The sequence below is a fragment of the Marinomonas sp. NPDC078689 genome, assembly GCF_044542435.1.
GTDB lineage: Bacteria > Pseudomonadota > Gammaproteobacteria > Pseudomonadales > Marinomonadaceae > Marinomonas > Marinomonas arenicola.
Genome location: NZ_JBITUJ010000003.1, coordinates 428,244 through 475,506, shown reverse-complemented (window position 1 = coordinate 475,506; position 47,263 = coordinate 428,244). Strand labels below are relative to the sequence as shown.

Sequence of the window (47,263 nt, the reverse complement as noted above, 5' to 3'; positions counted from 1 at the left end):
TAGATTGTGTTGGAGTGGTAGTTCAGTTGGTTAGAATACCTGCCTGTCACGCAGGGGGTCGCGGGTTCGAGTCCCGTCCATTCCGCCAATTACTTTTGATAGGGTAAGTTGGTAAAGAAATACCATCATTATGATGGGTGTGTAGCTCAGTTGGGAGAGCGTCGCCCTTACAAGGCGAATGTCGGGAGTTCGAACCTCTCCACACCCACCATCTAATTATCTTCAGTTAATCCTTTCTAACTATTTGATTATAAAGATTTTTCTTCTTCATTGATGCAGAAAATTATTTGTGACCGATCTGTGCCATAAATGATAATCCCTAATTTTTGTTGCCTTATTTCAAAAGCATTTCTTGTGTGTTTTTGAGGTTCGCCCTAACAAGCCACAAACCCCCTAGTTTTCTCTTTTCGAGTACCTTATTTCACCTCATTGACTCTTTTTGTCTCTCAGCTATTTTGTAATATTTGTTGCTTTGTGTGTTCGCCTGGTTTTGTGTGAGCAGATTTCTATTTAAAGCTGTGTGGTCTAGGCTTTTTCTTAGTCGGTGCTTGGAGAGGCGCTGAGGGTGGTCTGTGCGCGGGTTTGTTTACGATGTGTTTGCTTGTATAAACGAGGGCTATTCCGTTTTAAGGTAATATCTTCCCTGAGCAGAAGCGGTAAACATAGGTCTTTTATTCCCGTGAAAAATAAAAGACTCGCTTTATGGTGTTTGACAGAGATTACCAAGTGGGATTTAGTCGACGCTTACATTGTTTTTCTTCAGCTTGAAGGCGTCTTGCTCCTTGGCTATATACTTTTTCTGAGGTTCATTCCGTGCTCAGTATCGAGAATATCAACCACCGTATTGAGCAAACGATTTCTCAATTGCTCATCTTCAAGCTCTCGCTCGAGTCTTTTGATAGTTTGGGCTGGTGTCTCTTTTGCCTTCGGTGATTTGGACATGGGTAACCTCATTGTAGTGGACCAATCCATTTTGCCGTGTTTTCGAAGCCACGTCAGCACCGTAGATCGACCTTGGATGCCATAGATTTTTTGAGCTTGTTTATAAGTGATGTCGCCTTTTTCGACGGCCATCACCAGTATTCGCCGACTTGTAATGCCTCAGAATTTGAAGGTAGAGGGGAACTTGCATGGTCTGAGTTTTCCGTCGCAGAATTTTAATTAATGAACATCACGTACTTTCTGTAGAGCGACAATAGCCGCACTGGTTCGGTTCTCTACATTCAATTTCTTAAAAATCTGAGCAAGATGAGCATTAATGGTATGAGGACTGATACTTAAAATAATGGCAATTTCTGCATTACTCTTCCCTTTTGCTAACCAAGTGAGTACTTCTGACTCTCTTTCTGTTAAGTTGAAAGCGGCTTGTAGGATTGGCTGCTCTTGTATGAGCTTCAAGTCTATAATTTTAAACAAATGATCATTTTTTGCGTCTCGGCTAATAAAACTTAATTCAATGGTTTTACCTCCTTTTTGTATTTTTACATGTTGATCTTGTGCGAAATTAGTCGCAAAAAAATCCCCCAGTTCCTTACTAAGCTCTGTCTTCAACCATTCCTCGCTAAGGTTAGCATTGCTCAGTAGGTGGTAGGCTTGAGGTGTTGCCCATTTGAATTCTCCTTGCTGGTTAGTGGTAATTAAAAACTGTCCCGAGGCATCTAGGGCTAGCCGTGCACTTTGGGTTAATTGAGCATTATTCAAATGGGCTTTAATCCGAACCAGTAACTCAGAACTGTTTACTGGCTTTTGAATATAATCGACACCACCCGCCTCAAAGCCTTTAAGAATACTTTGTGTGTCACTTAAGCCTGTCATGAAAATGATCGGTATATGTTCTAAATGTGCTTGGGACTTCAACTCTTGACAGGTTTCGAAGCCATCCATTCCAGGCATAAGTGCATCCATAAGTATGATATCTGGTGTTATACTACGAGTAATATTAAGCGCTTGACTTCCTTCTAGAGCCACAAGTACCGTCAATCCTGCTTCGTCAAGAGTGTCGTTAATCATTCCTAAGGAGTCCGGCGAATCATCGACAACCAAAACCAAATCCTTTTTCTGCTGAGGGAAAATCATAACCAGTCCTCCATTTTATTAATAAAGGCTGCAAACTGAAATTGCTCTGCAAGGGCTTTTAGCTCGTCCACACCTTGAAAGTACTCCATCGTCGATAATTTATTTCTAATAGCATTTAAATTACCTATTTTAGCAAATTCAATGAGGCGCTCTACGTCTGTCCTATTCAGGCGGAAACAGGACTGAGCACCCATTTCCTCTTGAGTGATTATTTCATCGGGTAAGAGTATTGGTGGTTCATGTAAGTAATCTTTATCCCTTCCATTATTTTCTTGGTCTGCAAAACGCCACCTAATTCCTGTGCATTGTTTGATTTTATTAAGCAGGTCTAAATGTTTTAAAGGCTTGATCAAATAGCCATCACTAGGGTTTTTGTCTAAGGGGGTATTGGTGTTGGCATTGGCTGAAATCATGATAATAATTACCTTAGCGTATTGGGCGCGTATCTTTTCTGCCAGTTCCCAGCCACTGATGCCTGGCATGGACACATCTAATAAAAAGATATCAGGTGTCACAGGAGAGTGAGGTAGCATATTGAGACATTCAATACCGTTGTTTGCCGCAATCACATCAAAACCTATTGGTACCAATAGTTCAGATAACAAGTTTCGGTGAGTTGGGTCATCGTCGACGGTGAAAATATATTGTTTCCTTCCGTGATAACCAATAATACTTTTTTCTGCTCTTACATTGACCTCATTGTCTAATTCAAGATACTTTTCAATACTTGACAGTAGAAAGGAAACACTAAACTCACTACCTTTATTTGGTGTGCTGTTTACCTGTAAATCGCCCCCCATAATGTCAACAAGTAAGCGCGTAATGGTCAAACCAAGTCCTGTTCCGGCTATGAAAGGTTGATTAGGTTTTATAATGCGTTTAAAGGGCAAAAAGATTTTCTCCAGCGAGTCTTTTTCTATCCCTTCACCAGTGTCAATGACCTTAAATTTTACCACCTGGTTGCGATAACTTACGGAAAACGTAATGGACCCTTGATGAGTATATTTTATCGCGTTAGATAAAAGATTAATGAGCACTTGGCGTAAGCGTTTTTGGTCGGCATTAACGGTGTTCGGTATTTTGGTTAACTTTTTGTAATGGAAGTTAATGTTTTTCTTTCTTGCTTGCATACTGAACATGCTAACTAATTGATCTAAAAGATCATTGAGTTGTACATCATTCCTTTCTATGTGTAATGTGCCAGCTTCAATGCTGGAGATATCCAGTAACCCTTCAATAATATCAGCAAGGTGTTCACTGCTGTGCTTTATCGTAGAAAGAGCTCCTTTGCGTTGGATAGGGATATCGTTTGCATTTTCGAGTAATTGAGCGTAACCCATGATAGCGTTTAAAGGTGAGCGTAGTTCATGGCTTATGCCGGTTAAATAACGGCTTTTTGCAAGATTTGCTGCTTCGGCGAGTTCTTTGGCTTTTTGTAATTTTAGGTCTGTTTTACTGTGAGCATCAATCTCTTCTTGTAACCTCTTTGTTTGCTTTTCTGTCTCTTGATGAGCAATTTGTCTAGACTCTCTGGCCAACGAAAACATCCATGCTACAACCCCAAAAACCATTAACAAAACCAAAAACACATTTAACAGTGCCGCGGCAATAGATTGGTCGATAACATCATTATCCAGATGATTTTTTTCTAGAATAATCTGCCCATAAACCAACAATAACACCCCAGCAATAACAAGACTGTTCAATAAAAAAAGCCAGAAAAAATGCCCTATGCGGGTATTCACAAGTTTGACCCATGAGGCGGGTAAAATGCAGCTAAACACATCAATAAACTGCTCGGATAGACGTGATCGTGTTTTACACATATCTCCGCAACGAACATCCAGTGAGCAGCATAATGAGCAAATATGGCCTGAATAAGCTGGACAGATAGTGATATCTTCTTGCTCGAAATGGTAATGGCATATACTGCATTGTAATTCGTCATTTGTTGTGAAAATTACAGTGGGTCTGGCCAGATAATATTTTCCCTTGGTTAACCAAGCGATAGCTGGGGATAAAACAAAGGTAGTACCCAAAGCCACAAAGGAAGAGAGCGCTTGAAGGTTTGTACCAAGTAACCCTGTGTGGCAAATAAAGCCAATTATTGACGCTCCCAGCATAGATCCCATACCAACCGGATTAATGTCATATAGATGTGCGCGTTTAAATTCAATCCGAGCAGGTCGCAACCCTAATGGTTTATTGATAATAAGGTCTGCAACAAGAGAACCTACCCAAGCCAAAGCAACAATCGCATAACCCCCTAAGGTGCTTTCTAATACTCGATAAATACCTAGTTCCATAAGTAGGATGGCAATAACAACATTGAATACTAACCAGACAACGCGACCAGGATGGTTGTAAGTTAATCGAGAAAAGAAGTTCGACCAGGCAATCGAGCCTGCATAAGCGTTAGTGACATTGATTTTGAGTTGTGAAATCACCACAAAAATACCGAGTAAAATCAGACTAAGTTGTTCTGAATTGGTGACATAACTAAAGGCTAACCTATACATTTGGTTTGGGTCTTCTGCTTGCTCTGGCGTCAGTCCATATTGAATACAGAGTACGGCAAGAAAAGAGCCAATTAATAATTTGATCGCCCCGAAAATGATCCAGCCAGGCCCAGCCATAATCACTGACAACCACCAGCGTTTACGGTTTGTTTTTTCTTTTTTAGGTGAAAAACGCAAGAAATCTACTTGTTCGCCTATTTGCGCAATCAGTGAAAAGAGCACAGAGGCCGCTGCACCAAAAGCTAGAATTGAAAAGCCGCTTGTATCTGTGCTGAACTCGTTAGTAGGTTCAAAATTCACCCATGTTTCAATCGCTTTTTCATGTTGGTAAAAAATGCAAGCCAAAGGAAGGATTTGTAAGGCTAACCAAATGGGTTGACTCCAAACTTGGAAGCGACTAATTAGTGTAATGCCATGTGTCACTATCGGGATTACCACTACACTACTAATAATGTAACCAATAGAAACATTGATATCTAAGGTAAGTTCCAGTGCAAGAGCGAGAATACTGGCTTCTAGTGCAAAAAAGATAAAAGTAAAAGACGCGTAGATTAAAGATGTGACTGTTGACCCAATATAGCCAAACCCTGCGCCACGCGTTAACAGGTCAATATCAATGCCATACTTTGAAGAATAGTAAGCAATAGGAAGACCTGTCAGAAATATAATAATACTAACAATAGAAATGGCTGCAATAGCATTAGAAAAACCGTGACTTAAAGTAATTGCACCACCAATCGCTTCTAAAGCCAAAAAGGAAATAGAGCCTAAAGCGGTTAATGCGACTTTACCTATCGACCAGCGTCGAGCTGATTTAGCCGTAAATCTAAGGGCATAATCCTCAAGGGTTTGGTTAGCCACTAATTGGTTATAGTGCTTTCGAACTCGAAATATATCTTGTGGTGCTCTACTCATTTATTAAACCTTTAACATCATTTATCAAAGAAAAAAATCTTATGAAACAAAGGTTATCCATTACCAAATTGTAAGAGTCTCAGCATTTTATGCCTATAAAATAGGCACTAGTGATGACGAATCAAGCAAATCTCATGCCTATCTTTTTCTAAAAAAATTAGGCCTCCTCTTTTATATATCAAACTTCGTACTCATTGCGTATAGCGCAAATTAACTAGATGAACTGAGCGTTCCTCTAATAGTGACTTCTTGGGGCTAGGTACAAACTGAATACAGTTAATCAACCCGAGGAGTTAGAAAATGAGTGTCTATTCGTTAGTACCACCTAAAAGCTCTACCGATAGCGTGACTGCTAAGTCTCGTTCTTTTATTAAATCGCTGTGCACTATACCTGTCAGTCTAGTATTGGCTGCTCACATCGGGTTTGCGTCAGCAGCGGAAGTGAACACCACAGGGTTGGCTGTTACCGACGATACTGTCACAGTGGGTATTCTGCATTCATTGACAGGCACCATGGCAATCAGTGAAACCGGTGCTCAACAAGCCGAAAAGCTGGCGATTAAACAGATCAATGAAATGGGGGGCATCTTAGGTCGACAGATCGAAATCGTTCAGGAAGATGGTGCCAGTGATTGGCCTACCTTTGCTGAAAAAAGTCGTAAATTATTAGTACAAGATAAAGTGGCTGCAGTATTTGGTGCGTGGACATCGGCATCGCGTAAAGCCATTTTGCCAGTTTTTGAGAAAGAAAATGGGTTGCTTTATTATCCGACTTTTTATGAAGGCTTAGAGCAATCTAAAAATGTTATTTATACCGGTCAAGAAGCTACTCAGCAAATCTTGGATGGATTGAACTGGGTTGCAAAAGAGAAAAAAGCAAAGACCTTTTACCTTATAGGTTCTGATTACATTTGGCCTAGAACATCCATGAAAATCGCTCGTAAGCACATTGAAAACGTATTGGGCGGGAAAGTGGTAGGTGAGGAGTATAAGCCACTTGGTGATACTCAATTCGGCTCTGTTATTAATAAAATCCGCCTTCGTAAGCCAGATGTGATTTATGCCGCTGTTGTGGGTGGTAGTAATGTTGCTTGGTTCAAACAGTTAAAAGCAGCCGGTATTACTTCTGATAAACAAACCCTTCTTACGATCTCTGTGACAGAAGATGAGGTGCTTGGTATAGGTGGTGAAAACTTAGAAGGTTTTTATTCCATCATGAAGTACTTCCAAAGTCTGGACAACGAAAACAACACAGCGTTTGTAAAAGCCTTTAAAGAAATGTGGGGTGAAGACAGCGTTATTGGTGATGTAACACAGGCCGCGTACCTTGGCCCATGGTTATGGAAAGCGGCGGTTGAAAAAGCCGGTAGTTTTGATGTTGACAAGGTGGTTGCTGTCTCAGAGATGGGAGACATCGAACTAACAACAGCGCCTGAAGGCTATGTGAAACTAGACCCTAATCATCACTTGTGGAGTAAGGCACGTGTTGGTGAGTGGAATAAAGATGGTCAAGCAACTGTTGTATATGAATCTGAGCTGATTAAGCCTGATCCATTCCCAGTAGGTTACCAATAGGCGATAACCTCTCTACGTATATGCTTTTTCTAATAACTCACTGAAACACCAGCTGTTTCAGTGAGTTATCAAGAAAAACGCGCGAAAAACCAAGTAACAAAAAAGCAAAATCTTCTCTTCAAATTATCATGTATTAGGGGCTTACAATGGGTGGATATAGCTATAACGAATTGGGAGCGATCTTTGCCATGCAAGGATTCTCCGGCATTAGTTTATTTAGTGTCCTTCTCTTAATGGCGTTAGGTCTCGCGATTATCTTTGGGCAAATGGGTGTAATAAACATGGCTCATGGTGAATTTATGGCTGTGGGCGCCTACACGACCTACCTTATTTCGTCTTTGACAGAAAGTTTTATTCCAGCATTCTTACCCTATTACTTTGTATTCTCCATTGCCTTAGCTTTTGTTGTAGCGGGGGCCTTGGGCTATTTTGCCGAATATATACTGATCCGACATCTTTACTCAAGACCGCTTGATACGCTGTTAGCAACCTGGGGGCTTAGCTTAATTATGCAACAGTCTTTCCGCTCCATTTTTGGTGCTCGAGAAGTAAGTCCAACTTTACCAGATTGGTTATTAGGTGCTTACCCTGTGACGGATCTTATTGATATTCCTATTAATGGACTTTTCGTCTTAGCACTTACCATTGCCGTCACCCTTGGTGTGTTCTATCTGATGTTCAAATCAAGCTGGGGTCTAAATGTTAGAGCGACCACACAGAATCGAGTTATGAGTGGCGCCGTCGGTATTAACACGAAAAAAATTGATCGTTACACCTTTGCTCTTGGTTGCGGTATTGCAGGGGTCGCTGGTGCGGCGTTTACGACGATCGCATCAACAGGCCCAACAACTGGAACCCTGTACATAGTTGATACCTTTATGGTGGTTGTATTCGGTGGTGCAGCAAGCCTACTCGGTACAATTGCATCCGCTTTCTCTATTGCTCAAGCACAATCGATCCTTGAATTCTTTATTAGTGGTTCGATGGCGAAAGTCTTTACGTTGTTGGTTCTCGTGCTGATTCTCATGTTCAAACCAGAAGGTTTGTTTGCCAGCAAAGTACGTCGATGACATACGTTGAGTCCTGCCACATTTAGTGCTTACAAACGTGTCAGGACTCAAAAAACGGAAAATGACCTTAAATGGGCTTGGAGATAAATATGAGCTTTGTATATAACAAATTGCTAGGTGGAAAATCAGGTGCTATTGGCCTGTTGGTATTATCCATTTTGATATTAATAGTATTCCCAATGATGCTGGATGGATTCCGTTTAAATCTGGTTGGTAAATATTTAACTTATGCTTTCGCAGCGATTAGCTTAGTGATGATATGGGGCTATGGTGGCACATTAAGTTTGGGGCAAGGTATTTTCTTTGGTCTAGGTGGCTATGGTATGGCGATGTTTCTTAAGTTAGAAGCTTCTTCCCCGGAAAATACATCCATACAATCAACCCCAGGGATTCCGGATTTTATGGACTGGAATCAGTTAACAGAATTACCTTGGTTTTGGGAACCCTTTACCAGCTTCGGTTTCACCCTCGTTGCCATTCTAATTTTACCAGCGTTATTTGCTTATTTTATTGGTGTTGCGATGTTTAAACGCCGAGTAGGTGGGGTTTACTTTGCCATTATTACTCAGGTTATCGCTGTCATCTTAACCGTGCTGATTGTCGGCCAACAAGGCTACACAGGAGGCATCAATGGTATCACGGACCTACGAACCTTAAACGGTTGGGACATCACATCAGACAGTGCTAAATATCTGTTCTACTACATTAATTGCGCTTTGTTAATCGGAGTGATTTTACTCTCTCGTTTCGTTCTAACCAGTAAATTTGGTCGCTTGTTACTCGCTATTAGAGATAAAGAAGATCGGGTTCGTTTCTCTGGCTACGATGTGGCGAATTTCAAAATTTTTATCTTTTGCTTCGCCGCTTTAGTGTCTGCTCTTGGTGGTGCCATGTTCACCTTGCAAGTGGGGTTTATGTCACCATCCTTTGTCGGCATCGTGCCTTCTATTGAAATGGTTATTTTTGCGGCCGTTGGTGGGCGTATGTCACTGATTGGTGTGGTCTACGGCACTTTATTGATTAATTTCGGTAAAACAGCTTTTTCTGAAACGTTTCCTGAGCTGTGGCTCTTCTTAATGGGCGGAACCTTTATTGCTGTTGTGATGTTCTTTCCAAATGGTTTGGCAGGGTTGTGGAGCCAATATAGTCCCGCTTTTTTGAATAAACTCGGCTTTTTAAAAAGTGCTAAAGCACTAGAAACTGCCCCTGTGACAACGGATATGAAGGAGTCTAATTAATGCGAGCAGATGAATTAGAACAATCTTATTCAGGAGGTGATGTATGTCATCTATGACAAACACAGATTTCTCTTTAAGCATCGAAGACTTAACGGTCTCGTTTGATGGCTTCAAGGCGGTAGACAGTTTAAATCTTTATATCGATAAGAATGAATTGCATGTCGTGATCGGCCCAAATGGCGCGGGTAAGACCACGGTATTAGATTTAATTTGCGGTAAGACCAAGTCCACCTCTGGCAGCATAAAGTTTCTTAACCAAGAACTCACAACGTTATCCGAACATGAGATTGTTCGACGAGGCGTAGGCCGGAAATTTCAAACCCCTTCGATTTATGAAAACTTGTCCGTCTTTGAAAACTTAGAAGTATCTTATCCAGAAGGTCGCGGTGTGTTTGGCTCTCTGTTTTTTAAACGCAGTGAAAAAGTTATTGCGAAAATTTACGAGATTGCCAAGGAAATCATGCTGGAATCTGAAATGGAAACCGAGGCCGCGTTATTGAGTCATGGTCAAAAGCAATGGCTTGAGATTGGGATGCTGCTGATTCAAGACCCTCAACTATTGATGCTTGATGAACCTGTTGCAGGTATGAGTGTTAAAGAGCGCGAACAAACCGCTGTGCTGTTAAACAAAATAAGCCAAGGTCGTTCTGTCTTGGTCATTGAGCATGATATGGAATTTGTTGCTCGTATCGCGCACAAAGTGACCGTGCTGCATCAAGGGAAAATCTTAGCCGCAGGCAAAATGGATGAAGTACAAAAAGACCCGAAAGTGATCGAGGTCTATCTGGGTCATTAATTGATAAGTCATGACGCACGTTAAAGGTCATGACTATGTATTTGAGGGTGAAAGTATGTTGGATGTTGCTAATTTAAAGGTCAGCTATGGCCAAAGTGAAGTGATTCACGGATTGAACTTCACGGCGAACAAAAATGAAACCCTTGCCGTCATGGGGCGGAATGGTATGGGAAAAACTACCTTGTTCAAGTCTCTTATCGGACTACTACCGCTGAGTGAGGGCAGTATTCATATTGACGGTACAGATATTTCGAAATGTGAAAGTTACCAACGTGTCGAGAATGGCGTGGCTTATGTACCACAAGGACGAATGATTTTTCCCAATTTAACCGTACAAGAAAATATTGAAACGGGTATGGGGGTTTCAAAGCTCAAAGAAATACCCGATGACATTTTTGCCTTGTTTCCCGTGCTGCATGAAATGCGACACAGAAAAGGTGGCAATTTGTCCGGTGGTCAGCAACAGCAGCTTGCCATAGCTCGCGCGCTGGTAACCAACCCAAAAGTTTTGCTATTAGATGAACCTACTGAAGGCATCCAGCCATCTATTATTAAAGATATTGCTAATGTTCTAAATGAAATCAAGAAGATGCGTGAAATTACCATCATTGTTTCTGAACAAGTATTGAGCTTTACCATGGCAGTAGCTGATCGAATTATCGTGATAGATAAGGGGAACTTTATCCACGAAGACCTAAGAGAAGATGTCGATACTGACAAAATCAAAGGGTATTTATCCGTCTGATATGTTGTGTGATATCACACGTTATAACAGGCAATTTTTGGAAAAACGGAAAGACAAGAAGTGATTTAATTTACCTAAGGAGTCTCAAAATGGCTGAAACAATTATTAAAGTAAATCTGAAAGAATCTCCGTACACCAACGATAAAATACACAATCGTTGGCATCCAGATATTCCTATGGCATCTATGGTAAAGCCGGGCGACGACTTTATTGTGGAATGTGTTGATTGGACGGGTGGGCAAATTAGCAATAATGACTCGGCTGATGACGTACGCGATGTAGATTTAACTCAGGTACATTTCTTATCGGGCCCAGTTGGAGTAGAAGGTGCAGAGCCGGGTGATTTGTTGGTGGTTGATATTCTGGATATTGGCACCTTTGATGAAAGTCAGTGGGGTTTTAACGGTTTTTTCTCGAAACAAAATGGCGGTGGCTTTCTAACTGAGCATTTTCCTGAAGCACAGAAATCGATTTGGGATTTTAAAGGTATGTTTACCAGCTCGCGTCATATTCCAGGTGTAGAGTTTGCCGGCATGATTCACCCAGGCTTGATTGGCTGTTTGCCCTCTAAGGATATGCTGGAAGAATGGAATACCCGTGAAAAAGGTTTATATGAGACCGAGCCAGATCGCGTGCCTGAGCTTGCGACCTTACCTTATGCAGAGACAGCTCACATGGGTAAAATGACTGGGGATGACAGAGATAAAGCAGCGGCTGAAGGTGCCAGAACAGTACCACCACGTGAGCATGGTGGTAATTGTGATATCAAAGACTTATCTCGCGGTTCTAAAGTTTATTTCCCAGTGTATGTTAAAGATGCTGGCTTGAGTGTAGGTGATCTCCACTTTAGCCAAGGGGATGGCGAAATCACCTTTTGTGGCGCGATTGAAATGGCTGGCTGGATACACATGCGAGTCAATTTAATAAAAGGTGGCATGGAAAAATACGCAATCAAAAACCCAATATTTAAGCCAAGCCCGATTACACCAAAGTATGATGACTATCTAATCTTTGAGGGTATTTCAGTTGATGAAAGTGGTAAGCAACATTATTTAGATGTACACATTGCTTATCGTCAAGCCTGTTTAAATGCTATTAAATATCTGGCCAAATTTGGTTACACAGAAGCCCAAGCCTACGCCATATTAGGATGCGCACCAGTGCAAGGTCATATTAGTGGCGTGGTGGATATACCAAATGCTTGTGCGACCTTGTGGTTGCCAACGGATATATTTGAGTTTGATGTGCAGCCAAATGCCGATGGACCGACGGTGCACTTGGATGGCAGTATTGATTTGCCACGTTCAGCTGATAAAAAATAAGGAGGCAATGCACCATGCCTATTTATGATTTTAAATGTACTAAACATGGGCTATTTCATGAGCTGGTGGCGATGGAAAAAGCAGGAGATGCTTTTCCTTGCCCTCAGTGTGGCGTGAAATGTATGCCGGTGATTTTAGTTGCACCTTCAGTATTGTCGATGTCTCCTGAGTCTAAAAAAGCTATGGATATTAATGATGAGGCACGACATAGTCCTATTATCTCCACGGTTGATTCGCGAGCAGAGGCAGATGATAGGAAGCAGTTCGACTTACGCAAAGGACAGAAAGCGAGTAGTTGTGGCTGTTCTGAGCATAGATCCGAACAAAATGCGCTTAAAAAACAAGTCGTTTACTTACCCGATGGCAGTAAGGTGTTTCCATCGCAACGTCCTTGGATGATTAGCCATTAGATATGAAGGAAAAAGCCAAAAAACCTAATACATGAAGTGATGCTTGTATTAGGTTTTTTTGTGAATTTGATAAACATAATCGTGCGAAAATACGGTAATCTGAATCCTGCTTAAGTCGTAAGGCGGAAGTATAGAGAAGGCAATTTTTCAGGTAAACGTTCGAGACTGTCTATCATGACCAGATTACGTTTTCCAAAAATACGAGTTAGATCATGACTCACGCCAGAATCGAGTCCCACACACAAAACATTGATCCCATCCAACGCTAATTCATGAATCGCACGTCGCGCATCCTCTATAAGGTAATGAGGGTCACTTACGTCAATATCGGCAGGTTCACCATCGGTTACTACCAACAGTAAACGTCTATGGCTGTGTTGCTTTTTTAGGTCTTGAGCTGCGTGCCGTATTGCTGCGCCCATGCGAGTCGAGCCACTTGCTTGCAGACCGGCTAAACGAGCTTTTGCCAAGTGATCGTATGGCTTGTGAAAATCCTTGATTCGGTAATAGTGAACATCGTCTCTTTTATTAGAGCTAAATGCTCCGATAGCGAATGGATCGCCTAGTCCAGAAATAGCGTGCGCCAACAGTGCCGTGGCTTGACGTTCAATCTCTAAGACACACTCATTAGAATCTACCACCTTATCGTTTGTCGATTCAGACACATCTATCAAAACCTGAATAGACAAGTCACGATGTTTTCTTTCAGAGCGAGCATATACTCTTGCATCAACCTCTTCACCAGATCTGCGACTAATAGTGGCCGTAATGCAGGCATCAATATCAAGAAATTCACCTTCTAACTGACGACGGACCTTTTGTGGTTGACTAATCTTGGTTGAACTCATTAAAGACTTAATTCGATTAACCATATAAGCCTGTTTTTGCAAAATATCATCAATGAGGTGAGCAGGTCCCAAAATAGGTGAGTGTTCAACGATAGTTGTCCATTCTGGTCTAGATTGTTCTGTCATGTAATCATATTCATGATAGCGCGCGACAGGTATGCCATCTTCTTCCAGTAGAGAAAAAGGTGTAGCATTATTCTCATCAATTTCATTCGTTTCTTCTCTGGTGTCAGGTTCCGAGTTGTCCATTTCATCTATATCAACATTACTTAGCAATTCATCAGCTTGTGTTGATTCAGAAGTATCTTGGTCTTCGACATCCCATAATCCCATGTTATCGTCTCGATAAGGCGGATCGACGACGTATGTTTTGGCATTGAATTGAATACGCATTTGTCCCAAATCGTTGGCGAGCAGACCACCTATTTTGCGACTAATGAAAGAGTCATGCCATTCGTCTTTATGGTCATAAAATAACTGTTTAGCCTTACAAACCCAAGGATTTGTATCGTCATAATTTGGATCTGCTAATGCTCGAGCAAGTCTAACAAACAAATGATTGGCCGTTTGTGCTCCTCTAGCTTTCGCAATATGAAAAGGCTTCCATAAATCCTGTAACCCAGGGAAGTCTTGTATGGCTAGATGTTCCACTCGAGCATCTTCAATCAAGGAAATCAGTGCAATTTGCAGTGGTTTAAGTTGGTCTACAGAGAAAGAGGTTCCTGAATAGGTGATATGTGCGCCAATATGTGCCAACGCTGCCCGATACAATTGATGGGCAATATCTCCTTGATACCCAGGGAAAGAAGAGGGCACGGTAATGAGGCCCAAACCAAAACCTGACCTTCTAACACGTTCGCCAGAAGCATGAATATGCTTTTCTCGTACTGGCAGGTGTATGTTCCAAAGAGCCCCTAAATAGGCTTTTGTTTCACGACTAATATCTGAAAAACTCATTGAACCGGCAGCATGTTCCAACCATTTTTGGGCTTGAGAATCTTCAAATGAAAAATAGCTAAGTCGCTTTTTGGGGTCAGAAGCACCAGCGCGGAGACCTGTTAGTAGCCAGCCTTCTAAATGAGATAAGCTGAGATGGGAAAGCAGATAGTCCATTCTATTCAGGACGAGAAAAGCCGATTCAGGGGCTAGTTTGATAACTTGCTCCATGAGTGTGAGCCAAGTATTTGCCAAAGAGGTATCATTATCGAATCGAATAGTAATTTTTAAACACTCGATGGAAAGCCGCTCAGCGGTTTTTTTGTCGGCTTTTATGGCGGCTAATGAAACCATGTCAGCAAGCTTTAGAACGCTATCTAGACCTAACCGTTGAAGAATGTCAGATGAATTTATAGCAAATGCTTGAGAAACGGTTGCCCCGTAACCGGCTTCCTCGATTTTATAGCAAGCGTCCAACCAAAGTGCTTTATCATGTTCTGAGTATTCAGGTTTTTCAATGTTGGTTACTTGTGAGAGTGATAATGTTTCGCTAGTGTCCGACCGTTCTATCATGATGTTTTATACACTTAAGAGGCGAGTTAAGTTATATGAGAGTGCCTCTCTAGAATTTCAAAGCACGATCATAGATTAGATATGAATACGTTAACCACAGGCTGCTACTGCATGTGATAGTGCTTTACGTATGTCTGGGTCGTCCGTAATCGGAAGTATGAGACCAAATTCACAGGCTTCATGTAGTGGAATACCGCGAGAAATAAGTTTACCAACATGAATAAGCATTCGAGTTGATGCCCCTTCGTCGAGACCGTGACCTTTTAGGTGACGGGTCTGCTCGGCAATGTTAACAAGCAATTTCGATGTTTTATCATCGACGCCTGATTCGTGAGCAATGATCTTGGCTTCTAATTCTGCGGTGGGGTAATGGCAGTCGATAGCACCGAAACGCTGTTTTGTAGATTCTTTTAGATCTTTAAGCACACTCTGATAGCCTGGATTGTAGGAAATCACGACTTGAAAATCTGGGTGAGCCGTTAGCATCTCATTCTTTTTTTCTAGAGGTAACACCCTTCGACTGTCTGTTAAGGAGTGAATGACGACGGTAGTATCTTGGCGAGCTTCGACAATCTCATCTAGATAACAAATTGCACCATATCTAGCTGCGAGCGTTAACGGCCCGTCTTGCCATACGGTTCCATTTGCATCCAGTAGATAACGACCAACAAGGTCTGAAGCTGTCATATCCTCATGACAGGAAACGGTGATTAATGGTTTCTGAAGCTTCCACGCCATGTACTCGACAAAGCGCGTTTTACCACACCCTGTGGGGCCTTTAAGCATAATTGGCATTCGGTCAGCATAAGCGGCCTCAAAGTGTTTAACTTCGTTACCAACCGCTAAGTAATAGGGGGCTTGGTTAATAAGATATTCGTTCAAATTCATAGTCTAGGCTCGATCGTAAAGTCTGTATAACACCCGCATGGATTGAAATTGAAAGAGTCGCTTTGTGCCGCTCCTCTTTCTATAAAAAAGTGTTCTTAACGATGTGATCCTGTTTTTTCATTAGGAATACCGTCGATCGGACATTCTTCTGTGCCTATGGTTGGTCGTGTTATTGCTTCAACACTTTCACGTGTTCCTTCGGGATCTGTGACCCAGTTCTTGTAAAAATCGAATGGACAAGCCGCGACGCCTTTATCACCTTCACCAGAGTTGATTTTACCTGTGTAGCCACGATGCAGTAATTTGAATAAGTGGTTTTGAGACTGACCATTCTTGCGGGCATCACGAATCATAGAGACGGACAATTGGCCGTATTGGATACCCATTTCTTCTTCCGCACAGGCACCTAACGTCCGACCATCGAAACCAATCAATGTGGAATGACCAAAGTAAGAATATACGCCATCAAATCCAGTGGCATTAGCCACCGCGACATAACAATTATTAGTCCATGCCATCGCTTTAGACATGAGTACTTGCTGATCTTTTGCTGGGTACATATAGCCTTGACAGCGAATGATCAATTCCGCACCTTTCATTGCACAGTCACGCCAAATTTCTGGGTAATTACCATCATCACAGATGATTAGGCTGATTTTCATGCCTTTTGGTCCATCATTTACATATGTGCAATTACCTGGGTACCAGCCTTCTATAGGTACCCAAGGCATAATTTTTCGATATTTCTGAACGATTTCACCTTTATCGTTCATCAAAATAAGTGTGTTATATGGCGCTTTATTTGGATGTTCCTCATGACGTTCACCAGTCAATGAAAATACACCCCAGACACCGGCTTCTCGACACGCTTCAGCAAAAATTTCTGTTTCAGCTCCGGGGCATTGGGAAGCTGTTTCATACATCTCTTTTTCGTCATACATGATGCCATGGGTACTGTATTCAGGGAAAACCACCAGATCCATGCCTGGTAACCCCATTTTCATTCCTTTAACCATGTCTGCAATTTTATGGCAGTTTTCTATGACTTCTTTTTTTGTGTGCAAACGTGGCATTTTGTAGTTAACAACCGCAACACCAACGGTATCATTGCTGCTCGAAATATCACCATGATACATATTCTTTACCTCATTGATTTAAATGGAAATTTAACTCGATAATGATTAAGGGTATGAACAAAAGAGTCTGTCTGCGAGGAGAGTTAGAGAGAATGAGCTCGAAACATCTTTCGTTTCTCATAGTGTATTGATTTCTAATTGCCGACAGCAATAGCGTGTTTCATAGTTCGAAATAGTGTATTTACGCTATTGATTGGAAGGTTTAATTTCTATAAAGCTGTGCCGTTTACTGAGACGTGGACTTACCTGCCTTGTTTTATTGGCGATGACTCTAGAGCGCTGCAAAAAGTCGATATAGATATACATCACCAAAGCACAGATCTTTGGGTAATGACCCACAAAGATTTGCAAAACTCCGCTAGGGTAAAAGTGTTTTTAGACTTTATGAAAGAAGCGATAAAGGCGGATTTCAATCGACTCTCTGGTTTTGTTAAATAGGGCATTGCTCGCGTTTGTTTTCTAATGCGGCACACCTACACAGATGAGTGGGATCATACTGGAGAGGGGCGTAGTTGGCTTAGGGGAATAAAGCCAAAAAGCTGTGTTTGATGTAAGCCGAAGCAGCTGGAAGTAGCCCTGGTAAAAGAAAAAGCTAAGGCTCAGCTAGTACTCAAGAGATCTCAAATACGATGGTTCACAGAGATGCTCACGTAGGCCAAGCAGTTATTTTCGAATAGGCTGTTACTCGATTGCGCCCTTGGTGCTTCGAAAAATAAAGTGCTTTGTCTGCTTGAGCGAGTAGGGAGTCTATAGTTGAGCTTTCTACTGTTTTTTCAGTAACTCCCATGCTAGCAGTAAAGTGAACTGGCGACTCTTCATGTGTTAGCTCGATCTGGCTGATTTTTAATCGAAGGCTTTGGGCAATATTGATTGCTTCATCTTCTCTAATATTGGGCAAAACTACAGCAAATTCTTCTCCGCCTAAGCGGCCGATGAGGTCGGCTGAGCGAAGGTTGTTTTTCAGCGTATCTGCAAAGGTTGTCAGGGCTTTATCGCCTAGGGCATGACTATAGGTGTCGTTGAGGCTTTTAAAGTTATCGAGATCAATCATAATCAAGCTCAGTGAATTTTCTTGTTTCTCAGCCTGATCGAGTAGTTGCTTTCCAGAGTCAAAAAACGCACGGCGATTGCAGAGTTGAGTAAGTGGGTCGCTATACGCTAACAACTCGGCCTTTTCCTTGGCCAATTCAAGATCTCGAGTTCGAACTTTAACCTTTTCATCCAGCTCTTGGTTTAGCTCCAGCAATTCATGTTGCTTCTTGTTGACCCGTTCAATCATTTTGTTATAGCTGTCTTTTAGAACGAGTAATTCATTTTCTTCAGTCCAGTTAATGTCTAAATCTATTGGTTTTGGTGATTGTGTGTCTTGTTGATGGATCTTGACAGTGAACTCTTTGAGCGGCTTGCCAAGGTATTTGTTAATAAAGAAATAGATAATAATCCACAGCATAAAAGTTTTGATAATAGAGTTAACTAAAATAAGAATGAAACCATATTTTAATCGCTCAAAAACTAGCTGGTCATTTGAGTAAAGAGTGACCGTACCTAATGGAATGTTCTGATCAAATGCCGGTCCTTGGTAATAAATTGGAAACTCGTGCTCGAAAAGAGCGTTAGAACCCAGTCCTGTGAGTGTTTGTTCTGTCGGTAGCCCTTTAGAATCGTAGTATTCCACCTGATGTTGCTTATTAAATACAGCACCGACTTGAAGGTCTATTTTGTGGTCAAGGGACTTTACTTTGACCCCAACCACGATAGGGAGGTTGTACATGCCCTGTAAAATAGACTGAAGTAACTCCTGATTATAAGTCCAAACAGAATCAGAGATTCCCTTGCCGAAGGTGGCCGGCAAGGTTTGAATTTCATCATAAAATTCTTTTTTTGTATTTTCGTACTCTTTATAAAGCTGTACTACGGTGACCAAAACCGCCACCAAAAAATAAACACCAAAGATAACCAGCAGTAGATGCAGGGCAATGGATCGACGGTAATGGTTAAACAACGATTGCATCTAGCAAGCCTTAGTTGTATACAGAAAACGATTGATTTATTGTTTTTGCCAATCTTGGATGCCATAACGCTCTAGTAGTTTCTCTAAGCGTCCATCTTTTCGCATTTTTAGCGTTTCTTCGGATACTATTTTGGCGTATTCAGCGGATTTAGGGTTCTTTGGTGAAAAGCTACTGTAGACATCAATCACCACATCGGTGTTACCGGAAACTTTAAGTTGATCAGCTTTGCCTATTTGTTTGGCTTTATATTCCAATACGCTTTTGTCTTCGATCACGGCGGTTAAGCGACCATTGATTAGCATTTCAAGTAATCTTTCTAAAGGTTTCTCACCGGTAATTGCCAGAACATTTTCAGGGTTTTGTTTGAAATAATCCATCACTACTGGATCAACATAGTCATATCCTTTAATCATGCCAATCATTTTTGCTTGCTCAAGGGATTCTTTGCCTGTGTAGCGCCAGTTCGAATTTTTCTGGCTAAAAAAGGTGCTGTTGCTCTTGCCTAGAGGAGAGTCTGGAAAAACAAAGTCGGGTGCTTCTTCTCTAAAGCAGGCCATAGTACCGTCCAGCTTGCCTTCTCTAACCAATTGCAGACCACGAGAATAAGATACTTCAACAAATTCTACTTTATGTCCTCTGGATGCCAAGGTTTCAACCAGCAAATCCCCAAGGTAGCCAACTTGGCCATGGTTTTGACTAGCGATGCAGTCGTAAGGGCACCATTCATCGGTGGCGATTCGCAACGTATCTGAAAAAGCGGAAGTAGAAAAAAGTGTAATAAAACCCACTAATAACACACTAAAAGTAAGAGGCTTCATTGCTTGGTTGTTTTGTGACAGCATAATTATTGTTCCAGTGCGATTGGCTTTTAACATTATATTAGTTTTACCGTCCTGCACACTTGATAGTCAGCAAAACGTGTATTATTTATGGGGAAATTCTTGTATTTTATCAATGCAACATACGATGTGGGCGAAATATTGTTTGTGGTTTGTTTCTCTATTAATAAAAGCATTAGTAAAATCGACGAATCCTGGTTAAAAAGCAATCAATCTGAAAGGGTGAGTATATGCTTTTTAATAGACTTCATGGTAGGAAGTATTTTATATTATTTTTTATAGCCTCTCTAACTTTCTTATCCTTAAATTCAGATAATAAGTGCGACACTGCTAATCAGGTGTAGAAGAAGCCAACTGCTGAAGTTGGTATGATTCTTCTTACCACAGAACAAAGCAGTACCTACATGAATTATCAGCAGTTGACCGAAGGTAAAAGTGTAGTGTTTGACAGAGATTACCAAGTGGGATTTAGCCGACGCGTACATTGTCCCGTCCTGAAATAGGTTTACACCTAGGAGACCTATTATGGGGACATCAAGTAATATCAAGCGTAAGCGTACACAACGTGATTATACAATGGGCTTTAAAATGCAGGTGGTGATGGTCGTCGAAAAAGGCGACATGACTTGTAAGCAAGCTCAAAAAATCTATGGCATCCAAGGTCGATCTACGGTGCTGACGTGGCTTCGAAAACACGACAAAATGGATTGGTCCACTACAATGAGGTTACCCATGTCCAAATAACCGAAGGCAAAAGAGACACCAGCCCAAACTATCAAAAGACTCGAGCGAGAGCTTGAAAATGAGCAATTGAGAAATCGTTTACTCAATACGGTGGTTGATATTCTCGATACTGAGCACGGAATGAATCTCAGAAAAGTATATAGCCAAGGAGCAAGGCGCCTTCAAGCTGAAGAAAAAATCAGTTTAAGTCGTTTTTGTCAGCTTCTTGGCATTAGTAGGCAAGCAGTATATCAACAAGAGCGGCGACAGTGAGTTCAAACACATAAGGAAAACTTTCCTTTCTCGCATGAATGAGTTGATGTCTTGGGGTCAACTAGAAGCGGCTATTGGGCTGTTTTATCCTAAACCAGGGAATGGCAAAAGACCTTATTTGCTATCAACCATGTTCCGCATTGACTGCATGCAACATTGGTACAACATGAGTGATCCATCGATGGAAGATGCCTTGTATGAGATCATGTCCATGCGCTTATTTGCTGACTTATCGTTAGATAAACCGATTTCTGATCACACTATCATCTTTGATTTTGTGCAAGCTTGGGGTTAAGGGTGTGAGGGGGTCTGTTACGTCCGTTTAAACTAAAAAGCTCGATAGATTCTAATAATCTATCGAGCTTTTCAAATTTGGCAGATGGCTAGCCATTATTTTTTGGCGTGGTAAGCCTTAGAAACTGCGTAGCTGTCTTCGAACCAGTTCCAGCTTTTTACCTTGCCGTTTTCAACATGAACTCGTACCGCCCAGCTGAACTTTCCAGTATCTACGCCCGATTTGTTAGCAATTGCACTCATCGTACCCATAAATACTGCTTGGTCACCACTTGCAAAACTGTAATCTGTCGACCAGCTAGTGACCTTTAGGCCTGCACCGAAGCGAGGCAGAAAAACGTTAAGCACAGTGTCTTTAGATTTCCAATTGCCAATCCACGGAATGCTAGAGTCACCTTCATTGTGCCAGACAAAATCGTCAGCCATTAATGATTGAAGTTTTTTCATATCGCCAGAGCCTGCTGCCCATAGGAATGCTTGAGCTGTTTCTAGCGTTTTAGCCGAGTCAACTGGTTTGGCGTTATCTGCGAAAGCTGGTGTTAGTTGGAAAAATGCCAATAGTGTCGCTAGACCAATTAGTAAATTCTTCTTAAACATCTTTTTCTCCTGATTGTCAGTTTTACATTTTTAATGTGTTGATATGAATATTATGCCTGTGCTATTTTTTTGTATATTCCCTAATTAAACACATATGGTATGCAAAAATGCACAGCTTGCGATGGAGCGATCTGCAATATGTTCTAGCGGTAGCGAATGAAGGCTCGTTATCTGCCGCAGCGAGAGCACTTGGTGTCAATCACAGTACTGTATTGCGGCGTCTTGAGGCGTTTGAGTATCGCCATAAAATACGCGTTTTTCATAAACTCTCTGCGGGTTATAAATTAACGGTTGAAGGGCAACAATTATTAGAGTCAGCTTTGGTGGTGGAATCCACCGTGAAAGCTCTAGAGCATAAAATCTTTGGTCAAGAAATGAAGCTAGAAGGGACGCTAAGATTGACCACGACAGACGCTTTGTCGCGTTTAGTCTTGAGCACGCATCTAGCCGCTTTTCATCAACTCTACCCAAAGATTCAGTTGGAGCTAAGCCTGACTTCTCGTCGCTTAGATATTTCGCATTTAGATGCAGATGTTGCCATTCGTCCTGCTAGTGAGCTGCCAGAAACCTTAGTTGGTAGTAAGTTATGTAAAATAACGTTTGGGGTATATGGGGCACCTGACTATATCAATAGTTTGCAGGGCAAACATCCGATTGAGTCTGCAGCGTGGTTAGTAATGTTTCAAGGCAGTGCTTCTTTGCAGATTTCAAATTTAATTTCACAAGAAAAAATACTAATGAAAGCCGACTCTTTTGAACCTTTGGTCATGGCTGCTGAAAATAAAATGGGGTTGGCTTACCTGCCTTGTTTTGTTGGAGATGACTCTAGATCGCTACAAAAAGTCGATATAGATATACAGCACCAAAGCATAGACCTTTGGATAATGACCCACAAAGATTTGCAAAGCTCCGCTCGGGTAAAAGTGTTTTTAGACTTTATGAAAGAAGCAATAAGAGGGGATTTAAATCGGCTTTCTGGTTTTGTTAAATAGTACGTTTGAGCATTCGCTTTCTAATTCAGTGCCTAAACAGGTAAGTGGGGTCATACTGGAGAGGTGTCATAGCTGGCGTAGGAAGATTCGCTAGGCTTGAAAAGCGTATTTGCGTCGCTCTGGATACTCACTTCTTTTTGTCTGATACCACATTTCTCGCTTCGCCAGTATCCCAACATCAAGACCATACTGTCTCTGGTTTGGTGTCATAAACTTAATCCCGCTATGGCGATGTGCATGGTTGCAGCGATAAACAAATTCATTTACCGATATGCGTGATTCCTCTAATGATCTAAAACCTTCCACGGCCAACGTGGATGATACCTTATCGTTCTAAACAGTGACTCTGAGAGCAAGACGAATCATTATGGTGTCAGCCCTGCTTTTGACGTGTTGCTTATGGCATCGGGTTGGGTTTCTGGTTAAGGGGGAGCGCGCTAAAGAGTAGGGTGGTGTGGCTGAAATGCTGGAAACAGAATTAATATTGTTTTTTTAAATTAAAGTGTTGATTTAATAAGAATTTCACTTATAATTCGCGTCGTTGTCATCGAGGGCAGAATGAAATTTTCGCTTCTAGTTATAGATTGCTTAAAATTCAGATTGTATTCGTTGAAACTGGAGTGGTAGTTCAGTTGGTTAGAATACCTGCCTGTCACGCAGGGGGTCGCGGGTTCGAGTCCCGTCCATTCCGCCAATTACTTCTTTTCTTAAGGGAGTGAATTTGGCAAAGCGTTATTAGATATTTACTTTATCTAAAGTCGGGTGTGTAGCTCAGTTGGGAGAGCGTCGCCCTTACAAGGCGAATGTCGGGAGTTCGAACCTCTCCACACCCACCACTTACTAAACAGTGGGCTTATTGAAAGATAAGCAAGAGTTTTAGATTGTGTTGGAGTGGTAGTTCAGTTGGTTAGAATACCTGCCTGTCACGCAGGGGGTCGCGGGTTCGAGTCCCGTCCATTCCGCCAATTACTTTTGATAGGGTAAGTTGGTAAAGAAATACCATCATTATGATGGGGGTGTAGCTCAGTTGGGAGATTCATTTCCTAGCAAGGTGCAAAACACTGGGAGTTCAGAACTCCACATCTACGACGATGTAAAACCACTTTACTTTTTAAGTAAAGCGGGTGTGTAGCTCAGTTGGGAGAGCGTCGCCCTTACAAGGCGAATGTCGGGAGTTCGAACCTCTCCACACCCACCATTTATTCTTCGTTTCGTCTTTCAATTTCCTCGTTTATATAGCTTCTCGTAATTTCTATTTTTATAACTTTATAAATCTTATCTTTCCTGATATTCCATAAAAAAATCCTTGTTCACTAATATTTTTAAAAATTTCCATATGGCTAATTATTAACCACATCTGTAGCCAATCTATCTTAATGTATCTAAATTGTATTTTTCTTTATCTGCATAACTTCAAGCTTATTTGGATGAGTTGATGCTTAGTCGTGCCTTGTTCTTATTGTCGTTACATCAACACCTAACGCTTAGCTAATGTCACGGTAAGAGCACGGTTTACTCGTTGAAAAATACAATGGCTTCCTTTGCTCACTTTTTCTGACTGTCAGGCTTTGTTATAGCGGTGTTATTTTTTGGTGAGGTCCCCTGTTAAATAGCTTTCTAGGAAGTAGCTTGTTTTAATCACATCAAGGGGCAGTTGGCCAGTTCTTTACTGAGCTGTGTTGCGGTTTGTTTCAGAATAGGGAGGTATTCATCTACCTTCTCTTCGGTAAATTTGAAGATCAATCCAGACACGCTAAGCACACCTTTTAGCTCTCCATTCTCGGTAATAACCGGCACAGCCAAAGCCGCCAGATCTGGGTTTCTTTCCCCTTGAGAAAGGTACCAGCCTTGTTGACGGGTGCGTTCCATCGTTTCGCCGTCCGCCCCGCTGAAGGCTGTTAAAACCATCCCCGCAGCGCCTTTGTCTAAAGGCAGTTCAGCCCCTTCGCTCAGCATATGAAATAACTCGCCAATGGCATTTTCTCGATATAAGCAAATGCGCTGGTTGCCGCTTTTTATGTAAAAGGCGGCAGTCTGATTAATTTGATCTCGAACAGATTGCAGCTGTGGGCGAATAACCACCTCGCTGTCAAAACTATTCTGATAAATCGAGCCTAATCGCCACAGAGAAGGGCCTAAGCGATAACGACCATCCTGCTGTCGCAATATATAGCCATAGGCTTCCAGTGATCCGATTAAGCGTAAAATGGTGCTCTTGTAGAAACCGGTGCTTTCCGAAATATCCTTTAAAGAGAGGATGCTGTTCTTATTGGTAAAAGAATTCAGCACATCGAGTGCTCGTTCAACTGCTTCGACTCTATCTTGCGCCATGATTCCTTGTCACTTCTTTTGTTTGTTGCGCTGATTTTATCACAAGACTAATGCTTGCAAAATATTTTCGCGTTCTTTATAGTGGAACCATGTTCTACTGTGAAGAATTACATTCTGATCAATAATAATAAGATTTGGTGATGAAAAATGCATAACTCCCTTTCAGATATACGTGTTCTCGATTTAACGAATGTTTTAGCCGGTCCTTTTTGTTGTCAGCAAATGGCGCACATGGGGGCAGATGTGATCAAGGTAGAAGTGCCGAATTCAGGGGATTTAGCTCGTCAATTAGGCGCGGATCAAGCCTTGAATGACAAAAAAATGGGCATCTCTTTTTTGGCGCAAAACAGTGGTAAACGTTCGATATCCCTAAATTTAAAGTCTGCCAAAGGCAAAGCTGTGTTGCTTAAGCTAGTCGCCACGGCGGATGTATTAGTGGAGAACTTCAGACCGGGAGTGATGGACCGTTTAGGCCTTGGATACGAGGTGCTTAAAGAGGTGAACCCCAAGCTTGTTTATTGCGCTATATCTGGCTTTGGTGCCGATGGTCCTATGGTCAAACAACCTGCCTATGACCAAATTATTCAAGGTCTATCTGGTGTGATGAGCATTACAGGAACGCCAGAAAACGCCCCTTATCGAGTGGGTTATCCTATTTGCGACACCATTGGCGGAATGACTGCTGCGTTTGCCATTTCTTCTGCGTTAGCGGGCCGTGCCTCGTCTGGTGCCGGCTGTAATATTGATGTGTCACTACTCGAATCGACCATGGTCACCATGGGCTGGGTGGTTTCGAATTATTTGATCGGTGGTCAAGAACCCGTGCCAATGGGGAACAACAACTTCACCGCCAGTCCTTCAGGCACCTTTAAGACAAAACAGGGGCTGATCAATTTAGCCGCCAATAAGCAGGAGCAATTTGAAGCAATCTGTCATGCCATCGAACGCCCTGACTTGATCGAAAATCCTGACTTTACGCTGCGTGAGAAGCGATTGCAGAATCGCCAACAGCTGACAGATGTGATTGAGCAGGCTTTTTCTCACCATTCAGCGGTGTACTGGGAAGCAAAGCTAAATTCCGTTGGCGTCCCTGCTGGTCGAGTGTTGACCGTGCCAGAAGCCTTGGAACTAGAACAAATCAAATTTCGCGATTTGGAAATGGAATTTTGCAATGTGCCTGATATTGAGCGGGATATTAAGGTGGTTAAGACTGGCTTCAAAGTCAATAACAGCCGTCCAGGAGCCTCATTCAGACCGCCACTATTAGGCGAGCACACCACGGATATTTTGAACGAACTTGGCTACGTAGAAACAGACATTGCTGACATGCAGAAGGAAGGTTGTATATGACTATTCATAGACCCACAGAGGGCATAGGTAAAGACGTCGCGGATTGGTGGCAGACCGACATTATTGATATGACCCCCGGCGAGATTCGTTACCACGGTTATCCGATTCAAGAGTTGATCGGCAATTTATCCTTTTCTGAAATGATTTGGCTGATGGTACGCGGCGAGTTGCCGACCCATGATCAAGGCTTGTTATTAGATGCGGCGTTAATGTCAGCGGTAGACCACGGCCCGCAGGCACCAAGTATTGCCATTGCGAGAATGGCAGCCACTTGCGGTGTTGGGTTAAACAATGCAATGGCTTCTGCGGTCAATGTTCTGGGCGATGTGCATGGTGGTGCAGGAGAGCAAGCCGTGGCTATTTATCAAGAAATAGCACACCTCATGGACAGCGAAAATGCGTCGCTAAAAACAGCCACTGAAGAAGTGCTGGATGCTTATATCGAAGAGAATGGCAAGTATATCCCCGGTTTTGGCCATCGTTTTCACCCAGTAGACCCAAGAGCGCCTGCGTTACTTGAGTTGGTGAGAAAGTACGCGAATGGCGCAGACATCTCTGGGCGTTATGCTGACATTGCTGAGTCTATTGAACAGGTGATGGAACAGCGTAAAGGGAAGAAAATTCCGATGAATATTGATGGCGCCACCGCCATTATTTATGCGGAGTTGGGCATGCCAGCGGAGTTGGCGAGAGGCTTGTTTTGTCTGTCTAGGTCAGTGGGCATTTTGGCACACGCTTGGGAGCAAACCTGTCAAGGGGGTCGTAATAAAGGCCCGATCCCGCGCAATCTCTTATGGACGTATACAGGGAAAGAGCCACGCTCATATCAGCGCAATGACGCCGTGAATGAGTCGATGGCGAGCACTAAAGAGTAAGTGTTAGCAACCGGAAGGCGGCTTACTCACAATAGAATTTTGATATCAAAGTACAACAAAAACAAAAAATAGGTGATCCTAATGCGTAATAAAATGTCGATAAAATCCGCACTCATCTCAGGCGCTATCGCGTTAACCATTGCAGGCCAAGTGCAAGCTTTTGAGCCAGCTCGTAGTGCGAAATGCATTGCACCCGCGAACCCAGGTGGTGGTTGGGACTTTACTTGTCGCAGTGTTGGCAAGGTGTTGGTAGATCAAAACTACATCAAAGGTAATGTACAAACTGTCAATATGAGCGGTGCAAGCGGCGGTGTGGCTTTTGCCCATACTGTTAGTAAACGTGCCACCGATGAGAACCTTATTGTGGCAGCAAGTACCGCGACAACAACACGTCTCGCCCAAGACCAGTTTCCTGGTTTAAACGCGGATCAAGTGAGATGGGTTGGCACATTAGGGGCCGATTATGGTGTGATCGCCGTTTCTAACAATTCTAAATACAAAACCTTAAATGAAATGTTAGACGCGCTTAAAAAAGACCCTACGTCGGTTAAATTTGGTGGTGGCAGTGCGTCTGGCGGCTGGGATCATTTGAAAGTGTTATTGACCGCTAAGGCTGATAACGTCACTGATTTACCGAAAATCCGTTACCTTGCTTTTAGTGGCGGTGGCGAAGCGTTAGTGCAAGTCGTTGGCGAGCACATAGATGCTTTCACCGGTGATGTTTCCGAAATCAAAGGCTTTATGGAATCTGGTGATATTCGTGTGTTAGCGGTCTTGTCAGAAGAACGTTTACCCGCTCCGTTCAATACAATCCCAACGGCTTTAGAGCAAGGTGTGAGTTCCATTGCGCCAAACTGGCGTGGTTTTTATGCACCGGGTAAGGCCAGCACAGAGTCTTATGATTGGTGGGTGAACACCATGAATGAGCTGTATAAAACGCAAGAATGGAAAGACGTGATGACCAAAAATGGTCTGATGCCATTCCATAAATCTGGTAAAGATCTGACTCAATTTGTGGCCGATCAAACGCTTGAGATCGAGCTACTGTCTAAAGAAATTGGTCTTATTCGATAAGCAATCGATTTAAGGGAGAGCCTTCCGCTCTCCCTTACCTTTCTATTTATATTTCTATTTTTCATGATTTAACTTATTCGGAGCAGATGCATGCGTATTAATGACCGTGTGTTCGGCATATTCATGCTGGTCTTGGCAGTTGCCTATGGCTGGCAAGCGACTCAGTTTCCTATTCCTTTTGGTGGCAGCGAAAGCGTCGGGCCAGAAACCTTTCCCATCGTGCTTGCTATCTTTTTATCGATTAGCGCCATTTACCTAATGGTGAAGCCAGATCCTGATGAGAAATGGGCACCGGGGGCTATGTTATTGCAGCTAGCCAGTGTCGCCGTTGCCTTATTAGCGTTTGCTTGGGCGATTGATGAAGTCGGATTTATTCCTTCTGCGATTCTTATGGTGAGCTTTATTAGCTGGCGCATGGGAGCAAGCCTTAAAAACAGTCTGATGACGGGGGTGATTAGCTCGGTAGTCATCTTCTTATTGTTTAATTATGTCTTAGAACTGGCATTACCTCTTGGTATTTTGGAGCTGTAACCATGGAAACAATGAGCTTATTAATGCAAGGCTTCGCCGTGGCGCTAACGCCAGAAAGCCTGATGTATGCCATTATCGGTTCCATCTTGGGAACGCTAATTGGTGCGCTGCCTGGCTTAGGGCCATCAAATGGTGTGGCGATATTAATTCCACTGGCTTTTAGCCTAGGTTTATCGCCAACGTCCTCGTTGATCTTACTTACATCGGTTTACGCTGGCGCTATGTACGGCGGCCGTATTTCTTCTATTTTGCTGAACATTCCGGGTGATGAGCCGGCCATGATGACCTGTTTAGACGGTTATCCGATGGCACTAAAAGGCAAGGCGGCTGAGGCACTGGCCATTTCTGCTGTGGCGTCTTTTATCGGCAGTTTGATTGCCACCATAGGTTTGGTTATTTTGGCGCCTATTTTAGCGAAATTTGCCTTAAGGTTCGGTCCCTCAGAATATTTTGCTTTGTTTGTCTTGGCGTTTGCGACCCTCGGTGGCGTGACGGGTAAAAATCAATTTAAAACCATTATGGCCGCGGCCATTGGCTTGATGATTGCGACCGTCGGCATTGATTTATCAACGGGTGTTCAGCGTTTTACTTTTAATATGTTAGAACTCTATGAAGGGGTCGATTTTATTATCGCCATTGTAGGGTTGTTTGCTATCAGTGAGTTGTTCTTCTTTTTAGAGCGTCACGCGGGCGACGGCATGAAGCAAGTCGCACTGAATAAATTAAAGCTCAAAGCGAGCGACATTATTGCCGTGTTGCCAGCGTCTATTCGCGGTGGGATTTTAGGCTTTATCGCCGGTGTTTTACCAGGCGCTGGGGCTTCTTTGGGCTCATTTATTAGCTATTCGTTAGAGAAAAAATTGTCTGATAAGGGCGAATTTGGTAAAGGAGACCCGAGAGGTGTCGCTGCGCCAGAGTCAGGAAACAACGGTGCTGCATCAGGTGCCTTGGTGCCTATGTTGACGCTTGGTGTACCTGGTAGTGGCACCACGGCGGTGTTACTGGCCATGTTAATCTCTCTCAATATTTCCCCAGGCCCTATGCTGTTCCAGCAAAATGCTGACTTGGTGTGGGGGGTGATTGCCGCTATGTTCGTTGGTAACCTAGTGCTCTTGTTGTTGAATATTCCTATGATAGGAATATTCGTGAAGCTGTTGAGTATTCCGCCTAAATACCTCATGCCGGTGGTTATCTTGATCGCTTCTGTTGGTATTTATGCGGTCAGCCACAGCGCCATTGATTTGTACTTTATGGTGGGCTTTGGCGTAATGGGTTATGTTCTGCGTAAGGTAGATATCCCACTGGTGCCAGTTATTTTGGGTATGTTGCTTGGGCCTGAGATGGAGAAAAATCTACGTCACGCATTGGTTTTATCGGATGGTGACTGGATGTCTCTACTAAACAGTGGTTTGAGTATTGGTTTATGGGTGGTGTCTATTTTAGGCTTGCTGCTACCTATTGTGATCGGGCCGATCATTCGCTCTAGAATGTCAAAATCGAAGGCTTAACTTTTGCTGTCTAAAGGTAAAGTAGGGTAATAAAAAAGGCATTAGGGCTTAAGCGCTAATGCCTTTTTAACATTGAACTCTTTGATCCTGCTCTTTTTTCCCTGAGCACTTTTATCTAAACACTATTTTCTAAGCACTTTAATGACGGAGTAATCCGTGGCAGGCCTGATGATTAGTAAGGTGAATCTTCGAAGTAAAACTCAGCGGCATTCTCGTCAGTGACCAATTGGGCTCCTAAAATAATACGCGATGGTTCATTATAGAGATCACCCAGTTTTTCATGTTTGACGCCATGAACGGCCAATGCAATGCCTGACGCTATCATGGAAGGTGGGTAGGTCACCGTAGCGCGAACCATTTTATTGCTGTCCGACTTGATCATTTTAATGATGTCTTTGGAGCCAGCGCCGCCCAATACGGTTTTAATGTCAGTACGACCTGATTCTTCAATGGCTTTTAATACCCCTTTTAGCATGTCATCGTCTTGGCACCATACCGCATCAATTTTAGGGTACTTCTGTAGGAAGTTTTCCATCACAGCTAAGGCTTTTTGCGTAGACCAATCACCGGGTTGAGAGTCGAGGATTTTGATGTTTGGATAATCGGCCATTACTTCGTTGAACGCATCCACACGTTGCTTGTTGATGGGAATTTGCAGACCTTCAATGGAGACAATGTTGCCTTTGCCAGACATTTCTTTAGCGAGCCATTGAGCACCAACACGACCGAGTCCTGAATTATCTCCGGCAATGAAAATATTCTGTGCGGGATGAGCCAGTTCGCGGTCAACAACCACAGTATAGATGCCCTCGCCATAGGCTTCTTCGATCACTTTTTGTAGCGTGGCCGGGTTACTCGGCAAGATAACCAGCGCATCGATGCCTTTGACCATGAGATCCTCCACGTCGCCAACTTGCTTTGAGCCAGAGCTGGACGCTACCACGTAGAAGTCGATGTCTTTTTCTTTCATTTTGAAGTCGGCGGCGGCTTTATTGGCCCACCAAAGTAACCCTGCTGTCCAACCATGATCGGCGGATGGCACGCTGACTCCTATTTTATATTTTGCCGCATAGCTTGTACCAACAAAGGTGAAAATCAGCATAAACGCGACGACCGTTCTCATGATGTTATTTTTATATTTCATGAATACTCTCTCCAGTGATATTAATGTTTAACGAGTAGAACGAAAGGTTTTACTCGCATCATTTCCTTCTTTTTATGGCGAATACTCGTTGCGGTAATCGCACTTTAGCGATCGCCTTTAAACTGCACTAAGACCGCTATCAAGATGACGAGCCCCTTCACCATGCCTTGTAAGTAAGGCGAAATCCCCATTAAATTCAGCATGTTATTAATGATGCCTAAAATGATAACCCCGATGACGGTTCCCCAAATGGTGCCTTTTCCCCCGGACAAAGCCGTGCCGCCAATGACGACCGCAGCAATCGCATCCAATTCATAAAAAATGCCCGCATCACTAGGGCTGATGGAATTTAGCCGAGAGGCCAATAAAACAGCAGAAATACCCACAGACGCGCCAGCAATAACAAAAGTCATAAAATAGACCCAGCGAACTTTGATGGCCGAATAAGACGCGACTTTTGCATTGGAGCCGACGGCACAAACATGACGACCAAAGGCGCTGTGTTTTAACAAAATATGATAAATAATGGCCAATAGAAGAAACACCCAAACAGGATAGGGGGTGCCCCATAAATAGCCGCCGCCAATGTCTGAAAAGTGCGCGTTTGTCGAGACCATTTCACCCGCATCGCTGATGTACAGTGCCATCGAGCGGAAAATAGACATGGTGGCAAGAGTCGCAATAAAAGAAGCCACTTTACCGCGGGTAATCACCAGCCCATTCAGCGCGCCAAAAACGCCACCCAAGGCAATCGCCGAAGAGATCGCCATAGCAACCGCCCACCAACCGTCTCCCGCGCCATTGATGATCATAATGGTGAGCACTCCGACGACGGCGACCATAGAGCCAACCGATAAATCGATACCGCCAGCTATGATCACAAAAGTCATTCCGAGCGCTATGATTCCGGTGTAGGACACTTGTCTTAGCACATTGGTAATATTGCGCGGCATCAAGAAGCTTTCGCTCGCAATAGACGAAAAAAGAATCAACAAAAGTAACGCAATCAAGGGTGCATACGCAGCAATGTTAAGTCGTTTTAAGCGGGTCATCATAGGAGCGGGTTCGAGCTTTGCCATAGTGAATCCTTGTTTCTTTTTATTGTTATGTGTCGTGGTTATTTGATTTGAACGCTAGCCGCTAGGCTTGCTTCATTGTTTTTAATCCTGCGGCGTAATACATGATTTCTTTTTCATTAATCGCATCGCCCGTAAGCTCACCCATAATCTCACCAGAACGCATCACTATGACCCGATGAGACAAACCAATGACTTCTTCTAGCTCAGAGGAAATCACAATAACGGACACGCCTTGTTCTGTTAAAGAGTGAATGAAATGGTAGATTTCCTTTTTGGTGTTTACGTCGATGCCACGGGTTGGCTCATCGAGAATGAGAATGTTCGGGTGGGTGTCCATCCATTTAGACAAATACACTTTTTGCTGATTACCGCCGCTAAGATTAATCAGGTTGGTGTGCAAAGACGCCGCTTTGATATCAAAGCGTTTGACGTACTCTTGAGCGACTGCGTTTTCTTTTTTCTGTTGAATCAGCCCTCTAACATAAGCGGCCAAGGAAATTAGAGTGATGTTCTTTGGAATATCAAAGTTCATGATCAGCCCCTTGCCTTGTCTATCTTCAGACAAGTAGGCCAAATGGTAAGACACCGCATCCCGAATAGAGTGGATAGCGGCTGTCCGACCGTTTATTTCAATCTCCCCCGCGTCCTTTTTACGCAGCCCCATGACGGCTTCGGCGGTTTCCGTTCGACCTGCGCCAATCAAGCCAGCAAAGCCTAATACTTCGCCTTTTTTAAGCTCAAAGTTGATGTCGTTTAACACGCCTTTAATGGCTAAATGGCTCACTTTAAGCACCACTTCATCACTCGGTTCACTGCGAGCTGGGTAAATTTGATTCAGCTCACGGCCCACCATTTTTCTGGCCATGTCTTTTTCATTTATCTGCGATACATCGTCTAGGCTAACTAAGTGTCCATCGCGCAGAATGGCTAAGCGATCACACAGTAATTTTACTTCTTTGAGCTTGTGAGAGATAAAAATAATAGTGACGCCGCGCTGTTTGAGAGTGTTGACCAGCGCAAAAAAGATCTCTACTTCATGGTCGGTCAACACCGTGGTTGGTTCATCCATGATCAGAATACGCGAATCGTTCACCAGCGCCTTGGCGATCTCCACCATCTGTTTTTCTGCCACGCTAAGATGCTCCACCAAAGCATCTGGGCTAAGGTCTGTGGTCAATTCCGTTAGCAAGGCATGGGCTTTATCGCGCATCAGGGGTTTATTTAGCAGTAGTCCTTTTTTAATTTCATTGCCGAGAAAAATATTTTCAAACACGTTAAGAGTGCTGATCAGATTAAATTCTTGTGGAATCATCGCGATGCCCAAACGCTTTGCATCGGAGGTTGAGCGTATCTCTACCGTATTTCCATCGATCTTAATCTGGCCCGCTGTGAGCGGATAAATACCACTAATGATTTTCAATAAGGTCGATTTCCCCGCGCCGTTCTCCCCTAGTACACCAAGTACCTCACCAGCATAAATGTCCAAGCTGATGTTGTGCAGCACACGCACTCCTGAGAACTCTTTGACAATGTCACAGACCTGCATAATGGGTGGCGTCATGGTTCAGTCTCCTAAAGACGAATCAGTAGAAACGCTGGCTGCAAGAGGGCGCCATGCACTGTTATGAGCCGAGGAGGCAAGTACAGCGCTGATGAATTTCATGCCTTCCACACCATCATTAATGCTCGGAATAAAACCTTGAACGGATTGCACATCCGCGCCTGCGTCAATAGCGTGAATCGCAGCGGCGATGTCTACATATAGGTTTGCAAACCCTTCCAAATAGCCTTCAGGGTGCCCAGCCGGTATGCGAGAAAGACGATTGGCTTCTGCCCCCGCACCAGGACCTGCGCGGGTAATTCTTTGGCTGGGTTCGCCGAGTACAGAAAGCCACAACTCGTTCGGCGATTCCTGCGCCCACTCAAGCCCCGCCTTGTCTCCATAAAGGCGAATTCTCAGGCCATTTTCGTTGCCTGGCGCTACTTGGCTAGACCACAGCATGCCTTTGGCGCCACCATCAAAACGCAGCATAGTATGCACGTTATCGTCCACTCGACGACCACTGACAAAGGCGGTTAAATCCGCAGAGACTTGTTTTACTTTTTGTCCAGAAATGAAACAAGCCAAATTGAACGCGTGTGTTCCTATGTCTCCTAAACAGCCTGCTAAGCCGGATTTCTCCGGATCTGTGCGCCATTTTGCCTGTTTGTTGTCGGTGTTTTCGGCGTTTTCTGTTAGCCAATCTTGGGCGTATTCCACTTGAATAACACGCAAATCACCTAATACACCGGTATCTACCAAGTGTTTGGCGTGTCTCACCAAGGGGTAGCCTGTGTAATTATGAGTCAGAGCAAAAAATGCACCAGACTGCATGACAAGTGCTTTTAACGCTAAGGCTTCGTCTAAGTCTTTTGTCACCGGTTTGTCACAGATAACATGAATACCTTGCTCTAAAAATGCCTTGGCGACTGGATAGTGCATGTGATTTGGCGTGACAATAATGACGGCTTGAATGCCATCTTCTCGCTGTTTTTCTTGTTCCGCCATGGTTGTAAATGAAGAATAAGAGCGCGCTTTACTGATACCGATACGCAGTGCCGACGCCAACGCTCTGTCAGGGTCAGAAGAAAGGGCACCTGCCACCAGTTCAAAACCATCGTCTATTCGAGTCGCAATACGATGAACCGCGCCAATAAAAGCGCCATCACCACCGCCAACCATACCGATGCGAATACGTTTATGTTCCATTTTATCTGCCTCCTACTTCAAGCCAAGAATACGACGGTTAGCTGCGTCGTCTATGCCGCTGCTGGCAAAGTCATCAAAGGCCCGCTCGGTCACTTGAATTAAGTGATCGTTGACAAATTTCACGCCTTCTTGCGCACCCGCTTCAGGGTGTTTCATGCAGCATTCCCATTCAATGACAGCCCAGCCACCAAAATCGTATTGGGTGAGCTTGGAGAAAATGCTTTTAAAGTCGACTTGCCCATCACCTAAGGAGCGAAAACGCCCAGCACGGTCAATCCAATTTTGGTAGCCGCCGTAGACCCCTTGTCGTCCTGTGGGGTTAAATTCAGCGTCTTTTACATGGAACATCTTGATACGCTCATGGTAAATATCGATGAACTGCAAATAATCGAGCTGTTGTAATACGAAGTGAGAAGGGTCGAACAAGATATTGGCACGGGGGTGCTGATTTGTGGCCTCGAGAAACATGTCGAAGGTTACGCCATCGTGTAAATCTTCACCGGGATGAATCTCATAGCAAACGTTGACACCACAGCGGTCAAATTCATCAAGGATAGGCAGCCAGCGGTTGGCGAGCTCTTGGAATCCCGCTTCGACTAGACCGGCTGGGCGTTGTGGCCAAGGGTAAAGGTAAGGCCATAATAGGGCACCGGAGAAAGTAACATGATTGCTCAGACCGAGGTTTTTAGACGCGTGTGCGGATTTAAGTAGTTGCTCGACGGCCCATTTTTGGCGAGCCTCAGGATTGCCTTTGACGTGATCTGGCGCAAAGCCATCAAAGACCTCATCGTAAGCGGAATGCACCGCGACCAATTGACCTTGTAAGTGCGTGGATAATTCGGTGACCTCCACACCATGACGGGCGAGCGTCTCCTGAATGTATTGGCAATAATCTAGATCTGTCGCGGCGCGATCCAAATCAAATATCCGCGCATCCCAAGTAGGAATCTGAACACCTTTAAAACCGAGTTTAGCCGCCCATTCGACGATATTCTCTAAACTGTTAAAGGGCGCTTCATCGCTGACAAACTGCGCAAGAAAGAGAGCAGGACCTTTTAAAGCTTGCATATAGCCACCTCCGTTTTTTTATTTTTATGGATCTGGTTTTATATCTTCTACAATGATTTACATTTAATAGCATAAAGAAAATTTTGCCAATGCTTACCAGCGCCCGATATTGCCCGTAAAAATCATAACGACGCCCTATGAAAAAAGGGATTTAAAAGGCCAATAATAAAATCTAGAGCGTGAAAGGACGTGAGTAGATGGCTGCTTTTTCAAGGGCTATTGTTATATGCTTTTACTAAAATACAAATAAATCAGTGGCTTATCAGTTTTTAAAGATGGTTTTTTATTTTCATGGATGACGGGGTTTAATAAAGTGAAAAAGAAAATTTAGCTTTTAATGGCATTAAATAGGGTGCTTTCAAGGTGCTATAAAAGAGAAAAACCGACCATTTAACTATGAAAAAACGCTACCAAAAAACAAAAAAAGATAATGCGTTCAAGGGCTGTTTTATTGGTTTTCGATAAGTGGTTTTATAAGGGGATAAAAAGGAAGTGCCTATGCACACTTTCTGATAACAATCATGCTTTAATCATAATAGAGCGGCATGAGAAATAAAAAATCGCCTTGCTCAGGGTCTGAGTAAGGCGATGTTTTTGTTTTAATTATCTACTGAACGGTTTTATACACGGCAGCAATGTCTTCGTCGCTAAAGCCTGCTTTTTTAGCCTGTTTGAACGCTTCGTTAGCGGTAGCGGCCGTTGGTAGAGACAGGTTTAGCTTATCGCCGAGTGCAACGGCGAGGCGCATGTCTTTTTGCATGTGTTTAAGCGGGAAGCTTACGGTGTAGTCTTCCGCCAGTAGCATGGCTCCTTTGCCTTTAAACATTGGGTTGGCGATGGCGCCAGCGGCAATAACTTCCAGAATTTTCTCACCGTCTAGCCCAGCTTTTTGACCAAGTGACATACCCTCACTAAAGATGCTTAACATGCCGCCCATCATCATATTGACGACCAGCTTCATGCTCGCACCTTGACCAACTTCGCCTAAAAAAGGCGACATTTTCCCCATCACATCAAACGCAGGAAGCGCCTCGTCATAAAGGGTTTTATCGCCAGCCGCTAAGATGATTAAAGTGCCGTCTTCTGCGGGTTTTTTAGTGCCAGAAACCGGTGCTTCTAAAAAGCGGCCACCCGCGTTGGTAATGGCGTCGGCAATCATTTGAGATGTGCTGTCGTCCACCGTTGACATATCAATATAGCCGCGACCTTCACCTATGCCGGCCGCGACACCGTCAGGGCCTTGGCAAATCGCCAACGCCGCCGCAGGGTCGGAAACCATGGCAAAGGTAATGTCACAGTGGGCGGCAACGCTTTTTGGGCTGGTGCCTTGCTTGGCGCCTAAGACAACGAGTTCGGTTGCTTTTTCTGGATTACGGTTCCAAACGGTTACGTCAAATCCTGCCTTGATAAGGTTAATTGCCATGGCTTTGCCCATGATGCCTAAGCCTAAGAACCCAATGCTGGTCATAATGCTCTCTCTGTTTAGATGATTAATAAAATGATCATGAGACTTTATCATGGCGGCGTCTTTTAGGTCGATCGACACGCTTAGAAAGGATTCTAATAATCCAATTTGGTGCTTTTTTGAGAGGTTAGAAATCATCAGAGCGGATTTAAAGAAGAGCACACTGATCTATGCCAAGGTTCTGTTGGAAGAAGTGTGTGCTAGCGCACAGAGTGGGTGTGCTCTTTGGCGATACAGTGCTAGGTGTCTTTTATATTCAGTACTGATCCACCCATTCAGTCTACGGATGCCATCAGTAAGGCGAAGATCAAGCTATCAAGCTGCGTGAATATTCATAATCCATCATGAACAACAAGCTGGGAGTAATAGGTTATGCAAATGGTACCGTTAGCATCACACCAACTGGCGTTAATGGATAAATATTGGCGAGCCAGTAATTATTTATCAGTTGGTCAGATTTACCTGCATAACAACCCTCTGTTAACTCGTCCTTTAGCCCTCGATGACGTTAAGCGTATCTTGCTGGGCCATTGGGGCACCACGCCCGGCCAAAACTTCATATACGTGCACCTTAATCGAATTATTAAGCAATACGACCTCAGTATGATTTTCATCTCAGGCCCCGGACATGGCGGTCCTGCGGTGGTGTCTCAAACGTATTTGGAAGGCAGTTACAGCGAAATTTACCCAGAGATCAGCCAAGACGTGGCAGGGTTACAAAAGCTGTTTAAGCAATTTTCCTTCCCTGGAGGGATTCCCAGCCATGCTTCGCCAGAGTGCCCAGGGTCGATTCACGAAGGGGGCGAACTGGGGTATTCACTGAGTCACGCATTTGGGGCTGTGTTCGACAATCCAGAACTTATTGCAGCGTGTGTAATAGGAGACGGTGAAGCGGAAACAGGCCCTTTAGCCACGGCGTGGCATTCGAATAAGTTTCTGAACCCAGTGAGTGATGGTGTGGTGTTGCCGATTCTTCATTTAAATGGTTACAAAATCGCCAATCCGACCATTCTGGCTCGCATTGGTGGTGAGGAGTTAGAGCAATTGCTGCGAGGCTATGGTTGGCAGCCGATTTTTGTGTCTGGCAGTGACCCAAAAAGTATGCATGAAGCCATGGCGCTGGCGCTGGATCAGGCGGTTCATGAGATCAAAGACATTAAGGCGAAGGCCGCTCAACAAGGGGCGTTTGAACGACCATGTTGGCCAATGATAGTGCTGAAATCTCCCAAAGGCTGGACAGGGCCAAAAACCGTGGATGGCGTGCCAATTGAAGGGACCTTTCATTCTCATCAAGTGCCCATTTCGAGCCCTGCTGCGCGCCCAGAGCATTTGCCATTGCTTGAGGAATGGCTGCGTAGTTATCGGCCTGAAGAATTGTTTGATGAAAATGGGCGTTTATTAGACGCGTTGGCTGAGTTAGCGCCAAAGGGTAACCGTCGGATGGGGGCCAACCCTCATGCTAACGGTGGACTCTTGCTCAAGCCATTGGCGATGCCAGATTTCAAAAAGTTTGCCTGTGATGTACCAAATCATGGGGTGATGGGCATAGGCGATACCCATGTTCTAGGGCCTTTCCTACGGGATGTGGTGGCGCTTAACCCTGATAATTTTCGAGTCTTTGGCCCAGATGAAACCATTTCTAATGGCTTGGTGGCGTTATTCGACACCACTCAGCGTCAATGGATGGGAGCAAATGACAGCAATGATGAACACCTAGGGCCACGCGGCCGTGTGATGGAAATGCTCAGTGAGCACCAGTGTCAGGGGTGGTTAGAAGGTTATTTATTAACTGGTCGACATGGTTTGTTCAATTGTTATGAGGCCTTTATACACATTATTGATTCGATGTTTAACCAGCACGCAAAATGGCTAAAAGTCGCTGGGCAGTTACCATGGCGCCCCAAAATTGCGTCGTTAAATTATCTCTTAGCGTCCCATGTATGGCGCCAAGATCACAATGGATTTTCCCATCAAGACCCTGGCTTTATTGATCATGTGGTGAATAAAAAATCGTCCATTGCCCGAGTCTATTTACCGCCCGATGCCAATTGCTTGTTGTCGGTGATGGATCACTGTTTGCGCAGCCGACATTACGTCAATGTGGTGATAGCAGGCAAACACGCGGCGCCGCAATGGTTAGACAAAGAGGCCGCCGCCGAACATTGTGCAGCGGGTATTGGTATCTGGTCATGGGCCAGTAACCTAGACCAAACGCAAAGCGTAGATGTGGTAATGGCGTGTTGTGGTGATGTGCCAACGCTAGAAACCTTGGCGGCCGTGTCTATTTTACGAGAGGCGTTGCCAACGCTGAAAATTCAAGTGGTCAACGTCGTCGATTTAATGAAGCTGCAGGCGGAATCTGAGCATCCGCATGGTCTTAGTGATCACGCTTTTGATGCGCTCTTTACCACAGACAAACCGGTGATTTTTGCTTTTCACGCTTACCCGTCGTTGATCCACAAATTGACTTATCAGCGCACCAATCATAGCAACATTCATGTTCATGGTTATCAGGAAGAAGGCACGATTACGACGGCATTTGATATGACCGTATTAAATAAGATCGACCGTTTTCATTTGGTGATGGACGCGATTGATCGATTGCCTCAAACCGGCGAAAAGGGACGAGCGTTAAAACAAGAGCTCACTGACAAACTGGCTGAGCATCGCCTTTATATTAATGAATTCGGAGAAGACATGCCGGAGATTCGCGAGTGGCGCTGGTCTTGTGATAACGCAGAGTAAGAAGGGTAGGGTGAGCCTGCTCAAATAGCGCTCTTTGTGCGATGGCGCACAGAGAGTGTGAGCACGAGTCATTATGATGAAACCCCCGCTATCACTTAACGATAAAGTGCAGTGTGCTTGGTCGAGTAACGGTTATTTTCAGGAGCGATATAGACGATGGAATCCGCAGCTAGGTCTGACAATATTGGCAATGTGGTTGCGATACGAGGCAGTGTCGTAGACATAGTGTTTAAACAGCATTTACCGCCAATTCGCTCGTTATTACGCACCGGCACGGACGATCAGATTTACATCGAAGTGTTTTCTCAACTGGACGCCCAGCGAGTGCGAGGCATTGCCTTAACACCGACGCAAGGGTTGGCCCGTGGCACGCTGGTGAAAGACACGGGCGGGCCTTTACAAACCCCCGTAGGTAACGGGATTTTATCGCGCATGTTTGACGTCTTTGGTAACACGATGGACAAACAAGCCGCCCCTAAAGACGTGCAATGGCGCTCGGTACACAGTGAGCCACCGAGCTTAGAAAAGCGCTCTACCAAAACACAGGTGTTCGAAACGGGCATTAAGGTCATCGACGTCTTAATGCCACTTGAACGTGGCGGCAAAGCGGGGTTATTTGGCGGCGCTGGGGTGGGCAAAACCGTATTGTTAACCGAAATGATCCACAACATGGTCGGACAACATGCGGGGGTCAGTATTTTTTGTGGCATTGGTGAGCGCTGTCGTGAAGGGGAAGAGCTCTATCGAGATATGAAAGCGGCGGGTGTTTTGGACAACATGGTGATGATGTTTGGGCAAATGAATGAACCTCCAGGGGCTCGTTTTCGTGTGGGTCATGCGGCATTGACCATGGCGGAGTACTTTCGTGACGACGAACACCGTGATGTCTTATTGTTGATCGACAATGTCTTTCGTTTTATTCAAGCGGGCATGGAAGTGTCTGGGTTAATGGGGCAAATGCCTGCGCGCTTGGGGTATCAACCGACCATGGGCACAGAGTTATCGCAACTTGAAGAGCGCATAGCGAACACTGGAAGTGGCGCGATTACCTCGATTCAAGCGGTTTACGTACCTGCCGACGATTTTACCGACCCGGCTGCCGTGCACACATTCTCCCATCTTTCTGCGTCCATTGTATTGTCTCGTCAGCGTGCCAGTGAAGGGCTTTATCCCGCGATCGACCCTTTGCAGTCCAGTTCAAAAATGGCGACTCCCAGCGTTATTGGCCAACGCCATTACGATTTAGCACAGGATATTCGTCGTACGTTGGCGCAATACGCAGAGCTCAAAGACATCATTGCCATGCTGGGTATGGAGCAGCTATCGCCAGAAGACCATAAAGTGGTGGGGCGGGCTCGTCGATTGGAGCGCTTTTTGACGCAACCTTTTTTTACCACCGAACAATTTACTGGCATGGCAGGCAAGTTGGTCAGTCTTGATGATGCATTGGATGGGTGTGAGCGGATCTTAAAGGATGAGTTTGAAGCGTACTCAGAGAACGCCCTGTATATGATCGGAGCGGTTGACGAAGCGCACGATAAGAACAAGGCGGCGGCCGTGAAGGAGAGTCAAGATGGCAACAGCCTACATGACGCTTAAAATTTTACTGCCTTACAAGGTGTTTGCGGAAGAACAAAACGTTCGCCGCATTGTCGCGATGACACCACAAGGCGCGTTTGGCCTTTTGCCACATCGCTTGGACTGTGTGGCGACGTTATCCGCTGGCATATTGGTCTTCGAAACGGAAGGGGCAGAAGAGTCTTATGTGGCGGTGGACGAGGGTGTTCTAGTAAAAACCGGACAGGAGGTGCGGGTGTCAGTGCGCAATGCCATGGCAGGAATGGGGTTGGAGCAACTGCGCGAAGCGGTGGAAAAAGAGTTTATGCAACTCAACGAGCAAGAGCAAAAGCTGCGCGCTGTGTTGGCGAAGATGGAGAACAACTTTATCCAGCACTTGGTTGCGTTTAAGCAGGACACCAACTCGCTATGAAAAACGGCCCAGAAAAAGACATCAAGCCGGCCTCTACACAGAGCGATCCGCCACGGTCAGCGGATCCATTAAGCGGCGATCAGCAAGACGATCACCAGAAACGTTATAGCCAACAAGTCGGCAAGATTGCGAAACGCAAACTCAATGCCCAGCGTCACGTCACCAAAACAGTATGGTCGGGGTTGGGCATGATGGGGTTAGTGGGCTGGTCCGTGGCCATTCCTACGTTACTCGGTGCGGCACTTGGTATGTGGCTCGACGGTCGATACCCAGACACACACTCATGGACATTGGCCTTGTTGATCGCAGGGCTGTGTCTTGGTTGTTTTAATGCATGGCATTGGGTTGATAAAGAAGACAAAAACATTCATCGAAACGAGGAAGACGAGGATGATTGATTTCGGAAGTAACTTATGGGCCAGTAGTACGTTTTCGTTGTTCATCGGTGTGCTGCTGGGGGCTTTTTATTTTGCAGGACTGTGGTGGACAGTACGCCAACTAGGCCGCAGCCAATATACCGCTGGTTTGTTTTTATTGAGTCTGTTGGTGCGAACCTGCGTTGTCGTGATGACCTTTTATGTGTTTTTAGGGCATGACTGGCGGCAGTTATTGTTGGGTTTACTTGGCTTTTTTGTGATGCGTTTATTCGCGACACGCTGTATTCAGCTGAAGAATACTCAAGCGTTAGCGCCGGCCACATTGAGCGCTAAAGAAGCCGCTTCCCAGCAGAGGAAACCCTAATGCACCTTAGTCCAGATCAAATTGTGTATTGGCAAATGGGCTTTTTAAAACTGAATGCCACTATCGTCTTTACTTGGTTGGTGATCTTGGTGTTGGTGATGATTTCTTTATTGGTGACACGGCATTTGTCGTCTAATTTAGAGCGTTCTCGTTGGCAAAATTTGTTAGAAGTCATCGTCATTACGATCAATAAGCAGATCGAAGAAGTTGGCTTAAGTCAGCCGCATAAGTACTTGGGCTTCTTAGGTTCCTTGTTTCTGTTTATTGCCTTGTCTGCCCTTGGCACCATGATACCCGGTTTTGAGCCACCGACTGGCTCACTGTCGACCACCGCGGCGTTAGCATTGTGTGTGCTGGTCGCTGTGCCCTTGTTTGGCATTCAAGAACAAGGCTTAGCTCGGTATCTGTCTACGTACGCCAAACCGACCATTATCATGTTGCCATTTAATATTATTAGCGAAGTGTCTCGTACCCTAGCTCTCGCTGTACGGCTCTTTGGCAACATGATGAGTGGTGCCATGATCTTGGCGATTTTGCTGACGATCACGCCGTTTTTATTCCCGATTGTGATGACCTTACTTGGGTTGCTGACGGGCATAGTGCAGGCGTATATCTTTTTTATTTTGGCGACTGTGTACATCGCAGCGGCGACGCGAACGCAAGAGTTTTCAGCACGCGATATTGCTCAACCCTAATCCCCTTTTTAATGTGATTAACCTAGACGGAGTAACTATGGACAGTATGACAATTATTGCAGTGGTATCGATTATTACCGCAGGGCTAACCATTGCCATCGGAGTGATCGGCCCTTCATTAGGGGAAGGTAAAGCGGTGGCCGTTGCTTTGTCCTCTTTGGCTCAGCAACCAGACGCGTCGGCGACGATTACTCGAACCTTGTTTGTCGGTTTGGCGATGATTGAATCCACGGCTATTTACTGTTTTGTGGTGTCGATGATTTTGCTGTTTGCCAACCCTTTCTGGAACTATGGTGTTGCTCAAGTGACAGGGCAATAAATTATGTTAATTGATTGGTTTACTGTGATCGCACAGCTGGTTAATTTTCTACTTTTAGTATGGTTACTGAAGCGCTTCTTATACCAGCCTATTTTGAGCACCATAGACGCTCGAGAAAAACGCATTGCCGATGAGCTTGCTGACGCCGACGCGAAAAGAACACAAGCTGAGCAGCAAGGTGAATTGTATCGCCATAAGAACCAAGTGTTTGATCAGCAGCGTATGGAAAAAATGAACAAGGTAAGCGCAGAAAGCAGTGCGGAGAAAGCGCGCTTGTTGGCGGCAGTTCGCGAGGAAGCAAATGCACTGCGCACCAAATTAATGCAAGCCTTACAAGACGAACAGCGTAGTTTGCAAGTGACCTTGCGTGATCGGGCACAGCAAGAAATTTTCGAAATAGCACGAAAAACCCTCAAAGACCTTGCCGATGCGCCTCTTGAAACCAGTATGGTGGCGGTGTTTATTCGTCGCTTAAGAGAGCTAACAGGGCCAGATAAGGCCCCTTTTCAGGCCGGATTCAAAGACATTGAATCACCGGTGATAGTACGCAGCGCCTTTGATCTCTCAGAGCAACAAAGAGGGCTTATTAGCGAGGCGATCACAGCGCTTATTAACCCTAGCGTAAAAATTCAGTTTGAGACCGCACCTGAGCTGATTAGTGGCATTGAAATGAATGCCAACGGACAGAAAGTGGCCTGGAGCATTGCGGATTATTTGACAACACTGACCCAGCGCGTGAATCAAGTGATGCAATCCCGAGATGAGCAAAACACAGAGCAGGGTAGCCATGACAAACACCTTAGATGAACTCTTCTCAAGCTTAGAGATCGCTCGAAACACCACGAACGCTGAGTTGAGCCCCAGAGAAATTGGCATTATCACCAGTGTGGCAACTGGGGTTGCCAAGGTGTCTGGCTTGCCCAGTGTTGGGTTTGAAGAGTTGCTGAAATTTCCAGGCGATGTTTATGGCATTGCATTCAATGTGGATGAAGACGATATAGGCGTCGTGTTGCTGGGGGATTATTGGCATTTGCAAGCGGGGGACGAGGTCGAACGCTGTGGTCATGTGGTTGATGTTCCTGTGGGAAACAGCTTGATCGGGCGCATCATTACCCCGCTAGGCAAGCCGTTAGACGGTAATGGCGTTTTAGCCGCCACTCAGCGTTTACCGGTTGAGCGACCGTCACCTGCGATCATGGATCGTGCCGCGGTGAGTGTGCCCTTGCAAACAGGCATTAAGGTCGTTGATGCCTTGATCCCCGTGGGGCGAGGTCAGCGAGAATTGATTTTGGGCGATCGCCAGACCGGAAAAACCGCCATTGCCCTCGATACTATTTTGAATCAGCGCGGCAAAGATGTTTTGTGTGTGTATTGCGCCATTGGTCAACGAGCCTCTGGGGTTGCGAAAGTCATCGCCAAACTGCGTGAAGAAGGCGCCTTGGACTACACAGTGGTGGTCGTGACAGAAGGCAACGATCCACCAGGGCTTGCGTATTTGGCGCCTTATGCGGCGACCAGCATCGCTGAATATTTTATGGAGCAAGGTCGTGATGTGCTGATTGTGTATGATGATTTGACGCATCATGCGCGAGCGTACCGTGAACTCTCACTGTTACTGCGTCGTCCTCCTGGTCGAGAAGCGTTCCCCGGGGACATTTTTTACATTCACTCTCGGTTATTAGAACGTGCTACCCATTTAAGTGATGAACTTGGTGGCGGCTCATTGACGGCCTTGCCGATTATTGAAACAGAAGCGCAGGACATGTCTGCCTATATTCCGACTAATCTGATTTCGATTACCGATGGTCAAATCTACCTTTCTCCTGAGTTATTTGAGTTGGGCGTATTGCCCGCGGTAGACGTGGGTAAATCTGTGTCTCGTGTGGGCGGTAAAGCGCAACGGGCGGCGTATCGTAGCGTTACCGTTGACCTCAAGTTAGCGTATGCCCAGTTTGAAGAATTGGAAACTTTTGCTCGTTTTGGTGCTCGATTAGACGAGCAGACGTTAGCCATGATTGAGCATGGTCGACGCATTCGGGCGTGTTTGATGCAGTCTGAATTTGCGCCTGTGTCGATGGCTGAGCAAATCATTGTGTTGATCGCTTTGACTGGCGCTTTGTTCGACCCTGTCCCTTTAGCGAAAATGCCAGCGGCAGAGCAAGCGGTAAGGCAAGCCGCGGCAAATCTGTCCGACGACATGCTGGCACGTTTGGCCAGCACAGAAAAACTCAGTCACCAAGACAAAGCGGGCTTGTTGCAGTTGGCAGAGCAGGCGATGAAGGGATTTTTAGCCAAGGCTGAGCCAACCTCAGAAGCGCCCACGTCGACTGATGTAAGTGAGCCCTCATGAGAGACAGTATTGCCAGTCTGCGCCATAAAATCCGCAGTGCTCAAGATCTAAAGTCGGTCGTGCGCAGTATGAAAGCGATTGCGTCATCCAGTATTGGCCAATACGAAAGCGCGGTGCATTCACTGGACGATTACTATTACACGGTGAAATTAGGCTTGGCCGCGAGTTTAGGCTCAACGACTCAATACGCGGCTTCCCATGGAACACCTAGGTCGCAAGACATGGCGCCACAACAAGGTCTTCCATCGTCATCGAGTGTTCCTGCTGTTGGGGTGATCGTATTTGGTTCAGATCAAGGCTTGGTGGGGCAATTTAATGAATCCATGGTCGAATTTGTGGTGGCGTCCTTGGGCAATATCCCAGGAAAAAAACACCTTTGGGCCGTTGGAGAGCGTGTTCAATCCCGTTTGCAAGAGACGGATTTAGCAACAGAAGTGTGTTTCGCGTTACCTAATTCCATTCATGGAATTAC

Annotated in this window: 38 protein-coding genes, 6 tRNA genes and 4 pseudogenes (1 of these 48 running past the window's edge); 31 read left to right on the top strand and 17 right to left on the bottom strand. The window is 44.5% G+C overall.

From position 1 onward, the window contains the following. Positions 1-11: 11 nt before the first annotated feature. Together ACIGBN_RS08415 and ACIGBN_RS08410 are read left to right on the top strand one after the other, a co-directional pair. Positions 12-88: transfer RNA gene (locus tag ACIGBN_RS08415), tRNA-Asp, on the top strand. 47 nt (positions 89-135) lie between these two features. Beyond that, positions 136-211 (top strand) — tRNA-Val (locus tag ACIGBN_RS08410). A 544-nt stretch (positions 212-755) separates the two neighbouring features. Here ACIGBN_RS08410 and ACIGBN_RS08405 read toward each other — a convergent pair. From ACIGBN_RS08405 to ACIGBN_RS08395, 3 genes and pseudogenes are all read right to left on the bottom strand, one after another. After that, positions 756-1,098, bottom strand: a pseudogene (locus ACIGBN_RS08405) (IS3 family transposase); the annotation flags it as partial. 63 nt (positions 1,099-1,161) lie between these two features. Continuing rightward, positions 1,162-2,076 carry a response regulator gene (locus ACIGBN_RS08400; RefSeq protein WP_396664797.1) on the bottom strand — a complete coding sequence of 305 codons (915 nt, stop codon included), beginning with the start codon at positions 2,074-2,076 and terminating at the stop codon, positions 1,162-1,164. Further along, on the bottom strand, positions 2,073-5,510 hold the full coding sequence (locus ACIGBN_RS08395) for an ATP-binding protein (RefSeq protein ID WP_396664795.1): 3,438 nt from the start codon (positions 5,508-5,510) through the stop codon (positions 2,073-2,075). The genes ACIGBN_RS08400 and ACIGBN_RS08395 overlap by 4 nt, the downstream gene beginning before the upstream one ends. Before the next feature lie 300 nt (positions 5,511-5,810). Between ACIGBN_RS08395 and urtA the strand changes: the two genes are divergently transcribed. The 7 genes from urtA to ACIGBN_RS08360 all read left to right on the top strand — a co-directional run bounded on the left by urtA (position 5,811) and on the right by ACIGBN_RS08360 (position 12,666). After that, positions 5,811-7,085, top strand: a complete 1,275-nt coding sequence (gene urtA / locus ACIGBN_RS08390) for an urea ABC transporter substrate-binding protein (protein WP_396664793.1) — start codon at positions 5,811-5,813, stop codon at positions 7,083-7,085. Between the two features lie 146 nt (positions 7,086-7,231). Beyond that, positions 7,232-8,155, top strand: coding sequence for an urea ABC transporter permease subunit UrtB (gene urtB, locus ACIGBN_RS08385; RefSeq protein WP_396664791.1), 924 nt, complete (start codon positions 7,232-7,234; stop codon positions 8,153-8,155). An 89-nt stretch (positions 8,156-8,244) separates the two neighbouring features. Continuing rightward, entirely contained in the window at positions 8,245-9,393 is a 1,149-nt protein-coding gene (gene urtC, locus ACIGBN_RS08380; RefSeq protein ID WP_396664789.1) for an urea ABC transporter permease subunit UrtC, read from the top strand. A 52-nt stretch (positions 9,394-9,445) separates the two neighbouring features. After that, the gene (gene urtD / locus ACIGBN_RS08375; RefSeq protein WP_396664811.1) at positions 9,446-10,189 is read left to right on the top strand and encodes an urea ABC transporter ATP-binding protein UrtD; all 744 of its coding nucleotides are present in this window, start codon (positions 9,446-9,448) and stop codon (positions 10,187-10,189) included. A gap of 55 nt (positions 10,190-10,244) precedes the next feature. Beyond that, positions 10,245-10,934 carry an urea ABC transporter ATP-binding subunit UrtE gene (urtE, locus tag ACIGBN_RS08370; protein WP_396664809.1) on the top strand — a complete coding sequence of 230 codons (690 nt, stop codon included), beginning with the start codon at positions 10,245-10,247 and terminating at the stop codon, positions 10,932-10,934. An 89-nt stretch (positions 10,935-11,023) separates the two neighbouring features. Next, positions 11,024-12,256 (top strand): formamidase, encoded by a 1,233-nt coding sequence (gene fmdA, locus ACIGBN_RS08365; RefSeq protein WP_396664787.1) that lies wholly within the window; start codon positions 11,024-11,026, stop codon positions 12,254-12,256. A gap of 14 nt (positions 12,257-12,270) precedes the next feature. Further along, the gene (locus tag ACIGBN_RS08360) at positions 12,271-12,666 is read left to right on the top strand and encodes a zinc ribbon domain-containing protein (protein ID WP_396664785.1); all 396 of its coding nucleotides are present in this window, start codon (positions 12,271-12,273) and stop codon (positions 12,664-12,666) included. Positions 12,667-12,776: 110 nt separating this feature from the next. Here the strand turns inward: ACIGBN_RS08360 and ACIGBN_RS08355 are convergent, their stop codons facing one another. The 5 genes from ACIGBN_RS08355 to ACIGBN_RS08335 form a co-directional block, all read right to left on the bottom strand. Next, a complete protein-coding gene (locus tag ACIGBN_RS08355) occupies positions 12,777-15,023 on the bottom strand; it encodes a nitric oxide reductase activation protein NorD (RefSeq protein WP_396664783.1) in 2,247 nt (748 codons plus the stop codon). Between the two features lie 90 nt (positions 15,024-15,113). Continuing rightward, positions 15,114-15,911 carry a CbbQ/NirQ/NorQ/GpvN family protein gene (locus ACIGBN_RS08350; RefSeq protein ID WP_396664781.1) on the bottom strand — a complete coding sequence of 266 codons (798 nt, stop codon included), beginning with the start codon at positions 15,909-15,911 and terminating at the stop codon, positions 15,114-15,116. A 95-nt stretch (positions 15,912-16,006) separates the two neighbouring features. After that, positions 16,007-17,047 carry an aliphatic amidase gene (locus ACIGBN_RS08345; protein ID WP_396664779.1) on the bottom strand — a complete coding sequence of 347 codons (1,041 nt, stop codon included), beginning with the start codon at positions 17,045-17,047 and terminating at the stop codon, positions 16,007-16,009. A gap of 646 nt (positions 17,048-17,693) precedes the next feature. Continuing rightward, positions 17,694-19,058 carry a diguanylate cyclase gene (locus ACIGBN_RS08340; RefSeq protein ID WP_396664777.1) on the bottom strand — a complete coding sequence of 455 codons (1,365 nt, stop codon included), beginning with the start codon at positions 19,056-19,058 and terminating at the stop codon, positions 17,694-17,696. A gap of 36 nt (positions 19,059-19,094) precedes the next feature. Continuing rightward, positions 19,095-19,901: a substrate-binding periplasmic protein gene (locus ACIGBN_RS08335; RefSeq protein WP_396664775.1), complete on the bottom strand. Its 807-nt coding sequence runs from the start codon at positions 19,899-19,901 to the stop codon at positions 19,095-19,097. 522 nt (positions 19,902-20,423) lie between these two features. On the opposite strand from ACIGBN_RS08335, the pseudogene ACIGBN_RS08330 reads away from it, so the two are divergent. Further along, positions 20,424-20,888: pseudogene (locus ACIGBN_RS08330) on the top strand (IS3 family transposase); the annotation flags it as partial. Then, a pseudogene (locus ACIGBN_RS08325) lies at positions 20,872-21,171 on the top strand (transposase); the annotation flags it as partial. The pseudogenes ACIGBN_RS08330 and ACIGBN_RS08325, both read left to right, overlap by 17 nt. A gap of 113 nt (positions 21,172-21,284) precedes the next feature. Here the strand turns inward: ACIGBN_RS08325 and ACIGBN_RS08320 are convergent. Next, a complete protein-coding gene (locus tag ACIGBN_RS08320; protein WP_396664773.1) occupies positions 21,285-21,785 on the bottom strand; it encodes a nuclear transport factor 2 family protein in 501 nt (166 codons plus the stop codon). Between the two features lie 107 nt (positions 21,786-21,892). On the opposite strand from ACIGBN_RS08320, the gene ACIGBN_RS08315 reads away from it, so the two are divergent. Then, positions 21,893-22,777, top strand: coding sequence for a LysR family transcriptional regulator (locus tag ACIGBN_RS08315; RefSeq protein WP_396664771.1), 885 nt, complete (start codon positions 21,893-21,895; stop codon positions 22,775-22,777). 114 nt (positions 22,778-22,891) lie between these two features. Here the strand turns inward: ACIGBN_RS08315 and ACIGBN_RS08310 are convergent. After that, positions 22,892-23,127: pseudogene (locus ACIGBN_RS08310) on the bottom strand (IS3 family transposase); the annotation flags it as partial. Between the two features lie 267 nt (positions 23,128-23,394). Between ACIGBN_RS08310 and ACIGBN_RS08305 the strand changes: the two are divergent. The 4 genes from ACIGBN_RS08305 (at position 23,395) to ACIGBN_RS08290 (ending at position 23,975) form a co-directional block, all read left to right on the top strand. Then, positions 23,395-23,471, top strand: a tRNA-Asp gene (locus tag ACIGBN_RS08305). A 66-nt stretch (positions 23,472-23,537) separates the two neighbouring features. Continuing rightward, positions 23,538-23,613 (top strand) — tRNA-Val (locus ACIGBN_RS08300). A gap of 52 nt (positions 23,614-23,665) precedes the next feature. Next, positions 23,666-23,742, top strand: a tRNA-Asp gene (locus ACIGBN_RS08295). A gap of 157 nt (positions 23,743-23,899) precedes the next feature. Then, a tRNA-Val gene (locus ACIGBN_RS08290) sits at positions 23,900-23,975 on the top strand. A gap of 440 nt (positions 23,976-24,415) precedes the next feature. Here the strand turns inward: ACIGBN_RS08290 and ACIGBN_RS08285 are convergent. After that, positions 24,416-25,108: an IclR family transcriptional regulator gene (locus ACIGBN_RS08285; protein ID WP_396664770.1), complete on the bottom strand. Its 693-nt coding sequence runs from the start codon at positions 25,106-25,108 to the stop codon at positions 24,416-24,418. Between the two features lie 147 nt (positions 25,109-25,255). Between ACIGBN_RS08285 and ACIGBN_RS08280 the strand changes: the two genes are divergently transcribed. The 5 genes from ACIGBN_RS08280 (at position 25,256) to ACIGBN_RS08260 (ending at position 30,446) form a co-directional block, all read left to right on the top strand. After that, positions 25,256-26,458 (top strand): CaiB/BaiF CoA transferase family protein, encoded by a 1,203-nt coding sequence (locus ACIGBN_RS08280; protein WP_396664768.1) that lies wholly within the window; start codon positions 25,256-25,258, stop codon positions 26,456-26,458. Further along, the gene (locus ACIGBN_RS08275; RefSeq protein ID WP_396664766.1) at positions 26,455-27,333 is read left to right on the top strand and encodes a citryl-CoA lyase; all 879 of its coding nucleotides are present in this window, start codon (positions 26,455-26,457) and stop codon (positions 27,331-27,333) included. Before ACIGBN_RS08280 ends, ACIGBN_RS08275 begins: the two co-directional genes overlap by 4 nt. A gap of 81 nt (positions 27,334-27,414) precedes the next feature. Beyond that, positions 27,415-28,407 (top strand): Bug family tripartite tricarboxylate transporter substrate binding protein, encoded by a 993-nt coding sequence (locus ACIGBN_RS08270; protein ID WP_396664764.1) that lies wholly within the window; start codon positions 27,415-27,417, stop codon positions 28,405-28,407. Positions 28,408-28,497: 90 nt separating this feature from the next. Beyond that, positions 28,498-28,938, top strand: coding sequence for a tripartite tricarboxylate transporter TctB family protein (locus ACIGBN_RS08265; protein WP_396664763.1), 441 nt, complete (start codon positions 28,498-28,500; stop codon positions 28,936-28,938). A 2-nt stretch (positions 28,939-28,940) separates the two neighbouring features. After that, positions 28,941-30,446, top strand: coding sequence for a tripartite tricarboxylate transporter permease (locus tag ACIGBN_RS08260; RefSeq protein ID WP_396664761.1), 1,506 nt, complete (start codon positions 28,941-28,943; stop codon positions 30,444-30,446). Between the two features lie 172 nt (positions 30,447-30,618). Here ACIGBN_RS08260 and ACIGBN_RS08255 read toward each other — a convergent pair whose 3' ends face one another. The 6 genes from ACIGBN_RS08255 to ACIGBN_RS08230 form a co-directional block, all read right to left on the bottom strand. Next, on the bottom strand, positions 30,619-31,590 hold the full coding sequence (locus tag ACIGBN_RS08255) for a substrate-binding domain-containing protein (RefSeq protein WP_396664759.1): 972 nt from the start codon (positions 31,588-31,590) through the stop codon (positions 30,619-30,621). Between the two features lie 104 nt (positions 31,591-31,694). Beyond that, complete coding sequence (locus tag ACIGBN_RS08250; protein WP_396664757.1) at positions 31,695-32,669, bottom strand: ABC transporter permease; 975 nt, start codon at positions 32,667-32,669, stop codon at positions 31,695-31,697. 61 nt (positions 32,670-32,730) lie between these two features. Beyond that, positions 32,731-34,230 (bottom strand): sugar ABC transporter ATP-binding protein, encoded by a 1,500-nt coding sequence (locus tag ACIGBN_RS08245; protein WP_396664755.1) that lies wholly within the window; start codon positions 34,228-34,230, stop codon positions 32,731-32,733. Positions 34,231-34,233: 3 nt separating this feature from the next. Next, positions 34,234-35,418: a Gfo/Idh/MocA family protein gene (locus tag ACIGBN_RS08240; RefSeq protein ID WP_396664753.1), complete on the bottom strand. Its 1,185-nt coding sequence runs from the start codon at positions 35,416-35,418 to the stop codon at positions 34,234-34,236. A gap of 12 nt (positions 35,419-35,430) precedes the next feature. After that, on the bottom strand, positions 35,431-36,486 hold the full coding sequence (locus tag ACIGBN_RS08235) for a sugar phosphate isomerase/epimerase family protein (RefSeq protein WP_396664752.1): 1,056 nt from the start codon (positions 36,484-36,486) through the stop codon (positions 35,431-35,433). A 607-nt stretch (positions 36,487-37,093) separates the two neighbouring features. Then, the gene (locus tag ACIGBN_RS08230; RefSeq protein WP_396664750.1) at positions 37,094-37,954 is read right to left on the bottom strand and encodes an NAD(P)-dependent oxidoreductase; all 861 of its coding nucleotides are present in this window, start codon (positions 37,952-37,954) and stop codon (positions 37,094-37,096) included. 369 nt (positions 37,955-38,323) lie between these two features. Here ACIGBN_RS08230 and ACIGBN_RS08225 point away from each other — a divergent pair, with 369 nt between their 5' ends. From ACIGBN_RS08225 to ACIGBN_RS08180, 10 genes are all read left to right on the top strand, one after another. After that, positions 38,324-40,696 carry a phosphoketolase gene (locus ACIGBN_RS08225; protein ID WP_396664748.1) on the top strand — a complete coding sequence of 791 codons (2,373 nt, stop codon included), beginning with the start codon at positions 38,324-38,326 and terminating at the stop codon, positions 40,694-40,696. A 156-nt stretch (positions 40,697-40,852) separates the two neighbouring features. Beyond that, a complete protein-coding gene (gene atpD / locus ACIGBN_RS08220; RefSeq protein ID WP_396664746.1) occupies positions 40,853-42,295 on the top strand; it encodes a F0F1 ATP synthase subunit beta in 1,443 nt (480 codons plus the stop codon). Beyond that, a complete protein-coding gene (locus ACIGBN_RS08215; protein WP_133003432.1) occupies positions 42,270-42,686 on the top strand; it encodes a F0F1 ATP synthase subunit epsilon in 417 nt (138 codons plus the stop codon). The genes atpD and ACIGBN_RS08215 overlap by 26 nt, the downstream gene beginning before the upstream one ends. Next, entirely contained in the window at positions 42,683-43,084 is a 402-nt protein-coding gene (locus ACIGBN_RS08210; protein ID WP_396664744.1) for an AtpZ/AtpI family protein, read from the top strand. The genes ACIGBN_RS08215 and ACIGBN_RS08210 overlap by 4 nt, the downstream gene beginning before the upstream one ends. Next, the gene (locus ACIGBN_RS08205; RefSeq protein ID WP_396664742.1) at positions 43,077-43,427 is read left to right on the top strand and encodes an ATP synthase subunit I; all 351 of its coding nucleotides are present in this window, start codon (positions 43,077-43,079) and stop codon (positions 43,425-43,427) included. Before ACIGBN_RS08210 ends, ACIGBN_RS08205 begins: the two co-directional genes overlap by 8 nt. After that, positions 43,427-44,122, top strand: a complete 696-nt coding sequence (locus ACIGBN_RS08200; RefSeq protein WP_396664740.1) for a F0F1 ATP synthase subunit A — start codon at positions 43,427-43,429, stop codon at positions 44,120-44,122. The genes ACIGBN_RS08205 and ACIGBN_RS08200 overlap by 1 nt, the downstream gene beginning before the upstream one ends. A gap of 37 nt (positions 44,123-44,159) precedes the next feature. Further along, entirely contained in the window at positions 44,160-44,441 is a 282-nt protein-coding gene (locus ACIGBN_RS08195) for a F0F1 ATP synthase subunit C (RefSeq protein ID WP_133003436.1), read from the top strand. Between the two features lie 3 nt (positions 44,442-44,444). Continuing rightward, on the top strand, positions 44,445-45,248 hold the full coding sequence (locus ACIGBN_RS08190) for a F0F1 ATP synthase subunit delta (protein WP_396664738.1): 804 nt from the start codon (positions 44,445-44,447) through the stop codon (positions 45,246-45,248). Continuing rightward, complete coding sequence (locus ACIGBN_RS08185) at positions 45,229-46,791, top strand: alternate F1F0 ATPase, F1 subunit alpha (protein WP_396664736.1); 1,563 nt, start codon at positions 45,229-45,231, stop codon at positions 46,789-46,791. Before ACIGBN_RS08190 ends, ACIGBN_RS08185 begins: the two co-directional genes overlap by 20 nt. Further along, positions 46,788-47,263: the 5' portion of a F0F1 ATP synthase subunit gamma gene (locus ACIGBN_RS08180; protein WP_396664734.1), read on the top strand. Its footprint extends 442 nt past the window's final position; the window shows 476 of its 918 coding nt (coding positions 1-476); it begins with the start codon at positions 46,788-46,790; the stop codon falls past the right edge of the window. Before ACIGBN_RS08185 ends, ACIGBN_RS08180 begins: the two co-directional genes overlap by 4 nt.

What these genes read in the sequence shown, in the direction of transcription:
- ACIGBN_RS08400 (WP_396664797.1), bottom strand. Translation starts at nt 2,076, where the DNA reads ATGATTTTCCCTCAGCAGAAAAAGGATTTGGTTTTGGTTGTCGATGAT.
- ACIGBN_RS08395 (WP_396664795.1), bottom strand. Translation starts at nt 5,510, where the DNA reads ATGAGTAGAGCACCACAAGATATATTTCGAGTTCGAAAGCACTATAAC.
- urtA (WP_396664793.1), top strand. Translation starts at nt 5,811, where the DNA reads ATGAGTGTCTATTCGTTAGTACCACCTAAAAGCTCTACCGATAGCGTG.
- urtB (WP_396664791.1), top strand. Translation starts at nt 7,232, where the DNA reads ATGGGTGGATATAGCTATAACGAATTGGGAGCGATCTTTGCCATGCAA.
- urtC (WP_396664789.1), top strand. Translation starts at nt 8,245, where the DNA reads ATGAGCTTTGTATATAACAAATTGCTAGGTGGAAAATCAGGTGCTATT.
- urtD (WP_396664811.1), top strand. Translation starts at nt 9,446, where the DNA reads ATGACAAACACAGATTTCTCTTTAAGCATCGAAGACTTAACGGTCTCG.
- urtE (WP_396664809.1), top strand. Translation starts at nt 10,245, where the DNA reads ATGTTGGATGTTGCTAATTTAAAGGTCAGCTATGGCCAAAGTGAAGTG.
- fmdA (WP_396664787.1), top strand. Translation starts at nt 11,024, where the DNA reads ATGGCTGAAACAATTATTAAAGTAAATCTGAAAGAATCTCCGTACACC.
- ACIGBN_RS08360 (WP_396664785.1), top strand. Translation starts at nt 12,271, where the DNA reads ATGCCTATTTATGATTTTAAATGTACTAAACATGGGCTATTTCATGAG.
- ACIGBN_RS08355 (WP_396664783.1), bottom strand. Translation starts at nt 15,023, where the DNA reads ATGATAGAACGGTCGGACACTAGCGAAACATTATCACTCTCACAAGTA.
- ACIGBN_RS08350 (WP_396664781.1), bottom strand. Translation starts at nt 15,911, where the DNA reads ATGAATTTGAACGAATATCTTATTAACCAAGCCCCCTATTACTTAGCG.
- ACIGBN_RS08345 (WP_396664779.1), bottom strand. Translation starts at nt 17,047, where the DNA reads ATGTATCATGGTGATATTTCGAGCAGCAATGATACCGTTGGTGTTGCG.
- ACIGBN_RS08340 (WP_396664777.1), bottom strand. Translation starts at nt 19,058, where the DNA reads ATGCAATCGTTGTTTAACCATTACCGTCGATCCATTGCCCTGCATCTA.
- ACIGBN_RS08335 (WP_396664775.1), bottom strand. Translation starts at nt 19,901, where the DNA reads ATGCTGTCACAAAACAACCAAGCAATGAAGCCTCTTACTTTTAGTGTG.
- ACIGBN_RS08320 (WP_396664773.1), bottom strand. Translation starts at nt 21,785, where the DNA reads ATGTTTAAGAAGAATTTACTAATTGGTCTAGCGACACTATTGGCATTT.
- ACIGBN_RS08315 (WP_396664771.1), top strand. Translation starts at nt 21,893, where the DNA reads ATGCACAGCTTGCGATGGAGCGATCTGCAATATGTTCTAGCGGTAGCG.
- ACIGBN_RS08285 (WP_396664770.1), bottom strand. Translation starts at nt 25,108, where the DNA reads ATGGCGCAAGATAGAGTCGAAGCAGTTGAACGAGCACTCGATGTGCTG.
- ACIGBN_RS08280 (WP_396664768.1), top strand. Translation starts at nt 25,256, where the DNA reads ATGCATAACTCCCTTTCAGATATACGTGTTCTCGATTTAACGAATGTT.
- ACIGBN_RS08275 (WP_396664766.1), top strand. Translation starts at nt 26,455, where the DNA reads ATGACTATTCATAGACCCACAGAGGGCATAGGTAAAGACGTCGCGGAT.
- ACIGBN_RS08270 (WP_396664764.1), top strand. Translation starts at nt 27,415, where the DNA reads ATGCGTAATAAAATGTCGATAAAATCCGCACTCATCTCAGGCGCTATC.
- ACIGBN_RS08265 (WP_396664763.1), top strand. Translation starts at nt 28,498, where the DNA reads ATGCGTATTAATGACCGTGTGTTCGGCATATTCATGCTGGTCTTGGCA.
- ACIGBN_RS08260 (WP_396664761.1), top strand. Translation starts at nt 28,941, where the DNA reads ATGGAAACAATGAGCTTATTAATGCAAGGCTTCGCCGTGGCGCTAACG.
- ACIGBN_RS08255 (WP_396664759.1), bottom strand. Translation starts at nt 31,590, where the DNA reads ATGAAATATAAAAATAACATCATGAGAACGGTCGTCGCGTTTATGCTG.
- ACIGBN_RS08250 (WP_396664757.1), bottom strand. Translation starts at nt 32,669, where the DNA reads ATGGCAAAGCTCGAACCCGCTCCTATGATGACCCGCTTAAAACGACTT.
- ACIGBN_RS08245 (WP_396664755.1), bottom strand. Translation starts at nt 34,230, where the DNA reads ATGACGCCACCCATTATGCAGGTCTGTGACATTGTCAAAGAGTTCTCA.
- ACIGBN_RS08240 (WP_396664753.1), bottom strand. Translation starts at nt 35,418, where the DNA reads ATGGAACATAAACGTATTCGCATCGGTATGGTTGGCGGTGGTGATGGC.
- ACIGBN_RS08235 (WP_396664752.1), bottom strand. Translation starts at nt 36,486, where the DNA reads ATGCAAGCTTTAAAAGGTCCTGCTCTCTTTCTTGCGCAGTTTGTCAGC.
- ACIGBN_RS08230 (WP_396664750.1), bottom strand. Translation starts at nt 37,954, where the DNA reads ATGACCAGCATTGGGTTCTTAGGCTTAGGCATCATGGGCAAAGCCATG.
- ACIGBN_RS08225 (WP_396664748.1), top strand. Translation starts at nt 38,324, where the DNA reads ATGCAAATGGTACCGTTAGCATCACACCAACTGGCGTTAATGGATAAA.
- atpD (WP_396664746.1), top strand. Translation starts at nt 40,853, where the DNA reads ATGGAATCCGCAGCTAGGTCTGACAATATTGGCAATGTGGTTGCGATA.
- ACIGBN_RS08215 (WP_133003432.1), top strand. Translation starts at nt 42,270, where the DNA reads ATGGCAACAGCCTACATGACGCTTAAAATTTTACTGCCTTACAAGGTG.
- ACIGBN_RS08210 (WP_396664744.1), top strand. Translation starts at nt 42,683, where the DNA reads ATGAAAAACGGCCCAGAAAAAGACATCAAGCCGGCCTCTACACAGAGC.
- ACIGBN_RS08205 (WP_396664742.1), top strand. Translation starts at nt 43,077, where the DNA reads ATGATTGATTTCGGAAGTAACTTATGGGCCAGTAGTACGTTTTCGTTG.
- ACIGBN_RS08200 (WP_396664740.1), top strand. Translation starts at nt 43,427, where the DNA reads ATGCACCTTAGTCCAGATCAAATTGTGTATTGGCAAATGGGCTTTTTA.
- ACIGBN_RS08195 (WP_133003436.1), top strand. Translation starts at nt 44,160, where the DNA reads ATGGACAGTATGACAATTATTGCAGTGGTATCGATTATTACCGCAGGG.
- ACIGBN_RS08190 (WP_396664738.1), top strand. Translation starts at nt 44,445, where the DNA reads ATGTTAATTGATTGGTTTACTGTGATCGCACAGCTGGTTAATTTTCTA.
- ACIGBN_RS08185 (WP_396664736.1), top strand. Translation starts at nt 45,229, where the DNA reads ATGACAAACACCTTAGATGAACTCTTCTCAAGCTTAGAGATCGCTCGA.